This is a genomic window from Bacillus ectoiniformans, from assembly GCF_016908875.1.
Taxonomy (GTDB): Bacteria; Bacillota; Bacilli; order Bacillales; family Domibacillaceae; genus Bacillus_BX; species Bacillus_BX ectoiniformans.
Genome location: NZ_JAFBES010000013.1, coordinates 1 through 57671 on the forward strand (window position 1 = coordinate 1; position 57671 = coordinate 57671).

The 57671-nt window shown below is 41.9% G+C and carries 64 protein-coding genes (1 of these 64 running past the window's edge); 56 read left to right on the forward strand and 8 right to left on the reverse strand.

Translation table 11 applies throughout. The features are described 5' to 3' along the window. Window positions 1-85: 85 nt before the first annotated feature. On the reverse strand, window positions 86-805 hold the full coding sequence (sigK, locus tag JOC78_RS14300) for an RNA polymerase sporulation sigma factor SigK (RefSeq protein WP_204557067.1): 720 nt from the start codon (window positions 803-805) through the stop codon (window positions 86-88). A gap of 180 nt (window positions 806-985) precedes the next feature. On the opposite strand from sigK, the gene JOC78_RS14305 reads away from it, so the two are divergent. Continuing rightward, window positions 986-1234 (forward strand): hypothetical protein, encoded by a 249-nt coding sequence (locus JOC78_RS14305; protein WP_204557069.1) that lies wholly within the window; start codon window positions 986-988, stop codon window positions 1232-1234. Next, window positions 1231-1602 (forward strand): retropepsin-like aspartic protease, encoded by a 372-nt coding sequence (locus JOC78_RS14310; RefSeq protein ID WP_204557070.1) that lies wholly within the window; start codon window positions 1231-1233, stop codon window positions 1600-1602. Before JOC78_RS14305 ends, JOC78_RS14310 begins: the two co-directional genes overlap by 4 nt. A gap of 327 nt (window positions 1603-1929) precedes the next feature. Here the strand turns inward: JOC78_RS14310 and pssA are convergent, their stop codons facing one another. Continuing rightward, entirely contained in the window at window positions 1930-2469 is a 540-nt protein-coding gene (gene pssA, locus JOC78_RS14315) for a CDP-diacylglycerol--serine O-phosphatidyltransferase (protein ID WP_204557071.1), read from the reverse strand. A 122-nt stretch (window positions 2470-2591) separates the two neighbouring features. On the opposite strand from pssA, the gene JOC78_RS14320 reads away from it, so the two are divergent. Then, entirely contained in the window at window positions 2592-3383 is a 792-nt protein-coding gene (locus JOC78_RS14320; protein WP_204557072.1) for a phosphatidylserine decarboxylase, read from the forward strand. Window positions 3384-3425: 42 nt separating this feature from the next. Here the strand turns inward: JOC78_RS14320 and sda are convergent, their stop codons facing one another. After that, complete coding sequence (sda, locus tag JOC78_RS14325) at window positions 3426-3566, reverse strand: sporulation histidine kinase inhibitor Sda (protein WP_204557073.1); 141 nt, start codon at window positions 3564-3566, stop codon at window positions 3426-3428. Between the two features lie 365 nt (window positions 3567-3931). On the opposite strand from sda, the gene JOC78_RS14330 reads away from it, so the two are divergent. From JOC78_RS14330 to JOC78_RS14365, 8 genes are read left to right on the forward strand one after another with little or no spacing between them, the layout of a single operon-like run. Beyond that, entirely contained in the window at window positions 3932-4456 is a 525-nt protein-coding gene (locus tag JOC78_RS14330; protein WP_204557074.1) for a YqeG family HAD IIIA-type phosphatase, read from the forward strand. Continuing rightward, complete coding sequence (yqeH, locus tag JOC78_RS14335) at window positions 4453-5559, forward strand: ribosome biogenesis GTPase YqeH (RefSeq protein ID WP_204557075.1); 1107 nt, start codon at window positions 4453-4455, stop codon at window positions 5557-5559. The genes JOC78_RS14330 and yqeH overlap by 4 nt, the downstream gene beginning before the upstream one ends. Before the next feature lie 12 nt (window positions 5560-5571). Then, window positions 5572-6420, forward strand: a complete 849-nt coding sequence (gene aroE, locus JOC78_RS14340; RefSeq protein ID WP_204557077.1) for a shikimate dehydrogenase — start codon at window positions 5572-5574, stop codon at window positions 6418-6420. Then, window positions 6407-6700, forward strand: a complete 294-nt coding sequence (gene yhbY, locus JOC78_RS14345; protein ID WP_204557080.1) for a ribosome assembly RNA-binding protein YhbY — start codon at window positions 6407-6409, stop codon at window positions 6698-6700. The genes aroE and yhbY overlap by 14 nt, the downstream gene beginning before the upstream one ends. Then, window positions 6697-7305 carry a nicotinate-nucleotide adenylyltransferase gene (locus tag JOC78_RS14350; protein WP_204557081.1) on the forward strand — a complete coding sequence of 203 codons (609 nt, stop codon included), beginning with the start codon at window positions 6697-6699 and terminating at the stop codon, window positions 7303-7305. The genes yhbY and JOC78_RS14350 overlap by 4 nt, the downstream gene beginning before the upstream one ends. Continuing rightward, window positions 7259-7834, forward strand: a complete 576-nt coding sequence (gene yqeK / locus JOC78_RS14355; protein ID WP_204557082.1) for a bis(5'-nucleosyl)-tetraphosphatase (symmetrical) YqeK — start codon at window positions 7259-7261, stop codon at window positions 7832-7834. The genes JOC78_RS14350 and yqeK overlap by 47 nt, the downstream gene beginning before the upstream one ends. After that, a complete protein-coding gene (rsfS, locus tag JOC78_RS14360; RefSeq protein WP_204557089.1) occupies window positions 7834-8190 on the forward strand; it encodes a ribosome silencing factor in 357 nt (118 codons plus the stop codon). The genes yqeK and rsfS overlap by 1 nt, the downstream gene beginning before the upstream one ends. Continuing rightward, entirely contained in the window at window positions 8187-8924 is a 738-nt protein-coding gene (locus tag JOC78_RS14365) for a class I SAM-dependent DNA methyltransferase (protein WP_204557091.1), read from the forward strand. Before rsfS ends, JOC78_RS14365 begins: the two co-directional genes overlap by 4 nt. Before the next feature lie 114 nt (window positions 8925-9038). On the opposite strand, the gene comER is transcribed toward JOC78_RS14365, so the two are convergent. Next, window positions 9039-9863, reverse strand: a complete 825-nt coding sequence (gene comER / locus JOC78_RS14370) for a late competence protein ComER (protein WP_204557093.1) — start codon at window positions 9861-9863, stop codon at window positions 9039-9041. Window positions 9864-9938: 75 nt separating this feature from the next. Between comER and JOC78_RS14375 the strand changes: the two genes are divergently transcribed. The 3 genes from JOC78_RS14375 to JOC78_RS14385 all read left to right on the forward strand — a co-directional run bounded on the left by JOC78_RS14375 (window position 9939) and on the right by JOC78_RS14385 (window position 13429). Next, complete coding sequence (locus JOC78_RS14375) at window positions 9939-10622, forward strand: helix-hairpin-helix domain-containing protein (protein WP_204557095.1); 684 nt, start codon at window positions 9939-9941, stop codon at window positions 10620-10622. A gap of 92 nt (window positions 10623-10714) precedes the next feature. Beyond that, window positions 10715-11125 carry a deoxycytidylate deaminase gene (locus JOC78_RS14380; protein WP_204557097.1) on the forward strand — a complete coding sequence of 137 codons (411 nt, stop codon included), beginning with the start codon at window positions 10715-10717 and terminating at the stop codon, window positions 11123-11125. A 12-nt stretch (window positions 11126-11137) separates the two neighbouring features. Then, complete coding sequence (locus JOC78_RS14385; RefSeq protein WP_204557099.1) at window positions 11138-13429, forward strand: DNA internalization-related competence protein ComEC/Rec2; 2292 nt, start codon at window positions 11138-11140, stop codon at window positions 13427-13429. A 98-nt stretch (window positions 13430-13527) separates the two neighbouring features. Here JOC78_RS14385 and JOC78_RS14390 read toward each other — a convergent pair whose 3' ends face one another. Continuing rightward, entirely contained in the window at window positions 13528-13659 is a 132-nt protein-coding gene (locus tag JOC78_RS14390) for a YqzM family protein (protein WP_204557100.1), read from the reverse strand. 278 nt (window positions 13660-13937) lie between these two features. On the opposite strand from JOC78_RS14390, the gene holA reads away from it, so the two are divergent. Then, window positions 13938-14960 (forward strand): DNA polymerase III subunit delta, encoded by a 1023-nt coding sequence (gene holA, locus JOC78_RS14395; RefSeq protein ID WP_420829946.1) that lies wholly within the window; start codon window positions 13938-13940, stop codon window positions 14958-14960. Between the two features lie 81 nt (window positions 14961-15041). On the opposite strand, the gene rpsT is transcribed toward holA, so the two are convergent. Next, window positions 15042-15296 (reverse strand): 30S ribosomal protein S20, encoded by a 255-nt coding sequence (gene rpsT / locus JOC78_RS14400; protein WP_204557102.1) that lies wholly within the window; start codon window positions 15294-15296, stop codon window positions 15042-15044. A gap of 195 nt (window positions 15297-15491) precedes the next feature. On the opposite strand from rpsT, the gene gpr reads away from it, so the two are divergent. The 40 genes from gpr (at window position 15492) to JOC78_RS14600 (ending at window position 54670) form a co-directional block, all read left to right on the forward strand. Further along, the gene (gpr, locus tag JOC78_RS14405) at window positions 15492-16601 is read left to right on the forward strand and encodes a GPR endopeptidase (protein ID WP_204557103.1); all 1110 of its coding nucleotides are present in this window, start codon (window positions 15492-15494) and stop codon (window positions 16599-16601) included. Window positions 16602-16680: 79 nt separating this feature from the next. Beyond that, window positions 16681-17865 carry a stage II sporulation protein P gene (gene spoIIP / locus JOC78_RS14410; protein ID WP_204557104.1) on the forward strand — a complete coding sequence of 395 codons (1185 nt, stop codon included), beginning with the start codon at window positions 16681-16683 and terminating at the stop codon, window positions 17863-17865. A gap of 12 nt (window positions 17866-17877) precedes the next feature. Then, window positions 17878-18171 (forward strand): DUF3679 domain-containing protein, encoded by a 294-nt coding sequence (locus JOC78_RS14415; RefSeq protein WP_204557106.1) that lies wholly within the window; start codon window positions 17878-17880, stop codon window positions 18169-18171. Window positions 18172-18355: 184 nt separating this feature from the next. Then, complete coding sequence (gene lepA, locus JOC78_RS14420) at window positions 18356-20185, forward strand: translation elongation factor 4 (RefSeq protein ID WP_204557108.1); 1830 nt, start codon at window positions 18356-18358, stop codon at window positions 20183-20185. A gap of 74 nt (window positions 20186-20259) precedes the next feature. Further along, entirely contained in the window at window positions 20260-21405 is a 1146-nt protein-coding gene (hemW, locus tag JOC78_RS14425; protein ID WP_204557110.1) for a radical SAM family heme chaperone HemW, read from the forward strand. A gap of 114 nt (window positions 21406-21519) precedes the next feature. Then, window positions 21520-22548, forward strand: a complete 1029-nt coding sequence (gene hrcA, locus JOC78_RS14430; protein ID WP_204557249.1) for a heat-inducible transcriptional repressor HrcA — start codon at window positions 21520-21522, stop codon at window positions 22546-22548. A gap of 99 nt (window positions 22549-22647) precedes the next feature. Then, window positions 22648-23235, forward strand: a complete 588-nt coding sequence (grpE, locus tag JOC78_RS14435) for a nucleotide exchange factor GrpE (RefSeq protein ID WP_204557112.1) — start codon at window positions 22648-22650, stop codon at window positions 23233-23235. Between the two features lie 30 nt (window positions 23236-23265). After that, entirely contained in the window at window positions 23266-25092 is a 1827-nt protein-coding gene (gene dnaK, locus JOC78_RS14440; RefSeq protein ID WP_204557115.1) for a molecular chaperone DnaK, read from the forward strand. A 205-nt stretch (window positions 25093-25297) separates the two neighbouring features. Then, a complete protein-coding gene (gene dnaJ, locus JOC78_RS14445; protein WP_204557117.1) occupies window positions 25298-26416 on the forward strand; it encodes a molecular chaperone DnaJ in 1119 nt (372 codons plus the stop codon). A 21-nt stretch (window positions 26417-26437) separates the two neighbouring features. Continuing rightward, entirely contained in the window at window positions 26438-27376 is a 939-nt protein-coding gene (gene prmA / locus JOC78_RS14450; RefSeq protein ID WP_204557118.1) for a 50S ribosomal protein L11 methyltransferase, read from the forward strand. Between the two features lie 23 nt (window positions 27377-27399). After that, the gene (locus JOC78_RS14455; protein WP_204557119.1) at window positions 27400-28152 is read left to right on the forward strand and encodes a 16S rRNA (uracil(1498)-N(3))-methyltransferase; all 753 of its coding nucleotides are present in this window, start codon (window positions 27400-27402) and stop codon (window positions 28150-28152) included. A 5-nt stretch (window positions 28153-28157) separates the two neighbouring features. Next, complete coding sequence (gene mtaB / locus JOC78_RS14460; protein WP_204557120.1) at window positions 28158-29504, forward strand: tRNA (N(6)-L-threonylcarbamoyladenosine(37)-C(2))-methylthiotransferase MtaB; 1347 nt, start codon at window positions 28158-28160, stop codon at window positions 29502-29504. 182 nt (window positions 29505-29686) lie between these two features. Continuing rightward, complete coding sequence (deoC, locus tag JOC78_RS14465; protein ID WP_204557121.1) at window positions 29687-30370, forward strand: deoxyribose-phosphate aldolase; 684 nt, start codon at window positions 29687-29689, stop codon at window positions 30368-30370. Window positions 30371-30487: 117 nt separating this feature from the next. Then, window positions 30488-30661, forward strand: a complete 174-nt coding sequence (gene rpsU, locus JOC78_RS14470) for a 30S ribosomal protein S21 (protein WP_003152957.1) — start codon at window positions 30488-30490, stop codon at window positions 30659-30661. Between the two features lie 16 nt (window positions 30662-30677). Then, window positions 30678-31124 carry a GatB/YqeY domain-containing protein gene (locus tag JOC78_RS14475; RefSeq protein ID WP_204557122.1) on the forward strand — a complete coding sequence of 149 codons (447 nt, stop codon included), beginning with the start codon at window positions 30678-30680 and terminating at the stop codon, window positions 31122-31124. A 134-nt stretch (window positions 31125-31258) separates the two neighbouring features. Then, on the forward strand, window positions 31259-32566 hold the full coding sequence (locus JOC78_RS14480) for an NfeD family protein (RefSeq protein WP_420829947.1): 1308 nt from the start codon (window positions 31259-31261) through the stop codon (window positions 32564-32566). Between the two features lie 76 nt (window positions 32567-32642). Next, on the forward strand, window positions 32643-33641 hold the full coding sequence (gene floA, locus JOC78_RS14485; protein ID WP_204557123.1) for a flotillin-like protein FloA: 999 nt from the start codon (window positions 32643-32645) through the stop codon (window positions 33639-33641). Between the two features lie 32 nt (window positions 33642-33673). Beyond that, a complete protein-coding gene (locus JOC78_RS14490) occupies window positions 33674-34057 on the forward strand; it encodes a hypothetical protein (protein WP_204557124.1) in 384 nt (127 codons plus the stop codon). Window positions 34058-34114: 57 nt separating this feature from the next. Then, window positions 34115-34399, forward strand: a complete 285-nt coding sequence (yqfC, locus tag JOC78_RS14495) for a sporulation protein YqfC (RefSeq protein ID WP_204557126.1) — start codon at window positions 34115-34117, stop codon at window positions 34397-34399. Between the two features lie 13 nt (window positions 34400-34412). Further along, window positions 34413-35615: a sporulation protein YqfD gene (gene yqfD / locus JOC78_RS14500; RefSeq protein WP_204557129.1), complete on the forward strand. Its 1203-nt coding sequence runs from the start codon at window positions 34413-34415 to the stop codon at window positions 35613-35615. Continuing rightward, window positions 35605-36567 (forward strand): PhoH family protein, encoded by a 963-nt coding sequence (locus JOC78_RS14505; RefSeq protein ID WP_204557131.1) that lies wholly within the window; start codon window positions 35605-35607, stop codon window positions 36565-36567. The genes yqfD and JOC78_RS14505 overlap by 11 nt, the downstream gene beginning before the upstream one ends. A gap of 157 nt (window positions 36568-36724) precedes the next feature. After that, window positions 36725-38854, forward strand: coding sequence for an HD family phosphohydrolase (locus tag JOC78_RS14510; protein WP_204557133.1), 2130 nt, complete (start codon window positions 36725-36727; stop codon window positions 38852-38854). Window positions 38855-38872: 18 nt separating this feature from the next. Beyond that, on the forward strand, window positions 38873-39343 hold the full coding sequence (gene ybeY, locus JOC78_RS14515) for an rRNA maturation RNase YbeY (protein WP_204557135.1): 471 nt from the start codon (window positions 38873-38875) through the stop codon (window positions 39341-39343). Next, the gene (locus JOC78_RS14520) at window positions 39321-39719 is read left to right on the forward strand and encodes a diacylglycerol kinase family protein (protein ID WP_204557137.1); all 399 of its coding nucleotides are present in this window, start codon (window positions 39321-39323) and stop codon (window positions 39717-39719) included. Before ybeY ends, JOC78_RS14520 begins: the two co-directional genes overlap by 23 nt. Window positions 39720-39796: 77 nt before the next feature. Further along, window positions 39797-40195 carry a cytidine deaminase gene (locus JOC78_RS14525; protein ID WP_204557139.1) on the forward strand — a complete coding sequence of 133 codons (399 nt, stop codon included), beginning with the start codon at window positions 39797-39799 and terminating at the stop codon, window positions 40193-40195. Next, window positions 40188-41105, forward strand: a complete 918-nt coding sequence (era, locus tag JOC78_RS14530; RefSeq protein WP_204557141.1) for a GTPase Era — start codon at window positions 40188-40190, stop codon at window positions 41103-41105. Before JOC78_RS14525 ends, era begins: the two co-directional genes overlap by 8 nt. Window positions 41106-41206: 101 nt before the next feature. After that, window positions 41207-41362, forward strand: a complete 156-nt coding sequence (locus tag JOC78_RS14535; RefSeq protein ID WP_204557142.1) for a YqzL family protein — start codon at window positions 41207-41209, stop codon at window positions 41360-41362. Between the two features lie 24 nt (window positions 41363-41386). Continuing rightward, window positions 41387-42160 carry a DNA repair protein RecO gene (recO, locus tag JOC78_RS14540; protein WP_204557143.1) on the forward strand — a complete coding sequence of 258 codons (774 nt, stop codon included), beginning with the start codon at window positions 41387-41389 and terminating at the stop codon, window positions 42158-42160. Window positions 42161-42509: 349 nt separating this feature from the next. After that, entirely contained in the window at window positions 42510-43400 is an 891-nt protein-coding gene (gene glyQ / locus JOC78_RS14545) for a glycine--tRNA ligase subunit alpha (protein ID WP_204557144.1), read from the forward strand. Beyond that, window positions 43393-45465 (forward strand): glycine--tRNA ligase subunit beta, encoded by a 2073-nt coding sequence (gene glyS, locus JOC78_RS14550; protein WP_204557145.1) that lies wholly within the window; start codon window positions 43393-43395, stop codon window positions 45463-45465. The genes glyQ and glyS overlap by 8 nt, the downstream gene beginning before the upstream one ends. A 191-nt stretch (window positions 45466-45656) precedes the next feature. After that, window positions 45657-46292, forward strand: coding sequence for a transcriptional regulator CcpN (gene ccpN, locus JOC78_RS14555; RefSeq protein ID WP_204557254.1), 636 nt, complete (start codon window positions 45657-45659; stop codon window positions 46290-46292). Between the two features lie 30 nt (window positions 46293-46322). Further along, window positions 46323-47132: a pyruvate, water dikinase regulatory protein gene (locus tag JOC78_RS14560; RefSeq protein WP_204557255.1), complete on the forward strand. Its 810-nt coding sequence runs from the start codon at window positions 46323-46325 to the stop codon at window positions 47130-47132. Window positions 47133-47409: 277 nt separating this feature from the next. Next, the gene (locus JOC78_RS14565; RefSeq protein ID WP_204557146.1) at window positions 47410-47856 is read left to right on the forward strand and encodes a YaiI/YqxD family protein; all 447 of its coding nucleotides are present in this window, start codon (window positions 47410-47412) and stop codon (window positions 47854-47856) included. 37 nt (window positions 47857-47893) lie between these two features. Then, window positions 47894-49699, forward strand: coding sequence for a DNA primase (dnaG, locus tag JOC78_RS14570; RefSeq protein WP_204557147.1), 1806 nt, complete (start codon window positions 47894-47896; stop codon window positions 49697-49699). 38 nt (window positions 49700-49737) lie between these two features. After that, entirely contained in the window at window positions 49738-50859 is a 1122-nt protein-coding gene (gene rpoD, locus JOC78_RS14575) for an RNA polymerase sigma factor RpoD (RefSeq protein ID WP_204557148.1), read from the forward strand. Window positions 50860-50969: 110 nt separating this feature from the next. Beyond that, window positions 50970-51500: a hypothetical protein gene (locus JOC78_RS14580; protein ID WP_204557150.1), complete on the forward strand. Its 531-nt coding sequence runs from the start codon at window positions 50970-50972 to the stop codon at window positions 51498-51500. A gap of 188 nt (window positions 51501-51688) precedes the next feature. Beyond that, window positions 51689-52048 (forward strand): cytochrome c550, encoded by a 360-nt coding sequence (cccA, locus tag JOC78_RS14585; RefSeq protein ID WP_204557152.1) that lies wholly within the window; start codon window positions 51689-51691, stop codon window positions 52046-52048. 107 nt (window positions 52049-52155) lie between these two features. After that, the gene (locus JOC78_RS14590) at window positions 52156-52881 is read left to right on the forward strand and encodes a tRNA (adenine(22)-N(1))-methyltransferase (protein WP_204557153.1); all 726 of its coding nucleotides are present in this window, start codon (window positions 52156-52158) and stop codon (window positions 52879-52881) included. Further along, the gene (locus JOC78_RS14595; RefSeq protein ID WP_204557155.1) at window positions 52862-53986 is read left to right on the forward strand and encodes a Nif3-like dinuclear metal center hexameric protein; all 1125 of its coding nucleotides are present in this window, start codon (window positions 52862-52864) and stop codon (window positions 53984-53986) included. Before JOC78_RS14590 ends, JOC78_RS14595 begins: the two co-directional genes overlap by 20 nt. A gap of 378 nt (window positions 53987-54364) precedes the next feature. Then, window positions 54365-54670, forward strand: coding sequence for a hypothetical protein (locus tag JOC78_RS14600; protein ID WP_204557157.1), 306 nt, complete (start codon window positions 54365-54367; stop codon window positions 54668-54670). 137 nt (window positions 54671-54807) lie between these two features. On the opposite strand, the gene JOC78_RS14605 is transcribed toward JOC78_RS14600, so the two are convergent. Further along, on the reverse strand, window positions 54808-55764 hold the full coding sequence (locus JOC78_RS14605; protein WP_204557159.1) for a 4-hydroxy-3-methylbut-2-enyl diphosphate reductase: 957 nt from the start codon (window positions 55762-55764) through the stop codon (window positions 54808-54810). A 144-nt stretch (window positions 55765-55908) separates the two neighbouring features. Further along, window positions 55909-56478 (reverse strand): VrrA/YqfQ family protein, encoded by a 570-nt coding sequence (vrrA, locus tag JOC78_RS14610; RefSeq protein ID WP_338023216.1) that lies wholly within the window; start codon window positions 56476-56478, stop codon window positions 55909-55911. A gap of 185 nt (window positions 56479-56663) precedes the next feature. On the opposite strand from vrrA, the gene JOC78_RS14615 reads away from it, so the two are divergent. Beyond that, window positions 56664-57671 carry the 5' portion of a DEAD/DEAH box helicase gene (locus tag JOC78_RS14615; RefSeq protein WP_204557161.1) on the forward strand. 318 nt of this gene lie beyond the right edge of the window, so the window shows 1008 of its 1326 coding nt (coding positions 1-1008); its start codon is at window positions 56664-56666; its stop codon lies beyond the right edge, outside the window.

Below are 57671 nucleotides of genomic sequence, written 5' to 3' on the forward strand. Positions count from 1 at the left end.
ATGATTTACGTCATACTTAAATGAACCGCCGTATACCGATCGGTACGTACGGTGGTGTGAGAGGTCGGGGGTTAGTCACCCCCTCCTACTCGATTCCATTTTCTCCGCCTTTTTCTTCACGGTAAAATTCATGAAACATCTTCATCAATGCCCGTTTTTCAATTCGAGACACATAGCTTCTGGAAATACCCAGCTCTTTCGCTATTTCCCTTTGTGTTTTTTCATCATCCTGATTTAATCCGAAACGGGCAATAATCACTTCCTGCTCGCGTTCATCGAGCACCCGCAGAAACTTCAGCACTTTCTTTAATTCCATCGACAAAAGAATATGGTCGAGCACATCATCATCTTCAGATTTTAAAATATCCAATAGGTTAATTTCGTTGCCTTCTTTGTCTTGACCGATCGGATCTTGAAGCGAGACGTTTTTTTTCGTTTTCTTTAACGCCCGGAGATGCATGAGGATCTCGTTCTCGATACAACGAGCCGCATAAGTTGCAAGTTTCGTTCCTTTTCCTCCTGAATAGCTTTCAATCCCTTTAATTAACCCAATCGTGCCGATCGAAATCAAATCTTCAGGATCTTCACCCGTGTTTTCAAATTTTTTGACGATATGAGCAACGAGGCGAAGGTTGTGCTCAATTAACTTGTTTCTAGCTTCTTCATCACCAGCCGACATTCGTTCTAAGTACATTTTCTCGTCACTAGCTGACAAAGGCTGTGGAAACGCATTGTTTTTTACGTAGGAAACGAAGAAAAACAAGTCTTTCGCTACATAAGACAGCGCAGTAAGGATTCCGAACATACAAGGCCCTCCTTTTTAATGTAACAGCCATTTTCACAAGTGTATGTTTGAAGTTCCTCATATTTGCCTGTCCTTGTCAGAAAGCTTGAGTTTCCCGAAATAAACAGAAAGCATCCATTTCTTATCCTAGCTTTAAAGAACAAATGTTTATTATAATAAAGAAAAAAGGAGTGAAACAAAATGAAATGGCAAGAAGCAAGAGAACTGTTCCCAGACCAGTTTCTATTAGTTTCTATTCTCGATTACCATATTGAGGAAGATAAGAAAATTGTCGATGAAGTTGCTCCTATTCGGCCAGTAACGGATGATGAGGCAAACAAAGAGTTTTTTCGCGCTAAAGAAGGAACGTGTGTGTACCATACTTCCAATGAACAATTTATTATTCACTTGAGGAAAGATCCTTTAATAAGAGTGAGACGCATGCAATGAAAATTTCATATGATGGACAACTGCTTACTACAGAACTGACAGTGACCTATCGAGGACAAACGGTTACCATTTCCGATATCATTATTGATACTGGATCCTCTCATACAATTATTTCTCCGGATATATTAGAAGGTATAGGGGTCATATACGAAAATGGTGATCCTATTTATGAGGCCTATGGTATTGGGGGCTCTATGCCGTTTTACACAAAGGTAATGGATGAAGTAAAGATCGACATGTTCACTGTTGAAAATTTCGAGGTCGATGTAGGAGTGCTTCCCAAAGAACATAATGGATTATTGGGTTTAGATCTTCTCAAAGAGCATGGTTTTATCATTGACTTAGCTAAATTGGAATTGTATCGCTAAATGGATAATAACCTTGAAAAAGAAACTCTTCCATTCGAGTCAAAATACTTATAGCAGCTATGATGAGGACGCAACTGGCTATTGATAAAGATTTACTAACATGATGATATGATTCCCTATGCTTGTCCTCCTTCGCAACCCTCACAAAATTCTTCACTTGCTTCTTTCCGAACATATGCGGCCCTCCTTTTGAATGTAACAGCCATTTTCACAAGTGTATGTAAGAACTTCCTAATATTTGCCTGTCCTGTTCAGAAAGCTTCACTTTCCCGAAATAAACAGAAATACACCCGCGAAGCCTGAGCCTCACGGGTGTAATCGATCAAGTTAAAATTTCTTTAAAGTAAACGGGCTGACCATTAATAAAGCCAAAGTCATGGTAATAATCATGAATGAGTGCACTGGTAAGAATGAAAGACCTAAATAGCTCAGCGTTAATAAACATCCAGCGGCTGTTATTGGAAGCCCTTGGAAATACCCGTTGTTTTCAGTAATATTGAAGCGAGCCAGTCTAAATGCTCCGCAGCCAATATAAAATACAGTGAAGAAAGCGCCAGGAAAACCAAATTGATGTAAGACCGTACTGTATAATAAAAGGGCAGGTGCGACGCCGAATGAGATCACATCACACATCGAGTCCAGCTGCTTTCCAAGCTCAGATTCAATGTTCATTTTTCTCGCGACCATTCCATCGAATCGGTCAGCAAGAGCCGCTACGAAAATTAATAACAATCCTAAATTATATTGGGCATTTAAAGTCATTACTATAGAAAATCCGCCTAAAGCTAAATTGCCTAGCGTAAGGACGTTAGCTGTCTGCGCTTTAACTTTCTTTACTGTTGAATCTAATACATGAGAAATAAACAAATTCTCACTCTCCTCGAATTTAGCAGGAAATCTGCTTATGATTTATTATATAATAATATTTTAACAATAATTAATTATACCATAAATTTGATGGGATAATTTACTTTTTTGGGGGTTTGTCTGTGCGCGAGCAATTATATCAATGTTTAATTGAATTAACAAATAAAAAATGGTCGTCAAAATTACTGCAACATTATACGGGTTCTTCCATCAGCAAGCCGATGATTCGGCGGTTTATGAAATTCTATCAGATCAATGAAAAGGAAATGGAGCATTCAGCAGATGATTATCAAACCCTCCATGACTTTTTTATGAGAACTCTGCATAGTGAGGCGCGCACGATTGATAAAGGGGATCTTCATGTGACGAGTCCCGTTGATGCAATGCTTGCTGACTCGGGAGTCATTGAGCCTGATTCAGTTATTACTGTAAAGGGGAAGCCTTATTCAGTGGAAGAAATGCTTGGAGATAAATCAAAGGCGGCATTTTATACGGGCGGTCATTACATGGTTCTGTATTTAAGCCCGGCCCATTACCACCGCATTCATAGTCCGGCAGATGGAACAGTAGTGGATCGATGGACGCTAGGCAAACATTCGTATCCAGTCAACCGTATAGGGCTTGCTTATGGTAAAGCGCCGCTCGCCAAAAATTATCGTGATATAACGGAGCTTCAGCATAGCAAGGCCAAGATGGCGATTGTTAAAGTCGGGGCAATGTTTGTCAATTCAATTGAGCGCACACATGAGAACCCTGTATGGAAGCAAGGAGAAGAAGTGGCCTACTTTAACTTCGGATCGACGGTCGTTATGCTCTTTGAACCTGATACATTTGTACAGGACAACCAGTATTCCGTGCCATGCGAGGTAAAGGTAGGTCAAAAATTGGGCATATTAAAGGAAGGCAACGTGTAAAGAATAGGGAGAAAAAGAAAACACCTGCCGAAGCAGGTGTGATTAAGAAGAAATCTTCACCTGGTTAGTCAAGGCGCGTTTTCTTAATTCGTTTTCTATTAAAAGGATAAATTCTGGGTTCAGGTTAAGTTTTTTTGCTTTTGAGTAAGACTCTAATAATAATTCATCGGAAATATAGTTCATTTTTTATTCACCTCACAAAATTTTGGTTCTAATCCGAAGGTGTTACACATAAGTTAGTAAGTTGTTTACCTGTGTTGTACCCAACTTTACCAAATATAAACAAGAAGAACAAGTGTTCCTTTATCCACAGGGACTGGTGGATAAATTGTGGGTGAACTGTGATTAAATAGGAAAAAACGGGAAAATACACAATGTATAATGTGTATAATTTTATCCACATGAAAAAAATGGCCTAGTATTTGTCGAAAAATAATTTTTTTCTTTAATAAATGAAAGAAATTTGATATCTTATGTTAGGCTTTGTAACAGTGTTCAAAATTAGATATCATAGAAAAGGAATGTTTTTATAAATTGAGGTGTAAGCGGTGCTAAAATTATTTCTGCCTAATCAGCAAGTAAAAAGTATATATGAGGTTCGTCCTGAAGATCTGCTGGCAAGAGGGGTAAAAGCGATTATTACCGATCTTGACAATACGCTGGTAGCTTGGGATCAGCCGGACGCCACTCCGCAGCTGTTAGAGTGGTTCAAAGTGATGAGAAGTCATGGAATCAAGGTGTTAATTGTCTCTAATAACAAAGAAAAAAGGGTTTCAAGCTTTTCAACGCCTGTTGATATCCCCTACATTTTTGAAGCGAGAAAACCGATGGGCAAAGCGTTTCGAAAAGCGATCAAGCTATTAAATGTACGGAAAGAAGAGACGGTTGTGATCGGTGACCAGCTCTTGACGGATGTATTCGGCGGTAACCGCGGCGGGTTCTATACCATTTTAGTCATACCTGTTGCGCAGACGGACGGCTTTTGGACAAGAATTAACCGTCGAATTGAACGAAGATTAATGGATTTCTTTAAACGAAAAGGTTTAATTGAGTGGGAGGAACGTAAACAGTGAGTGAAGACAAAATCGTTTGTACAGGCTGCGGCGTCGATATTCAGACAGAAGATCCTAGCGGGCTAGGCTATGCCCCGCCGTCTGCATTAGAAAAAGAGGTCATTATTTGCCAGCGCTGTTTTCGGCTAAAGAACTATAATGAAGTGCAGGATGTGCCGTTAACAGATGATGACTTTCTAAAAATATTAAATACACTTGGTGAAACGGACAGCTTAATTGTAAAAATTGTAGACATCTTTGATTTTAACGGCAGCTGGCTGCCGGGGCTTCACCGCTTTGTCGGAAAGAATCCAATTTTGTTAATCGGCAATAAAGTGGACTTGCTTCCTAAATCCGTTAAGCCTAATAAATTAATTAATTGGATGAAGCATGAAGCGAAAGAGCTAGGTATGAAACCAGTGGATGTCATGCTTGTGAGCGCGGCTAAAGGACGTTCTATTCAAGAAGCGGCGGAGGCCATTGATTATTATCGTAATGGAAAAAACGTCTATGTAGTAGGCTGTACCAATGTAGGGAAATCTACATTCATTAACCGCATTATTAAAGAAGTGACCGGTGAAGGCGACGTTATTACCACTTCTCACTTCCCGGGGACGACACTTGATATGATCGAGATCCCACTAGATGATGGTCACTACCTTATTGACACGCCTGGAATTATCAATCATCATCAAATGGCTCACTTTGTTGATAAAAGAGACTTGAAATATATTACGCCGAAAAAAGAGATCAAACCAAAAGTGTTTCAGCTGAATGAGGAACAGACATTGTTCTTTGGCGGGCTGGCACGATTTGATTATATTTCAGGGGGGCGCCGTGCATTCGCATGCCACTTGTCAAATGAGCTGAATATTCATCGCACAAAGCTTGAAAAAGCGGAGGAGCTGTATGAGAAGCATGCAGGAGAAATGCTCACTCCGCCACGACCAGAGCAAATGGGGGAGTTTCCTGAACTGGTTCGTCATGAATTTATGATTAAAGAAGGAAAAACGGATGTCGTCTTTTCTGGATTAGGATGGGTAACAGTGAACGAACCGGGAGCAAAGGTAGCAGCGTATGTTCCTAAAGGCGTCAGCGTGTTTTTAAGAAAGTCTTTAATTTAAGCAGGTGAAAATATGAAGAAAATATTCGGTGTCATCGGCGATCCGATTGGCCACTCTATGTCTCCCGCCATGCACAATGATGCTTTCGAGAGGATTGGCATGGATGCAAGTTATCTCCCGTTCCACGTAACGAAAGAAAACTTAGCGGATGCGGTTAAGGGAATGAAAGCCATTGGTGTTCAAGGATTTAATGTGACCATTCCGCATAAAACAGAGATTATCCCTCTTCTTGATGAAGTAGATCCTCTTGCTTCCGTTATCGGGGCTGTGAACACGGTCGTGCGTGAGAAGGGGCGCTTTAAAGGGTATAACACGGATGGTTTAGGATATGTAAGGGCACTTAGAGAGTCTTTTCCCGGCAGCATAGAAGACCAGCGTGTGCTGATCATTGGTGCAGGTGGAGCGGCGAGAGGCATTTACTATACACTTGCTTCTGAAAAAGTGACTCAAATGGATGTGGCGAACCGGACAGTCGATAAAGCAAAACAGCTATCCGATGCTTGCCCTTATCCTGTAGACGGGGTAAGTCTGACACTTGAGGCAGCGGCTGCTCAGTTAGAGACCTACGATATTATTATTCAAACGACATCGATTGGAATGGCGCCTGCTATTGATCAGAAACCGATTTCTCTCGACCGGTTAAAGCAGGGAGCTTTTGTATCAGATATCATTTACAACCCTCTTCAAACCGAGCTTTTAAAAGAAGCAGAGGAGCGAAGAGCAGGCACTCAAAATGGAATTCAAATGTTTGTTCATCAGGGAGCCCTCGCTTTTGAAAAGTGGACGGGAGTATATCCTGATGTGAAGAGAATGGAAGAGCTTGTGCTCAAACAACTAGGAGGAAATTATGCTAACAGGTAAACAAAAAAGATTTTTACGTTCAGAGGCTCACCATTTAAGCCCGATTTTTCAAGTGGGCAAAGGCGGAGTCAACGACAATATGATTACACAAATTGCCGAGGCTTTAGAAGTGCGTGAATTAATTAAAGTCAGCATTCTGCAAAACTGTGAAGAAGATAAACATGACGTAGCTGAAGCGTTGTCAAAAGGGGCAAAAGCAGAGCTGGTTCAACTCATTGGCCATACAGTGGTATTGTATAAAGAATCTAGAGAAAATAAACAAATCACCCTGCCAAGATGAACAGAAAAGTCGGTATTTTAGGAGGAACATTCAATCCTCCTCATACAGGCCATCTCATCATAGCGAATGAAGTGCTATGTGCCCTTGCTTTAGATGAAGTCCGGTTTATGCCCAACCATACTCCCCCGCATAAAGAAATGGCGAAGGGGGTATCCAATGAGGATCGTGTCCGAATGATTGAAGCGGCCATTCAAGGCCATCCTCATTTTTCGGTGGAAACGATTGAGCTGCAAAGGGAAGGCAGCTCATACACCTATGATACAATTCGGCTGTTGAAAGAACAGGAGCCTGAAACAGATTTTTACTTTATAATTGGAGGAGACATGATTGACTATCTGCCGAAGTGGCACAAGATAGAGGAGTTAATCGAGATCGTCACCTTTATTGGAGTAAGGCGGCCTGGTTATTTAGCTGAATCAAGCTATCCGCTCACGATGGTAGATATTCCTGAAATCAATTTATCCTCGACCATCATCAGAAAGCGGGCAGCAACAGGTGAGACTCTTCGCTATTTGCTTCCAGACGGTGTGATTGATTATATAAAGGAGAATCAGTTATATGGATCGAGAGCAAGCTTTAAAGATAGTGAAGGAACAGATCACTGATCATCGGTATGTTCATACGCTTGGTGTCGTGGAAACGGCGGTTTGGCTTGCAGAGAAATACGGAGCGGACGTGAAGAAAGCGGAATTAGCAGCGATCTTTCATGACTATGCCAAGTTTCGGCCAAAACAAGAAATGGCGAAAATCATTAAAGAACAGCAAATGGATCCGCGTCTTTTAAGCTTTCATTCTGAACTATGGCATGCCCCGGTTGGTGCTTATTTAGTGAGAAAAGAAGCAGGAATTGAAGATGAGGAAGTACTGGATGCCATCCGTTTTCACACATCAGGCAGAACAGGCATGACACTTCTTGAACAAGTGGTCTATTTAGCGGATTATATTGAGCCTGGCCGCCATTTTCCTGGAGTAGATGAAGTGAGGCAGATGGCTGAAGAAGATGGTTTGCAAGCAGCTGTCATTCAAGCGGTGAAGAATACAATTCATTTTTTAATGAAAAAGAATCAGCCGATCTTTCCAGATACGTTTGATACGTACAACGATTTAGTTACTAATAAGGAGGAACAACATTAATGTCTCAACCAGAATTTTTACGAAGCATTGTAGAAGCAGCTGATGATAAAAAAGCTGAACAGATTGTCGTTTTGAATATGGAAGGAATTTCCTTAGTGGCTGATTATTTTATGATCTGTCACGGAAACTCTGATAAACAAGTCCAAGCGATTGCCCGTGAAGTGAAAAGCAAAGGGGAAGAGCTTGGCTATACTGTCAGACGTATGGAAGGCTTTGACGAGGCGCGCTGGGTCCTGATTGATTTAGGAGACGTAGTAGCTCACATCTTCCACCGTGACGAGCGTGTGTATTATAACCTTGAACGCCTGTGGGGAGATGCTCCGACGGTTGACGTAGAGGGCGAACTTCTTTCATGACCTACCAGCGCTTTGCTTCTGTCTATGACATATTAATGCAAGATGTTCCGTATGACGAGTGGCTGAACTTTTTCATGCGCCATGCAGAAGGTTTAGAAGGAAAGCGTGTCCTTGACGTCGGTTGTGGCACAGGTGAATTTACAGTTCGCCTGGCAGAAGCCCAATGGGACGTAACGGGAATTGACTTGTCTGATGATATGCTTATGATTGCGCAAATGAAAGCATCTGACAAAGGATTGACTTTGCCTCTTTTTCAGCAGGATATGCGAGAGATGGAAGGGCTCGGGGAATTTGATGCTGTGACGATCTTTTGTGATTCTCTCAACTATTTGGCGAGCGAAGAGGATGTAGTAAAGACATTTCATAAAGTATATGATCATTTAAAACCGGGTGGACTCTTTATGTTTGATGTCCATTCTCAATATAAAATGAACCATATTTTTAAAGATGGCACATTTACCTCAGCCGATGAAGAGGTATCTTATATTTGGAATTGTTTTGAAGGAGAAGAACCGGACAGTGTGGAGCATGAGCTGACGTTCTTTGCTTTTGAAGAAACAGCAGGATTATATGAGCGGTTTGATGAAGTTCATTGTCAGCGCACGTTTTCTGAAGGAGCCTATCAGAGCTTGCTGAAAGCGACTGGTTTTGAACTGCTGCAGGTAAGCGCAGATTTTACAGATCAGCCGAGTGAAGAGACAAGCGAGCGAATTTTCTTTGTTGCTCGAAAATAATAGTAAAAGACTGACTCGCAAAATAGTGACGAGTCAGTCTTTTTTTAGTGCATTAAAAAATTTAGCTGATTAATTTATAAATGAAAAAGGATTTCTGATCTTCATGCCGAATCTTTAATAAATCCCGAATTGAGCAGAGGTTTCCAGTTTGTCTTCCGCAAATTTTTCATGGGTCGCTTTAAATAGGTTTTCAAACATATCTCCGGTTTGTTTCTCCAGTACTTCAATTCCTTTTCCGGTTACGCCGCCTTTGACACATACTTTCTCTTCCAATTCTGCCAGTGAATATTCACCCTTCTTAAACAATTCACCAAGACCGATCAGCATATACTCCGCTAGTTTTTCTGCCGTTTGCTTATCCATGCCGGTTGTTGCGGCGCCTTCAATGAATTGCCGCGTCAAGTAGCTCATAAAAGCAGGTCCGCAGCTGACAATATCAGAAGCGGCTCGCGTGACGTCTTCTGTGATCTCCACCGGGTAACCGCTAAACTTCATCATACAATCCATAATGACCTTTCTCCAATCGGATGAACAGCTATCTCCAAACGTGTACAGAACAGCACCAGACATAGCCTTATTCGTGATGCTTGGAATCATGCGGGCGCAGGAACATGACAAAACAGACTCTAGCTGAGCTGCGCTGACGGGACTTGTGATGGATACAGCACATTTCTCCTTGGTAAATTCCTCTTTCACTGTGTCTAAAAGCGGAAAGATATCGTGAGGTTTTACACAAATGAAAATAAGGTCACAGCTTCGCACCAGTTCCGCTAATTGATCACAAACCGTAATGTCAGGGTGTTTGTTTTGAATACGGAGTGCCTTTTCTTTCGTTCGGTTGATCACGGAAATATCAGAAGCGGCGATCGCACCTGAGTCTATCAGTGCATTGACTAAGATTTCCCCCATGTTGCCCGTTCCAATCATACCAGCCTTCATGAACATTTCTCCTTTCAATTATAACTCTTACAATGTATGAAAAAAATGAGTGATTATGCAAACGAGGTGAGCTTAATGGATGTGAAAGAGTATATAAAAAAATATAAAACATGGGCGGCGACTGGTGCGGCTGCTTGTCTTTTCGGCTTATACCAGCTATCGGAAGAGGACACGGCGACTGATTCTCCGATAGCGATCGAAGCTCCGGCTGTGACGGAGACAACAGAAGAGGAACCGGCAGAGGCTGAACCTTCACAAGAGCCGGCAGAGGCTGAACCTTCACAAGAGCCGGCAGTACTAATGATTGATGTGAAGGGGGCAGTGGCTGTGCCAGGAATATATACGTTAAAAAGCGGAGAAAGAGTCAATGATGCCATTGCGAAGGCAGGAGGTTTTCATCAGGAAGCGGATACAAAAAGCATTAATCTCGCTCAGAAGTTAGCGGATGAAATGGTGATTTATATTCCCAAATTGGGCGAAGAGCCATCTCCAATTGCGTTAGCGCCGCCTGCAATGACACCGGCAGCCGGCTCAGAGGCTGCAAGTCCAGGCGGCAGCGGAGAATCAATGATTAATATTAATACAGCGACGCTCGATCAGCTGCAAGAGCTGCCAGGGATCGGTGAATCGAAAGCGCAGGCCATCATTGATTTTCGGGAAACATCAGGGGCATTTACCAAACCTGAGGACTTAAAGAACGTTTCTGGCATCGGAGACAAAACCTATGAGAAGCTGCAGCCTAAAGTATCAGTTCATTAAAAACTATTTGACGTCCGTCTCATGCTCTCGCTAAACTAAAAGAATAAATAAGGCATAAAGCGCCTCAACAACAAAGAGAGAGAGTGAGACTGATGAGCAGAAAAAGCTGGGACGAATATTTTTTAGATATCGCGGATGTAGTAGCTACACGTTCGACATGCAATAGACTCCATGTCGGATGTGTCATTGTGAAAGAGAAACATATTGTTTCCACTGGTTACAACGGCTCGATTCATGGACATGAGCATTGTCATGAAGAAGGCTGCTTGCTTTCAGATGAGAAGAGATGCATCAGGTGCCTGCACGCAGAATTAAATGCGGTATTGCATGCGGATCGGGAGAAGCTGAAGGAGGCAACCGCTTATGTCACACATGAACCTTGTGAAAATTGTGCGAAAACACTTGCTCAAGCGGGAATCGCAAGAATTGTTTACCGGCATGCTTATCCGAATAAATGGAACAAGCATTTCTTAAAAGATATAGAGGTGGTCAATTTACCTTAAAAAGGAGGCACTATGCGCGGACAATTCATCTACATAGCTATCTTTGCTTTAGGCGCTCTTGTCTGGCAGCTCCCGGTTCCAAATGGCCTTCGTTATTTAATGGCGGCGGCCATGGCTATTTTCATCCTGCGTCTTAAAAGGAATGTGCTGCAAAATGCGGTCGTCTGCTTCATTGTATTTTCAGCCATTGGCTATCTTCAGACCGAGCGGCATCACTCTTCGTTCAGCGGAGAAGAAACAGAATGGGAGGTGACGTTTTCAGAAGAAATAGCGGTAGATGGTGATCTTTTGAAGGCGACCGTTTCTGCAGCTAATGGGGAGAAGCTTCGCTTACTCTACCGTCTTGCTTCACTAGATGAAGCGAAGGTGCTGCAGTCTGTTCTATTGCCAGGACTCACGTGTCAATTAGCTGGAGAATTAACCGAGCCTAAATCAGCGCGTAATAGGAATGGATTCGACTATAAAGACTTTTTATCCGCCAATCAAATCTACTGGCTGCTTGAAGTGAAACAGCTGCGGCTCTCCTCATGTCATCAAAATACTTCCTCCCTAATCACGAAAATACAAGTCTGGCGCATAGCTGCTTTAGCCCACATTCATGAGACCTTTCCTGCGAACTTGGAAGCGGCAGCAGCCGCCCTGTTATTTGGGGATCGGTCACTGCTCGATGAAGAATTAACAGCTGTCTATCAGCGCTTAGGCATCATCCATCTGCTTGCGATATCCGGACTTCATGTTGGTCTGATCACAGCTTTCGTTTATTATTGTCTGATCCGGTTCGGTGTTACGAAAGAGAATGCACAGCATATTTTGCTTTTATCGCTTCCTGTCTATACGGTATTTGCCGGAGCGTCTCCGCCGGTCATCCGAGCTGTGCTAATGTCGGTATTCGTCCTCTTAGCAGCAAAGTATGGGAAGAAGATCAGTCCGCTTGATGCTTTAAGTGTCAGTTTTCTGCTTGTGTCCGCCATAAACCCCTATCTCATTTTTCAAGCTGGTTTTCAGCTGTCCTACACGGTGAGCTTCTCACTTCTCCTTTCTTCCTCCATTCTTCAGTATTACACCGGTTTTCTATCAAAGATGTTTGCTGTAACGGTTATTTCACAGCTGGCGAGCCTGCCGATCATTATGTATCACTTTTTCGAAATCTCCGTGATTTCCCTCGCTGCTAACTTGTTTTTTGTTCCTTTTTATTCGTTTGCTGTACTGCCTTTTATGCTTGTCGTTTTCTGTCTTAGTTATTTTATTCCATTAGTAGGACAGCTGCTTCTTCCGCTTGGGTGGCTGCTTGAAACAGTAAATGGTGCAGCGTTTCAGGCAAGCCAATGGCCGTTTGCTGTATTTGTCACCGGCAGACCGTCCATTCCTCTCCTAACCGTTCTCATCATTTGCTGTATAATCGGCTTTTGGCATTGGGAAAATAAAAAAAATATCCGTTCCATCCTTGCTGGGAGCGCCGCTTGTTTATTAAGTCTGCAGCTGTGGAACACGCACTCGTTTAAAGGAGAGGTGTCTTTTATTGATGTTGGGCAAGGAGAGGCGATTTTCATTCAGCTACCGTACGGGAAAGGCACCTATCTAATCGATACCGGCGGACTTCTCCCTTTTCAAAAAGAAGGATGGCAACAGACTAAACGCACATTTACGATTGGAAAGGATGTTCTTCTGCCTTATTTTAAAAGCAGAGGAATTACAGAAATTGATAAACTCATCTTAACGCACAGTGATTATGATCATATCGGCGCAGCGTCAGAGCTCGTGGAAGGATTGAAGATTAAGCAAATGATTATTAGTCCGGGTTCAGAATCTAAAGCTGTGATGAAGGAAACGATCCTGGCTGCAGCTACTAAGAAAATTCCTGTCGTTTACGGCAAAAAAGGAGAGTATTGGCAAGCAGGAGATGCTAGGTTTCAATTTCTCGCCCCTGATGACGAACAGTACGAAGGCAATAATGATTCACTGGTGTTATATGCAAATATTGGAGGAAAGAAGTGGCTGTTTACAGGAGATATGGAGGCGGAAGGAGAAATTGAATTAGCCTCAAGGTTTAAGCTAGAAACGGATGTATTAAAAGTTGGCCATCATGGCAGTAAATCGTCTACTACAGATGATCTTATTGAAATGACTGAGCCGCAAACCGCCATCATTTCTGCGGGCAGAAAAAATCGTTATGGCCATCCTCATCCAGAAGTGATCAGCCGTTTAACTCGAAACCGCATTCAAATCTACCGCACAGACGAGAATGGGGAAATCACCTACACTTTTCGTAATGAACAAGGCACATTTTCGACGGTCTTTCCGTAAGATAGAGTAAACAGCAGAATGGCTTATAAAGTAAATGTGGAAGAGAAGAACATAAAGAAAGAAGCCCGCACAGTTAGGCGGACTTCTTTCTTCAATTGTTATCCAATTAACTTGATAACAGTAGCGATAATAAACATAGTGGCAAAAAAGCCAAAAGATACTACAAATCCAACGCCAGAGTCTACTGCGTCATTACGTTTTGATTGTACGCTCTTTTCAAATTCGTTCACGACTACCCCTCCTATTTCCCTTTAAGTATAGACAATTCATATAAAAAAATCCATAGGTCAAAATGTAATTTCCTTTCCTGACAGGAGTTGACACCAATAAAATTCACAATTCCGGTAAAAATATGACTACCATGATCACCGCCGGCAAATCTGCTTACCGGGGCAGGGTTGAGGGCGTTTATATAGATCTCAAGGGAAAACTTTTTTCAGTTTTCCCTTGTCAAATGGATCAAGCTTTTCTAACATTAGTACTACTAATGAAAAATGGAGAGAAAGCCTTGATAAATATATGGAAAGAAATAGAAAGAAAACAATTTTCACCTCTTTATTTGCTTAGTGGAACAGAAGCTTTTTTACTGAACGAAACGAAGCAAAAGCTGCTCCAGCATGCATTGACAGAAGAAGAACTGGATTTTAACTTTTCATCGTATGATCTAGAAGAAACGCCCATTGAACTAGCTTTAGAAGAAGCAGAAACCTTCCCGTTTATGGGGGAGAGAAAGCTTGTATTTCTACATAACCCGGTGTTTTTAACATCTGAGCGCACGAAGGAGAAAGTAGAACATAATGTGAAGAAGCTGGAACAGTATATCGAAGATCCTGCTCCATATACCATTCTTGTGTTTGTGGCTCCTTATGAAAAGCTGGATGAGAGAAAGAAATTGACGAAGCTTTTGAAGAAGACCGCGGTCTTAGCAGAAGCAAAAAAATTAGGCGAGAAGGATTTAAAGGTGTGGATCCGGGACCGTGCATCAGCTAATCAGGTGCAGATTGATGAAGATGCGATCGACAGGCTGCTAGCGATGGCGGGCACAGACTTAATGATGCTGACGTCAGAAATTGATAAGCTGTCTTTATATGCACAGGATCAAGAGCGGATTACGATTGAAATGGTGGAGAGGCTGACGGCTCGGTCTCTAGAACAGGATATTTTTTCGCTGGTAGATAAAGTAGTCTCACGAAAGATGGATGAGGCTTTTAGAATTTATTACGATTTGCTGAAAATGAACGAAGAACCGATCAAGATTTTAGCGGTCATAGCCAATCAGTTCCGGCTCATTTATCAGGTGAAGGAATTGTCGCGAAGAGGATACGGCCAGCAGCAAGTGGCCGGGTTTATAAAAGCTCATCCATATCGAGTAAAGCTTGCAGCCGGTCAAGCCAGAAATTTTTCTGATGAACAATTGGCACTCATTATGGGACTGTTAGCAGAGAGTGATCTGCAAATGAAGACAGGAGCCATGTCTAAAACGATGATCATAGAGATGTTTTTGTTTAAATTGCAAAATAAAATAGTTTAGCCAAAATAGCAGCTGCCTTTATAGGTCAGCTGCTGTTTTCACGTAATAAAAAAACCGAACCCAAAGGGCTCGGCTTTTTTATTACGCGTTTAATTTTTTCATTAAACGAGCTTTTGTGCGGCTCGCGTTGTTTTTGTGGATTAAACCTTTAGCTGCAGCTTTGTCAAGGTTGCTGATTGCATCAGAAAGAAGCGCTTTTGCGTTTTCTTCGTTGTTAGCTGCTGCAGTTTCGTATTTTTTAACTGCTGTACGCATAGCAGATTTAACTTGAGTGTTGCGAGCTGTGCGAACTTCTGCAGTTTTTGTACGTTTGATAGCAGATTTAATATTTGGCATTCCGGTCACCTCCTAAAACGATCGAGATTCTATTGTGACTCGATTTTCACTTTTCTTTTCAATAAGAACAAAGGTTATTTTATCAAATGGAAGATCAGAATGCAATACTTACCTTTTGATTTTGTGTCAAGGAATGAACTTTTACACAGTGGGGCAAACTGAAAGGTAAAGATAACTTTAATGGGAGTGTTTGATATGCCTGAAAATGAAGCGATTGACCTTAGCAAGTATCAAGTGAGAACAGATTTGGCGGTTGAAGCAAAAGGGCTGGCAGAAGAAAAACAAACGGATAAAAAAGCGATTCCGGGCGTGCGTACAGAAGAGCGCACTGAAAATGGAATTACCATCACTTCAGTCATTATTGATCAAGAAGCAGAAGAGGTTCTAGGGAAAAAAGCCGGGCGGTATTTAACGATTGAATCGCAAGGGATACGCAATCATGATACAAATCACCAGCATGAAGTGGAAAAGGTACTGGCTAAAGAGCTGGCTGAATTTATCAAGGCTGCTGGCATCCAGAAAGACGCAAGCTGTTTAGTCGTAGGGCTTGGAAACAGGCAAGTGACGCCTGATGCTCTAGGTCCGTTAGTATGTCAGCATGTAATGGTCACAAGGCATTTATTTGAATTGCAGCCGGAGCATGTGGAGGAAGGGTATCGTCCTGTCAGTTCTCTCGTCCCTGGCGTGATGGGCATGACTGGAATTGAGACGGGAGATATCGTCTTTGGCGTAGTGGGAAAGTCGAAGCCGGACTTTCTCATTGTCATTGACGCGTTGGCTTCAAGGTCGATAGAGCGGGTTAATGCTACTGTTCAAATTTCTGATACCGGCATTCATCCAGGTGCAGGTGTAGGTAATAAGCGAAAAGAAATCAGTGAAAAGACACTCGGTATACCTGTCATAGCCATCGGTGTTCCTACGGTTGTCGATGCTGTGTCTATTACGAGCGACACTATTGACTTTATTTTGAAGCATATGGGCAAAGAGATTCGTGAGGGAGGCCGGCCGTCACGGGCGTTATCACCAGCTGGGCTTGTTTTTGGCGAGAGAACGAAACTGACAGAAGAGGATCTTCCAGATGAAGGGAAGCGTCAGACGTTCCTAGGCATGATCGGCGTACTTGAAGAAGAAGAAAAACGGCAGCTGATTCGAGAAGTGCTCGCACCGCTTGGGCATAATTTAATGGTGACGCCAAAAGAAGTAGATTTATTTATGCAAGATACAGCAAATCTATTGGCCAACAGTTTAAATGCGGCTCTTCATACCTCGATCGATCAAGATAACACGGGTTTTTACACAAAGTAGAAAATAATTAAATAATGGTTCTGCTTTTTTGCACGGAGTCATACGTATAGTACAAGACTTCTGCAGAAAGGGTGGAGCAATGAGAGGGCAACAATCACACCAGCTATTTTCAATCAATCTGTCAACGATCGTAAAAGGGATACTAGTCGTAACCATATCTCTCCTTTCACTTTTTTCTATTGCGGGTTTGCTGACTTCGCTGACCTATAATTACAGGATTTCTTCTCATTCGGTTAATCAAGCAGCTGAACAAGTGACTGGAAAAGCTCTTTATCAATTGTATTCAATGGAGAATAAATTGTATTCACAGCAGGCGCCTGAAGAGGCCAAGCTTCCTTCTCTAAGTGAAATGGCCTTTCGTTATGCAACGAATGTTCGCTACGGGGATCCGCGCAGTTTTCTTGGAAGAGAAGTTCCTGGCTTTTCTATTTTCGATGGAAAGATTTTAGTGGCAGGGGAAGGCACAGATTATACGAATATGCCAATTGAGTCTGAACCGCCAGCTGGCGTGTTAGATGGAGGGAAAGAGGCCGCTGTCAAAAACACAGAGTCGCTTCCTATAGAAGACCCAGTCAAACAGCCTCCCGCATTAACGACGGACGGCAAGAAAAGGGTGTTTGTGTACTTTACACATAACCGTGAAGCGTACTTGCCGCACCTGGAGGGAGTGACTTCAGCAGATGCAGCTCATCATTCCTCTATGAATGTATCCAAGGTAGGGGAAATGCTTCAATCCCACCTTCATGACCGGGGAATCGGCACGGAAATCGACCGCACAGACATCGTGGCCAAGCTGAATCAGTCCGGTCAATCTTATAGTCATTCCTATCAAGCTTCACGATCGGTAGTCGCTGCGGCGCAATCCAATAAAAAAGAACTGCAATACTTTATTGATATCCATCGTGATTCTTTGCGAAAAAAGGTGACAACGGCTACGATTGGCGGTAAAAGCTACGCAAAAATTGTTTTTGTCGTTGGTGGGGAGCATGCGAATTACGAAAAAAATGCAAAATTAGCAGCTGATTTGCACAAATTATTTGAAAAAAAATATAAGGGACTTTCACGGGGCGTTATTTTGAAAAAAGGCAAGAATACGAACGGAAAGTTCAATCAAGATCTATCGGATAAGGCAATGCTGGTGGAATTTGGCGGAGTGGACAATACATTTGAAGAACTCAATCGCACATCTGCCGCATTTGCGGACGTATTTTCCGAGTATTATTGGCAAGCAGAAGCGGTACAGGGCGCTCCTGCTGCTAAGTAGCGAGGTAGCATGATGAAAAAATTATTGATAAACACATATGTATTCGTATCCATTTTATTTATTGGCATTCTCATTGGCCATTTTCACGGAGACTCCACAGATGAAAATCATATGATCGTACCAGAAATGGCTGTCGAAGTAGAAGACTTAGCTGCTTTTCAAGCTTCTGGTTCCGATGCGAGAGCAGATTTAGAAAGTAAACAGGAACAAATGTCAGAGCAGGAGTCGTTTAATGTATTCTCATCTGCTGGCCGTTCAATAGCCGATACAGTTACTGTAGTAACAGCATTTTTCTTTCACGAATAATAAGAGGTGCCAAAGCTCTTTCGTCCTATTTAGCTGCTGGACGGAGGAGCTTTTTAGCTATTATTTATCTTCATAGAAACAGGAAGCGGCTTAGGAAAGATGGACTGTCATTGTCAATTATAGGACTGGCTGATATAATCGAATAATAGCATACATGTGTCCATTAACAGGAGTGAAGCAGAGAATGAATCATGAAGAACGTAGACAAAGACAAAGCCGAATAAGAAATTTTTCCATTATCGCTCATATAGATCATGGGAAATCAACATTAGCTGATCGAATTTTAGAGAAAACAAAAGCCTTAACGGCACGAGAAATGAAAAGTCAGCTGCTTGATTCCATGGACCTTGAACGGGAGCGCGGAATTACCATCAAATTGAATGCAGTGCAGTTAAAATATACAGCTAAAGATGGCGAAGAATATATTTTCCATTTAATCGACACACCGGGACATGTCGATTTTACGTATGAGGTATCAAGAAGTCTTGCGGCATGTGAAGGGGCCATTCTTGTCGTCGATGCGGCACAGGGAATTGAAGCTCAAACGCTAGCCAATGTTTATCTTGCCTTAGACAATAACTTGGAAATCATGCCTGTCATTAACAAAATCGACCTGCCTGCAGCAGAACCGGAACGCGTACGTCAAGAAGTAGAAGATGTCATCGGATTAGACGCTTCAGAAGCAGTGCTTGCTTCAGCCAAAGCGGGCATTGGCATTGAAGAAATCTTAGAGCAAGTCGTTGAGAAGGTGCCTGCACCAACTGGCGACCCTGAAGCTCCATTAAAGGCGCTGATTTTTGACTCAGTGTATGATCCTTACCGCGGCGTTGTTGCCTACATCCGTATCGTTGACGGATCGGTAAAGGTTGGCGATAAAATCAGAATGATGGCAACGGGCAAAGAATTTGATGTAACAGAAGTTGGTGTGTTCACACCAAAAGCCACTGCACTTGAGGAATTAACAGTCGGAGACGTTGGCTTTTTAGCAGCGGCTATTAAAAATGTCGGCGATACTCGTGTAGGTGATACGATCACACTTGCTAATAATCAGGCGACGGAAGCACTGCCAGGTTATCGTAAATTAAATCCGATGGTGTATTGCGGACTTTACCCAATCGATTCTTCTAAATTTAATGATTTAAGAGATGCACTTGAGAAACTGGAATTAAACGATTCTGCTCTTCAATATGAGCCAGAGACGTCTCAAGCGCTTGGATTTGGTTTCCGCTGCGGCTTCCTTGGCTTATTGCATATGGAAATTATTCAAGAGCGTATTGAGCGGGAATTTAAAATTGATCTCATCACAACAGCGCCAAGCGTTATTTACAATGTCCATTTAACAGACGGCACTTCGCTAAGTGTAGATAATCCATCTAATATGCCGGATCCGCAGAAGATTGATCACGTGGAAGAGCCTTACGTAAAAGCTACCATCATGGTGCCGAATGAATATGTCGGGGCAGTGATGGAGCTTGCTCAGGCAAAGCGCGGCATTTTCATTGATATGCAGTATATGGATGACATTCGTGTAAACGTCGTCTATGAAATTCCGCTGTCAGAAATCGTGTATGATTTCTTTGATCAGCTGAAGTCAAACACGAAAGGCTATGCTTCATTTGATTATGAATTGATCGGCTACAAGAATTCTAAGCTTGTGAAGATGGATATCTTATTAAATGGAGATAAGGTCGATGCCCTCAGCTTTATCGTTCACCGCGACTTCGCGTACGAACGCGGCAAAGTAATTGTTGAAAAACTGAAGGAATTGATTCCAAGACAGCAATTTGAAGTGCCGGTTCAAGCGGCGATCGGTCAAAAAATTGTTGCACGTTCGACCATTAAGTCAATGGGTAAAAACGTATTGGCGAAATGTTACGGCGGAGATATCTCCCGTAAGCGTAAATTGTTAGAGAAACAAAAAGAAGGTAAAAAGCGGATGAAGCAAGTTGGTTCAGTTGAAGTTCCGCAAGAAGCCTTCATGGCCGTTCTTAAAATGGACGAGCCGAATAAGTAAGAATTTGAGAGGAAGGGAAAGCATACAGGCTGACCCTTTTTCTCGTTATTTCATCATTTAGAGGAGTTTTATACATGACGCGTTCAGCTTATATCCACATTCCTTTTTGCCAGCAAATATGCCATTACTGCGATTTCAATAAAGTATTTTTAAAAAATCAGCCGGTCGATGGCTATTTGAATGCATTAGCTGACGAAATGAAATTAACGCTTGAAAAGTATCCTGCAGAGAAGTTAGATACTATTTTTGTCGGAGGCGGCACACCTACGGCTTTAAATGCCGAACAGCTAGAAAAACTGTGCGGAAGCATTCGTTCCTATTTGCCTTTTGAACAGGGGGAATTCACTTTTGAAGCGAACCCTGGCGATTTGACGAAGGATAAATTAAAGGTGCTTAAAGAATACGGCGTAAATCGTTTAAGTCTTGGTGTTCAAACATTTAATGATGATCTCCTGCGTTCGATTGGCCGTACGCATACCCGTGCGGACGTTTTATCAACAATTAAACTGGCACAAGCGGAGGGCTTTGAAAATATCAGCATCGACTTGATCTATGCGCTCCCTAATCAAACGCTGGAAGATTTCCGAGAGACATTAGACGAGGCGTTAGCTCTTGGTTTGCCTCATTATTCAGGGTATTCTCTCATCATTGAACCAAAGACGGTTTTTTATAACTTGATGAGAAAAGACCGTCTGCCACTCCCAAAAGTGGAGACAGAAGCTCACATGTACGAATTATTAATGGAGAAAATGAGTGATTACGGTTTGAGGCAATACGAGATCAGTAATTTTGCAAAACCAGGTTATGAAAGCCTTCATAATCTTGTGTATTGGGATAATGAATCCTATTACGGGTTTGGCGCAGGGGCTCACTCTTATACTGATGGTGTAAGAAGATCCAATCATGGACCGCTGAAAAAATATATGGAACCGATTGAACAGGGGCGGCTCCCTTATATTACGGAAAGCACGCTGACAAAAGCAGAAATGATGGAAGAAGAAATGTTTCTCGGCTTAAGAAAAATGCGGGGAGTTTCTGCGGCTGGATTTGAAAAGAAATATGACCTGCCTCTATTTGAATTATTTAAAGAACCGATTGCGGGCATGTCTTCTCGCGGATTGCTAAAGGTAGAAGATGGTGAATGGCTGCAGTTAACAGAAGCGGGGAAGTTGTTAGGAAACGAAGTTTTTCAAGCGTTTTTACTTTCTATAGAGAATTAGTGAGAAGTATGATGAATTTTATGAGCGCGTCCGTTGACAATAAGAGTTGATTTTGATAATTTATTTATAGATTTAGCACTCATTCTATGAGAGTGCTAACAGAGGTGATGAATGTTGTTAACAGATCGTCAACTTTTTATATTACAAGTCATTATTGATGATTTCATTCAGTCTGCTCAGCCAGTAGGGTCTCGCAGTTTATCTAAAAAAGAGGAAATCACCTTCAGCTCAGCCACGATCAGAAATGAAATGGCTGATTTAGAAGAGATGGGTTTCATTGAAAAAACTCATACGTCTTCGGGGCGTATTCCTTCTGAAAAAGGGTATCGATACTACGTAGATAACCTGCTGCATCCTAAACAGCTGGATCATACAGAAGTGGAAACAATTCATTCTATCTTTTCTGACCGCATCTATGAAATGGAGAAAGTTGTTCAAAAATCGGCTAAGATCTTATCGGACCTTACCAGTTACACCGCGATTGTCTTAGGTCCAGGCATTAAAGAGAATAAGGTTAGAAAATTGCAGATTGTTCCGCTCGGCAGAGATACGGCCATTGCGATTATTGTAACCGATACAGGTCATGTCGAAAACAGAACGTTTACACTTCCGCCGCAAGTTGATGCTTCAGATATTGAAAAAATGGTAAATATCTTAAATGAGCGCTTAGTGGGTGTTCCGCTTTCAGAACTTCATACCAAATTATATAAAGAAGTGGTAACACTCATGCGTCAGCATATGAATAACTACGATGTGATGCTCAATATGTTTGCCAATGCGCTCGATTTGTCTCCTAATGAAAAGCTATTCTTTGGCGGCAAAACGAATATGCTGAACCAGCCTGAATTTCACGATATTGAGAAAGTCCGTTTAGTGATGGATATGATCGAACAAGAAAAAGGCATCTATCAATTAATTCGAGACATTCCAATGGGAATTCAAGTGAAAATCGGCAAAGAAAATCAAGAACTGGCAATGGAGCATTGCAGCTTAATCACAGCTTCCTATGCAATTGGAGAAGAACAAGTGGGTACGATAGCCATTTTAGGGCCAACGCGAATGGAATATTCACGTGTGATCAGCTTAGTGGACTTTTTAAGTCATGATATGACAAAGGCGCTGACTGATTTATATAGAAGTTAATAGGGCATCAATAATAATGAAAAAGAGGAGGAGTTGGCGCTTTTGGCCAATTTCTGGACTCTTTGTGCCTGTTAGATTCATTTTAAGGAGGTGAAATCAATGGCAGAAAAGAATCAACAAGACATTCAAGAAGATGCAATGATGAATGAAGAACAACCATTGACAGAAGAAGGGACAGAAGCTGCCGATGTAGAATCGGTATCATCCGACGCAGAAGAGAACGCAGCCGATCCAGCTTCTGAAAAAATAAATGAATTAGAACAAAAGCTCGCTGAATCAGAAAATCGCTATTTGCGTCTTCGTGCAGATTTCGATAACTTACGCAGACGTACACAAATCGAAAAAGAAGCAAGCGAGAAGTATCGCGCACAAAGCTTAATCGCTGAACTTCTTCCGTTAGTCGACAATTTTGATCGAGCGTTAAAAATTGAAGCGACAAACGAACAAACTCAGTCGCTGCTGCAAGGAATGGAAATGGTATATAAAGGCATTATCGCTGCGCTTGAGAAAGAAGGCGTCAAAGCAATTGAAGCGGTAGGCAGCGAGTTTGATCCGAATTTCCATCAAGCAGTTATGACGGATAGTGTAGAGGGCTATGAATCCAATGTTGTGGTCGAAGAATTCCAAAAAGGCTTTATGCTGAAAGACCGCGTTATTCGTCCGTCTATGGTGAAAGTTAATCAATAACATTACATATTATTCAGGAGGTTTTTTGCAATGAGCAAAATTATTGGTATCGATTTAGGTACAACTAACTCATGTGTGTCGGTTCTTGAAGGCGGAGAACCAAAAGTTATTCCAAATCCAGAAGGAAACCGCACAACGCCATCAGTTGTTGCATTTAAAAATGATGAGCGTCAAGTAGGGGAAGTAGCGAAGCGTCAAGCGATCACAAACCCGAACACAATCATTTCCATCAAACGTCATATGGGTACGAACCATAAAGAAGTCATCGACGGCAAAGAATATTCTCCACAAGAACTTTCTGCGATGATTCTTCAATACCTTAAATCATATGCAGAAGACTATTTAGGTGAAAAAGTAGAAAAAGCAGTTATTACGGTTCCTGCGTACTTTAATGATGCAGAGCGCCAAGCAACGAAAGACGCTGGTAAAATCGCTGGTCTTGAAGTTGAGCGTATTATCAATGAACCGACAGCGGCAGCTCTTGCTTACGGTTTAGATAAAATGGATGAAGATCAAACGATTCTTGTTTATGACCTTGGCGGCGGCACGTTCGACGTATCTATTCTTGAACTTGGCGACGGTGTTTTTGAAGTTCGCTCTACAGCCGGTGACAACCGTCTAGGCGGAGATGACTTTGACCAAGTGATCATCGACCACTTAGTACAAGAGTTCAAAAAAGAAAACGGCATTGATCTTGCAAAAGATAAAATGGCGATGCAGCGTTTAAAAGATGCGGCTGAAAAAGCGAAGAAAGATTTGTCAGGCGTAACGTCTACACAAATCTCCCTTCCATTTATCACAGCTGGAGACGCAGGTCCTCTTCACTTAGAATTAACACTAAGCCGTGCGAAATTCGAAGAGCTGTCTGCTGACTTAGTTGAGCGTACAATGGGACCAACTCGTCAAGCGCTTCAAGATGCAGGACTTCAAGCTTCTGAACTTGATAAAGTTATCTTAGTTGGCGGTTCTACACGTATTCCAGCAGTTCAAGAAGCAATCAAAAAAGCGACAGGCAAAGACCCGCATAAAGGTGTAAACCCTGATGAAGTAGTAGCAATGGGTGCAGCGATTCAAGGTGGAGTTCTGACTGGAGATGTCAAAGACGTTGTTCTTCTTGACGTCACTCCTCTATCTCTTGGAATTGAAACAATGGGCGGTGTATTCACGAAATTAATCGACCGCAATACAACGATTCCAACATCTAAATCACAAGTGTTCTCAACAGCTGCAGATAACCAGACAGCAGTTGATATCCATGTGCTTCAAGGGGAAAGACCGATGGCTTCTGCCAACAAAACACTTGGCCGTTTCCAATTAGCGGACATTCCTCCAGCACCACGCGGCGTGCCGCAAGTAGAAGTAACATTTGATATCGATAAAAACGGTATCGTAAACGTAAGTGCGAAAGATTTAGGCACTGGCAAAGAGCAAAACATCACAATTAAATCTTCTTCAGGTCTATCTGACGATGAAATCGACCGCATGGTAAAAGAAGCGGAAGAAAATGCAGAAGCAGACCAAAAGCTGAAAGAAGAAATTGAACTGAAAAACGAAGCAGATCAATTAATCTTCACAACAGAAAAAACACTGAAAGACCTTGAAGGCAAAGTGGAAGAAGAAGAGGTGAAAAAAGCTGAAGAAGCGAAGGATGCGCTGAAAGAAGCGGTTGAAAAGAATGATCTTGAAGCGATCCGCACGAAGAAAGATGAACTGCAGGAAATCGTTCAAGCGATGTCTATGAAGCTGTATGAAGAAGCAGCGAAACAAGCTCAGGCTCAAGAAGGCCAAGAGCAAGGACAAAAAGGCGATGACGATGTAGTCGATGCAGAATATGAAGAAGTAAAAGACGACAAATAATTGCAAGCTCAATAAAAAAATAGAAGTCAAAGTCAAGAAGGTCTTGGCTTTGGCTTTTTTCATGAATAGCCGCTAATCAAACGCAGGGAGCTTTCAAAGCGGATAGAGATTCTGCAGTAGAGCCAATCCGTATTAACTATTCACTATTCAATAGAAACTGTGTTAAAATATCCTTTATGCGAATGGAATCGGGGAGTGTTTATAGATGAGCAAACGAGATTTTTATGAAGTTTTAGGGGTGGGAAAAAGCGCCTCAAAAGAAGAAATTAAAAAAGCATACCGAAAGCTATCAAAGAAATATCACCCGGATATTAATAAAGAAGCGGGAGCCGATGAGAAATTCAAAGAAGTAAAAGAAGCTTATGAGGCTCTAAGTGATGATCAAAAACGTGCTCAGTACGATCAGTTTGGACACACGGATCCCAATCAAGGTTTTGGAGGTTCTGATTTCGGCGGCGGCTTTGGCGGCTTTGAAGATATCTTTAGTTCGTTCTTTGGCGGAGGCGGCAGAAGGAGAGATCCTAATGCGCCGCGACAAGGTGCAGATCTTCAATATACAATGACCATTAAGTTTGAAGAAGCAGTGTTCGGCAAGGAAACAGACATCGAAATTCCGAAAGAAGAAGAGTGCGGAACTTGCAGCGGAACAGGAGCTAAGCCAGGCACTAAACCGGAGACATGTTCACATTGTCACGGCGCGGGCCAGTTGAATGTGGAACAAAACACGCCGTTTGGACGCATTGTTAATCGCCGTACATGTCCATACTGCAGCGGCTCCGGCCAAACGATTAAGGAGAAATGTGGAACTTGCAGCGGCGAGGGAACGGTTACGAAGATGCAAAAAATTCATGTGAAAATCCCTGCAGGAATTGATGATGGCCAGCAGCTGCGCGTGTCAGGTCATGGAGAAGCCGGAATTAATGGCGGCCCTTCAGGAGACTTGTATATCGTCTTCCGCGTGCTGCCTCACGAATTGTTTGAACGTGATGGCGATGATATTTATTGTGAAATTCCAGTGACGTTTGTTCAAGCGGCGCTTGGAGATGAAATAGAAGTGCCGACGCTGCACGGAAAAATTAAGCTGAAAGTTCCTGCTGGCACGCAAACAGGCACGAAATTCCGCCTTCGCGGCAAAGGTGTGCCGAATGTCAGAGGGTATGGAACAGGAGACCAGCATATTCGCGTGAAAGTCATTACTCCAGCGAAGCTAAACGAAAAACAAAAGCAGCTTTTAAGAGAATTTGCAGAAGTAAGCGGAGAAATGCTGGATGAACAGCAAGCAGGTTTTTTTGACAAGGTAAAACGCGCACTAAAGCGTGATTAATGAGAACGGAGCTGGTAGGGCATGAAGTGGTCGGAAATTAGCATTCAAACAACAAACGAAGCAGTAGAGCCTATTTCTAATATTTTGCACGAGGCGGGCGCAAGCGGAGTTGTAATTGAAGATCCTTTAGAATTGGAAAAAGAACGAGAAGATCAATTTGGAGAAATCTACCAGCTTGACCCTCTTGATTACCCGGATGAAGGGGTCATTGTCAAAGCTTATTTACCTGTAAACAGCTTTGTGGCAGAAACGACGGATGGAATTATCCAGTCCATTAAAAACCTTGAATCTTATCATATTGATATAGGCAAAAACGTAGTGAAAATAACAGAGGTGCAAGAAGAGGACTGGGCAACCGCTTGGAAACAATATTATAACTCAGTAAAAATTTCAGAAAAATTTACGATTGTTCCTTCATGGGAGGATTACGAGCGGGTAAATACTGATGAATTAATTATTGAGTTAGACCCTGGAATGGCGTTTGGCACAGGTACTCATCCGACAACCGTTATGTGTCTGCAGTCGCTCGAAAGATATGTAAAAGAAGGCGATCACGTAGTGGATGTTGGAACTGGTTCAGGTGTATTGAGCATTGGCGCAGCATTACTGGGAGCTAAGAAAGTAACAGCGCTTGACCTCGATGAAGTGGCTGTAAAAGCAGCTCAGGAAAATATTGAACTCAACCAGGTGCAGGACATCGTGTCCGTATCGAAAAATAATCTTTTAGACGGCATTCACGAACAAGTGGATGTAGTGGTTGCGAATATTTTAGCAGAGGTCATTCTCTCATTTACAGATGAAGTGGCACAAGTGGTGAAGCCAGGCGGTTATTTCATCTCTTCTGGCATTATTGGCCAAAAGAAAGACCTCGTGAAATCAGCTGTCGCGGGTGCAGGATTTGAGATTGAAGAAACATTGCTCATGGAAGACTGGGTGGCCATTATCGGCAAGAAAAAGTAAATGTATATTGGGGTGGTCTTGTCATGCAAAGGTACTTTATAAATGAGCGTCCTGCAGATGAACGGACGGTTACAATAGCCGGGGAAGACTTTCATCATTTATCACGGGTTATGAGAATGCAAGCAGGCGACCGCCTGTTTGTTGTTTTCCCGTCGAAAGAAGCGGCTATTGCAGAGGTGGAAGAGATTTCCAAAGATTATGCGCAGGCATTTATTGTAGAATGGGTGACAGACGACAAAGAACTGCCGGTAAAGGTGGCGATTGCGAGCGGCCTGCCGAAAGGGGATAAACTCGAATACGTGATCCAAAAAGGGACAGAGCTTGGAGCCGGCTGCTTTATCCCTTTTCATGCGGATCGCTCCGTTGTGAAGCTTGATGCGAAAAAGGCAGAGAAAAAGACGGAACGCTGGTCAAAGATTGCGAAAGAAGCCGCAGAACAATCTCATCGCAACCTTATTCCTGAAGTCTATCAGCCGATGAACTTTGATCAATTAATTCAATTGGGAACGGAATATTCTTATAAAATATTTGCTTACGAAGAAGAAGCGAAACAAGGAGAAACGGCTGCCTTTCATAAAGTGCTGAAAAGCATGAAGCCAGATGACGACCTTATCGTGGTTTTTGGACCTGAGGGCGGAATTTCTGATAAAGAAGTAAAAAAGCTTACAGATAACGGATTTATCCCATGCGGACTGGGGCCGAGAATTTTACGGACAGAAACGGCGCCTTTATATGTTTTATCAGCTGTCTCTTATCAATTTGAACTTATGAGGTGATGAATTTGCCTACAGTGGCATTCCAAACACTTGGATGTAAAGTAAACCATTATGAGACCGAAGCAATTTGGCAATTATTCAAAGAGCAAGGTTATGAGCGCGGAGAATTTGAAGCGATGGCAGATGTGTATGTCATTAACACATGCACCGTGACGAATACAGGAGATAAAAAAAGCCGTCAAGTGATTCGACGCGCTGTCCGGAAAAATCCGGATGCCGTTATTTGTGTAACTGGATGTTATGCACAGACTTCACCAGCTGAAATCATGGCGATTCCTGGAGTGGATGTTGTTGTCGGAACGCAGGATCGAGTGAAAATGCTGGAATATATTGAGCAATTTAAACGTGAACGCCAGCCGATCAACGGCGTTGGCAATATTATGAAAAGCCGTGTGTACGAAGAATTAGACGTGCCGGCATTTACTGACAGAACAAGAGCTTCCTTGAAAATTCAAGAAGGCTGCAATAACTTCTGTACGTTCTGTATTATTCCTTGGGCTCGCGGATTAATGCGCTCCCGTAATCCAGAAGAAGTCATTCATCAGGCACAGCAGTTAGTTGATGCTGGTTATAAAGAAATTGTTTTAACAGGCATTCATACAGGAGGCTATGGGTCAGACTTTAAAGATTATAATCTGGCTATGCTATTGACGGATCTTGAAAGCAAGGTCAAAGGGCTAAAGCGTATTCGTATTTCTTCCATTGAAGCTAGTCAGCTGACTGATGAAGTGATTGAAGTCATTGATCGCTCGAATATTGTTGTCCGTCATTTGCATGTTCCTCTGCAATCGGGATCGAACACAGTCCTTAAGCGGATGCGGAGAAAGTATACAATGGAATTTTTTGCGGATCGTTTAAACCGATTGAAAGAGGCGCTTCCTGGGCTTGCGGTCACATCGGACGTTATCGTAGGGTTCCCTGGAGAGACAGAAGAGGAATTCGAAGAAACCTATCAGTTTATTAAAGATAACAAGTTTTCAGAACTGCATGTATTCCCTTATTCCAAACGTACGGGTACGCCTGCTGCCAGAATGGACGATCAAGTGGATGAAGGTGTGAAAAACGAGCGCGTTCACCGTTTAATCGCTCTTTCTGATCAATTGGCTAAAGAATATGCTTCGCAATTTGAAGGCGAAGTTCTTGAAGTGATCCCGGAAGAACTGTTTAAAGAGGGATCAGAAGAAGGCTTATATGTTGGCTATACTGACAACTATCTAAAGGTCGTCTTTAAAGGGACGGAAGACATGGTTGGAAAACTAGTAAAAGTGAAAATAGAAAAAGCGGGCTATCCTTATAACGAAGGACAGTTTGTTCGAGTAATGGATGATGAAATGAGCATCGTCAGTCCGTAAAGCATTAAAAACCTTTCATGCAGAGCCATGAAAGGTTTTTAAATGTTGGAAGATCGGGTAAAGATAAGAAGAACGGCCTTCGTTCTCATGGCCGTAAATAATATTGAGGGTGTCTCGCAATTTTGTGTAATCGGTGATAAAATACAGAGGTACGTACATCGTGGTTTGGAAGGAGATTAAGCATGATAGTAGACAATCTTGGAAATATTGCAAAAACAATTGACCATACGCTGTTAAAAGCAGATGCAACGAAAGCGGAAGTGGAGACACTTTGCCAAGAAGCGAAAGAATATGGGTTTGCTTCTGTATGTGTGAATCCTACTTGGGTGGCTTTTGCCTATGAGCAATTAAAGGGTACAGAGGTGAAAGTCTGTACGGTTATTGGTTTTCCGCTTGGTGCAACAACAGCTGAGGTAAAAGCATTTGAGACAAAAAATGCGATTGAAAACGGCGCGCAGGAAGTCGATATGGTTATAAACATCGGCGCATTAAAAGACGGCGATTATGAAACAGTACAAAAGGATATTCAAGCTGTGACGGCTTCTGCAAAGGGCAAAGCGCTGTCTAAAGTCATCATTGAAACAAGCCTCTTGAATGATGAAGAAAAACGCAAAGCTTGTGAGATTGCAGTAAGCGCTGGTACAGATTATGTGAAAACATCGACTGGGTTCTCAACAGGCGGAGCGACAGAAGCAGATGTCCGTTTAATGAGAAACACAGTTGGACAAGATATTGGTGTGAAGGCGTCTGGAGGCGTTCGCAGCCAGGAGGATGCTTTAACAATGATTAAAGCAGGAGCAACTAGAATTGGTGCGAGTTCAGGTGTAAAGATCGTTCAAGGTTTAAAAAGCGATTCTGACTACTAATCGATTGTAAAGAAATTTTCTTGACCAAATCTAATGCTTGTATTATAATATTTTAGTACATGGAATTTCCATAACGGAACATGTAATCGTAATGTGTTCGGAGGGAGGGAAAGAGAAATGTCAAAAACAGTTGTTCGCAAAAACGAATCGCTTGAAGATGCTCTACGTCGTTTCAAACGCTCTGTTTCCAAAACTGGTACTTTACAGGAAGCTAGAAAGCGTGAATTCTACGAAAAACCAAGCGTTAAGCGTAAAAAGAAGTCTGAAGCGGCTAGAAAACGTAAGTTCTAAGAGAGAGGGTGTAACAATGAGTCTTCTCGAGCGTTTAAATAATGATATGAAGCAAGCGATGAAGAATAAAGAAAAAGACAAATTAACTGTCATTCGTATGTTGAAAGCGGCATTGCAAAATGAAGCGATTAAACAAGGCAACACAGAATTGACAGAAGATCAAGAATTGGCAATCCTTTCTCGCGAAGTGAAACAACGCAAAGACTCCCTCAATGAATTTGAAAAAGCAGGTCGTCACGACTTGGTTGAAAAAATTCAAACTGAACTAACTTACGTGAACATATACATGCCGAAGCAGCTTTCAGAAGAAGAACTTGAAGCAATTGTTCAGGAAACGATTGATGAAGTTAATGCTTCCTCTAAAGCGGATATTGGTAAAGTAATGGGCGCACTAATGCCAAAAGTTAAAGGTAAATCAGACGGCGGGCTTGTAAATAAGCTGGTTCAGAAAAAACTTTCATAAAAATAAGAGATGGCTGCTGCCATCTCTTATTTTTTTTTGCTTACAAATAAACAAATAAAGTTGAAACTTTTAGCTTACAATAAACGTATAGTAGTCAAATGCCATTTTCTGAAAAAGGTGGTGATTAATTACGAATGATGCGTATAAAATGGGTTACAGCTGCAGTTATGCTATTATTCTTATTCTTTCCAATGAAGCCATCCTTTGCAGAGGAACCAGCTGTATATGTGATCCCTGTTCATGAAGAAGTAGAAAAAGGACTGCTTGCATTCATGGAGCGAAGCTTTAAAGAGGCTGAGGAGAATGGTGCTGAACTCGTTATTCTAGACATCCACACACCAGGAGGTTTAGTGAATGCGGCGGGCGAGATTGGCAAGCTTCTAGATGCACAAGAGGTGCGGACCATTGCATTTATTAACGATCGGGCATTGTCAGCGGGGGCATTTATTTCATTGCATGCAGATGCAATCTATATGGTGCCAAATGCACAAATGGGAGCTGCAGCTATTATCGATCAAGCTGGAAATATGGCAGATAAGAAAGCGCAGAGTTATTGGCGCTCAGCCATGAAGAGCGCGGCAGAAACAAAAGGGCTAGACCCTATTTATGCTATGGCGATGGCAGACCCTTCCATTGATTTGCCCGAATATGATGCAGGAAAGGGAGAATTGCTCACGTTAACAGCCAAGCAAGCAAAAGAGACAGGTTATTCTAAACAGACCGTAGAAAGCCTTTCGGAATTACTAGAAGCAGAAGGAGCGGCAGGGGCAAAAGTGAAAGAGTTAGAAGAAACCTGGGCGGATAAGATTGCTCGCTTCGTGACGAATCCGGTGGTGGTTCCGATTCTTTTATCACTTGCCAGTCTCGGATTAGTGCTTGAATTGTACTCTCCAGGCTTTGGACTGCCGGGTGCCGCCGGAGTAACCTCTCTGCTATTATTTTTCTATGGGCATACAGTAGCAGGGCTTGCGGGATACGAATCCATTGGTCTATTTGTTCTCGGAATCATCCTATTAATTGCAGAAATTTTTCTGCCATGGGGCATTGCCGGATTTCTTGGGTTAACTGCTTTGGCAGGGAGTATTTTACTTGCGGGTGACAGTGTAAAGTGGATGGGCATTTCACTTTTGATTGCCATGGCGGTAACAAGCGTCGCCATGATTTTAATGGTAAAGGTGTTTGGTAAAAAAATGAAATTCTTTAAAAAGATCATTTTATCCGATTCCACAAGTACAGAAAAAGGCTATGTGTCAAATGTGAATCGACAAGAATTACTAGGAAAGGTCGGCATCACAAAAACACCGTTTCGCCCGTCTGGCACCGTAATAGTAGATGGTGAACGGATTGATGCTGTGACAGAAGGCGGTTTTATAGCCTCAGGACAGCAAGTGAAAATTGTCAAAGTAGAAGGTTCACGTGTAGTTGTAAGAGATTTGGAGTAAACTGAAACCTATATTTAGGGAACTGTTCTCGTATGGTCAGTGACCACAGGTATTCAGAATAAAAGGAGGAAATGGAATGGAAGCCAGTTTAATTTTTGTAGTAGGGGCGGTTATTGTCGGCATCATATTATTGTCGATCTTGCTGACGTTTGTTCCTGTCATGCTGTGGATTTCAGCATTGGCAGCAGGAGTAAAAGTAAGTATCTTTACACTAGTAGGAATGAGATTGCGTCGGGTTATTCCAAGCCGCGTCATTAATCCGCTGATTAAAGCTCATAAAGCAGGCATTGATGTGACGACGAATCAGCTAGAGAGCCATTACTTAGCGGGGGGTAATGTGGACCGTGTGGTTAATGCATTAATTGCCGCGCACCGAGCGAATATTGAGCTATCATTTGAACGGGCAGCCGCGATTGATTTAGCGGGACGTGACGTATTAGAAGCTGTGCAAATGAGCGTAAATCCGAAAGTGATTGAAACCCCGTTTATTGCGGGTGTGGCGATGGATGGGATTGAAGTGAAGGCGAAAGCGCGTATCACGGTTAGAGCGAATATTGACCGGCTGGTAGGGGGAGCAGGAGAAGAAACGATTGTTGCCCGTGTCGGTGAAGGTATTGTTAGTACGATCGGTTCTAGTGATAACCATAAGAAAGTACTTGAAAACCCAGATTTAATTTCTCAAACGGTTTTAAGCAAGGGTCTTGACGCTGGAACAGCATTTGAAATTCTTTCGATTGATATTGCGGATGTAGATATCGGCAAGAATATTGGAGCTGAGCTGCAGACAGAGCAGGCGGAAGCCGATAAGAACATCGCTCAGGCGAAAGCGGAAGAGCGCCGTGCGATGGCCGTTGCCACTGAACAGGAAATGAAAGCCCGCGTACAGGAAATGAGAGCGAAAGTAGTAGAATCTGAGGCGGACGTACCGCTTGCGATGGCGGAAGCACTTCGCAGCGGCAATATGGGCGTGATGGATTACTTGAATATGAAAAATATTGATGCGGATACAGATATGCGTGATTCCATCGGCAAAATGACAGGGAAAAAGAAAGATCTGAAAGGCGATGACAATTAAGGTACTGCCTTGCACGAAGGGAGGTCTTCTTGGTGGAATCCATTATCATTGCCATAGTTATTGGTATTATCGCTAGTGTGACCAATAGAATGAAGGAGAATAATGAAAAACCGGTGCCTAGAAGAACGAGGCCGGCTCCTTCTGAAGTGCCGAAAAAAACAGTGGTTGAACAAAAAGTGCAGACAGTGAAAGCAACAGTCAAAGAAAAAGCAGAGCAGGCTAAACCGGGCTCCAGACAGCCAGTACGGGAGGCTGGAGGCCGTATGGAACGAACGGCTGCTCACCCTTATAATCGAGAAGCAAAACGTCAAAATAAGGCTTCTGATCAAGCATTGAATATGGATGAGGCGGATCTCGTCAACGGGATCATTTTGTCTGAAATCCTCGCCCCGCCGAAGGCAAGGAGAAAGAAATAACAGGCATGAACCCTCCATTCCTTTCATACACATGAGAGGAAAGGAGGGTTCTTTTTTATGCCGAAAAAATGGAGCCAGCAAATGAGAAATTGGGTAACCAAATCAATGAATTTGCCTGAAGATGTGATGATGGACCTTCCTCGGATCACCTTAATTGGGCAACTCCATATATACGTAGAGAACCATAGAGGTCTGCTTGCCTTCTCGGATAAAGAAATCAGGCTGCTGCTTTCAAAAGGCCAGCTCTTAATTAAAGGCCATTCATTTACGATCAAAACGATATTGCCAGAAGAAATCCTTTTAGAAGGCAAAATCGAACATCTTACTTATTTAGAAAGTTAGAGGAGGAGGTAGCTTGAAGAATCAGTGGCTTGCTTTTGTCTATGGAACGGTTCATGTAAAGATTAAGGGGTTAGGCACTGAACGTTTCTTGAACAGGCTTAGCCGGGCGCAGGTACCTGTTTGGGGAGTGAAGCGTCAAGGAGATCATGCGCTGACCTTTACGATTTCTCTAAATAATCTGCAGGATTTCAGAAGGTGTGCCCGGTCGTTTGAAGGCCGCATATCTCTGACAAAGGGTGAAGGTTTTCCTTTTTTAATGAAAAGGGGCTGGAGAAGCTCTGGATTCTTAGCTGGCGCTTTATTATTTTTTGCCTTGCTGTTTGTTCTCTCGAATATTGTCTGGCGGATTGATATCCATGGTGCTAGTCCTGAAAAAGAGTATGAAATTCGCAAAAACCTGAGCGAGATCGGCATACAAAAAGGCAAGATAAAGTTTTCAATGGAAGATCCTGAAACGGTGCAGAAACAGCTGTTGGATCGAATAGAAGGGATCACTTGGATTGGTGTGAAGCTGAGCGGCAGCACCTACCGCTTTGAAGTAGTCGAAAAGAATATGCCGAAAGTGAAGAAGGCTACCGGCCCTCAGCACCTTGTGGCGTCTAAGGATGCCGTCATTGTGAAAATGTTTGTTGAAAAAGGCCAAGCGGTAGTGAAAAAAGAACAATTTGTTAGAAAAGGGCAGCTTCTGGTTACAGGATATATCGGAAACGAAAAGGAATATCAATTTATCGCTTCTAAAGGAAAAGTATTAGGCGAGACTTGGTATAAAACAGCTGTTGAGCTTCCGGTCAAGACAAGCTTTCATGTATTATCGGGTGACTCAGTAAAGAAACATTATCTAGGCTTCGGCCAATACAAAGTGCCGATTTGGGGGTTTACCGACCCGGCGTTTAAGCAATATTCAATGGATGAACGTATTCATTCCGTGTCTTTCTTAGGTTTTGACATGCCTATTAGTTATGAAGAAGTCAGCGTATATGAAAGCGAAATAGCAACGAGGACGTACTCACGCAAAGAAGCTGAATCAGCGGCGCTTGAGTCAGCGAGAAATGATATAAAAACAAAATTGCCTGAAAAAGCAGTTATTATAGGGGAAAAGGTTTTACAGAGGCATATGGGGAATGATAAAGTTAAGCTAATAGTACATTTCCAGGTGCTTGAGAATATTGCGGTTGGACAACCAATCATTCAAGGAGACGTAAAGGATGTCAGATGAGACAAAAATGACAGAAATTCAGCTAGATGACCCGAATGAAGCTGTATCTTTATTTGGGGTATCAGACAAAAACTTAACAGTAATTGAAGAAGAATTTAATGTATCAATTATTACCAGAGGAGAAGCCATCCGGATTTCAGGTGAGGAAGAGGCTATTCTTCTAGTGAATGAAATCATTCGCAAGCTGCTCTCGATCATTAGAAAAGGCATCAACATCAGTGAACGGGATGTCATCAACGCGGTCCAAATGGCAAAACGCGGAACGATTGAATATTTAGATGAATTATACCAGCAGGAGATTACCAAAAATGCGAAAGGCAAATCGATTCGCATTAAGACGCTTGGCCAGCAGGAATATATTACTGCGATTCGCTCGCGTGATCTTGTGTTTGGCATTGGTCCTGCCGGCACAGGAAAAACATATTTAGCAGTTGTTATGGCCGTTCACGCATTGAAAAATGGACAAGTGAAGCGAATCATTTTAACAAGGCCAGCGGTAGAAGCAGGTGAAAGCCTTGGCTTTTTACCCGGGGATCTAAAAGAAAAGGTCGATCCCTATTTGCGCCCGCTTTATGATGCGCTGCATGATGTATTAGGAACGGAGCATACTCAGCGTTTAATTGAGCGTGGAACGATTGAAATTGCCCCGCTTGCCTATATGAGAGGCCGTACGTTAGACGATGCATTTGTGATCCTCGATGAAGCTCAAAACACGACGAAAGCCCAAATGAAAATGTTTTTAACAAGACTTGGATTTGGGTCGAAAATGGTGATTACCGGGGACCGTACACAAATAGACTTGCCTCGCGGCGCTCAGTCTGGCTTAGTATCTGCAGAGCATATTTTAAAAGATGTGGCATCCGTTTCGTTCATCTACCTCGGACAAAGCGATGTAGTAAGGCATCCGCTCGTTGCCAGAATTATTCAAGCCTATGAGGAAAAAGACGAATAAGCACAGCTCGATAACAGGCATCAAGGTTGATTAAAGACCTTGGTGCTTTTTTTATCCACAAAATTGTGAGAAGGAAGTGAACTGGTCAGCCAAGATATGATTTTTTTCCCAATAACTGTTATCATCATACATATAAGTATAGGTGCAGGAGGGAGTCATGAGCGCACAGCTTAAACGTATTAGCCATTATTTTAAATATCGTTTGCTTACGGGTGCTTTGTTCTTTTTGCTGGCCGCCGTTTTATTCGGTCTTCTTTACTCGCATGTGAAGCCCGAAGTGTTTAATGTGGAGCTTTTATCAGTGGCAGACCGCACGATTCGTTCGCCGGTTACCATTGAAGATGAAGTGAGAACTGAGAAAGAAAAAGCACGGGCGGCGGCAGAAATCGAGGATGCCTTTGCTTATCGGGAAGAGGCCGCTAATAATCAAGTGCTTTTGATCGATTCGCTATTTGACTTGCTGCGCGAGTCCAATAAAAAGATTCAAAGCGCGTCCGGTGAGAAACAGCCCTTGGTTCAAAAAGAATTAGATTCGCTAAAGAAGAAATTAAGCGGAAATGATCCTGTCAGATTTACATCCTTCATTAAAGATGAGGATCTGCTAGTTTTGCTATTAGCAACGGAAAAGGAAATAGAGCAAGTGAGAAAAGTGGTGACTGGCAGGGTAGAGCTTAGTCTGCAGAAAAGAATTCGTGAAGAGGAAGTCCCTGGGGTTCAGCAAGAAATCGAGAGATCTATTTTACTCTCAAATCTGTCTGGAAAACTGAATCAAGCCGCTGCTGACATCGGCCGTTACGCAATCGTCCCCAATGAATTATATGATGAGGAATTAACAAGAACGAGGAAACTAGAAGCGATGGAGAAAGTGGAGCCGGTTAAGATCTTGCAAGGACAAGTCATCGTTCAAGAAGGTCACCTCGTCGACCGTGAAACATACCGGCAGCTTGAACTGGCAGGTGTGCTGAATAATGAAGCGTCCAAGAGACCGTTATTTGGATTGGCGATCTTTATTGCGACGATCGTCATCATGCTGTACTATTATTTCCGTCATTCCACTCACCAGGAAGAAAAGAAGAATGATTATTTGCTGATGACGTTAGTGATCTTTATTTTTTCTTTAACCATCATGAAGATTGCTGAAGTTCTTTTAAAAGAAAATAATTCTGAAGTCTTATACATCGTTCCGGCCGCTTTCGCTTCCATGCTTCTGTGCGTTTTAGTGAACGAGCGCTTAGCTATGCTGATAGCGATTGTTTTATCCGCTTGCGGGAGCATTCTATTTAACGAAGGGGCAAGCAGCACATTAAATGTTGAAATGGCGCTGTATATTTTATTTAGCAGTCTTGCGGGCATTCTATTCTTAAAAGGGCAGGGGACGAAACATATTTTGCAGGCGGGGTTATTCGTCTCACTCGTGAATGTATGTATGGTATTGTTTCTAAAGACAGTCTCCAACGGTCAATTCGCCGAAGAGGAATATATGTATATCAGTCTGTTCGCTTGTATTTCTGGTCTTTCATCTGCTGTATTAACGATTGGCGTCCTGCCTTTTTTTGACGCGGGATTTGGCCTGTTGTCATCAGTTAAACTGATTGAACTGTCTAGCCCTAACCACCCGCTGTTAAGAAAAATGCTAGTAGAAACTCCCGGCACGTATCATCATAGTATTATGGTAGCCAATCTTTCAGAAGCAGCTTGTGAAGCGATTGGAGCGAATGGTCTGCTAGCAAGAGTCGGGTGCTATTATCACGATGTCGGGAAAATGAAGCATCCGCAGTTTTTTATTGAAAATCAAATGAATGGTCGAAATCCGCATGACGACCTGCCGCCTGAAGTGAGTAAAGATATTATTATTTCTCATGTAAAGGATGGTGTCGATATTCTGATCAAACACGAGCTTCCTAAAGAGATCATTGATATTGCCAAGCAGCATCACGGAACTACATTAATGAAGTATTTTTACTTTAATGCTAAAAAAACAAGCGATGAAGTGGTAGAATCAGAATACCGCTATTCGGGACCGAAGCCGCAGACAAGAGAAATAGCGGTCATAAATATTGCGGACAGTGTAGAAGCGGCCGTTCGGTCAATGAAGCAGCCAACTAAACAAGCGATTGAGAACTTGATCGAGCAAATCGTTCAAGACAGGCTAAATGATGGACAATTTAATGAGTGTGATATTACATTAAAAGAACTGCAAATAGTTAAACGAACATTAGCCGAATCACTAAATGGTATTTTTCATTCCAGAATTGAATACCCGGAGTTTAATAAAAAGGCGAAGTAAAGAATAGGAGGAACTAGAGTGCCGCTTATGATCGATATGACCGATGAAACCGATGAACTAACACCAGAAGCCTTTCAGCTAGTGGAAGAATTGCTGAATTTAACGGTCAAAAAAGAAGGCAAAGACGAGGACAGTGAAGTGTCTGTCACGTTCGTTACGAATGATCGTATTCAAGAAATTAATCACGAATACAGGGATAAAAATCAACCGACAGATGTGATTTCGTTTGCTCTTGAAGAGATGGGGGAAGATGAAATTAAAATCACTGGAGTGGATATGCCTGCCGTTTTAGGTGATATTATTATTTCTGTTCCTAGAGCCAGAGAGCAAGCAGAGGAGTATGGACATAGCTTTGAACGTGAATTAGGGTTTTTAGCTGTCCATGGCATGCTCCATTTGTTTGGCTATGACCACATGACAGAAGAAGAAGAGCAGGTCATGTTCACAAAGCAGAAGGAAATTTTAAATGAGTATGGGCTTGAAAGATAAACATGCGTTTGATGTGAAGCGGCTGAGGCGGTCGATCGGATATGCTTCGGAAGGAATTCGCCTTGCTTTTTCGGAACCGAATTTCCGTTTTCATTGTGTGTTTGCTGCAGCAGTCGTCATGGCGGGCTTTTTTCTTTCCATTGCTCGTTGGGAGTGGATTGTGGTATGTATGCTCATTGCGGGTATGCTGGCACTTGAAATGATCAATACAGCTATTGAAAAGACCATTGATCTAATGACCGGTCACTATCATCCGCTGGCAAAGGCTGCGAAGGATTTGTCCGCGGGTGCGGTTCTCCTTTATGCGTGTCTTTCCGTCATCATCGGTTTTTTAATATTCGGGCCGAAAATAATAGACCTATTTTATAAAAGTTAGATTTTTCAGAATTTTTCCCGTAAAAGGATTACAAATTTCATTTTTTGTATTAAAATATATAGTGAAGGAGCAATAAATTGAATACACAACAATTGATTGAAGAAGCCAAAAAAGCAAGAGAACGCGCTCATGTTCCTTATTCAAAATTCAAAGTGGGCGCTGCCCTTCTGACGAAGGAAGGGGAAGTCTTTCACGGATGCAACATAGAAAACGCCGCTTACAGCATGACCAATTGTGCCGAGCGCACAGCGCTATTTAAAGCTTGGTCTGAAGGTGAAAAGAATTATACAGCCATAGCTGTAGTAGCAGACACAAAACGTCCTGTTCCGCCATGTGGAGCCTGCCGTCAGGTGATATCTGAGCTTTGCCCTCCAGATATGAAAATTATTTTAACGAACCTGCAAGGAGACGTCCAAGAATTAACCGCATCAGAACTATTGCCAGGAGCATTTTCGTCGGAGGATTTAAATGAATAATCAAACAAACCAATCGCACAAGTCAGGATTTATCTCTATTATCGGGAGACCGAATGTAGGGAAATCCACCTTTTTAAATCGAGTCATTGGCCAAAAAATTGCCATTATGAGTGACAAACCGCAAACGACCAGAAACAAAATTCAAGGTGTGTATACGAAGTCTGATTCGCAGATGATCTTCATCGATACACCGGGCATCCATAAACCTAAACATAAGCTCGGAGACTTCATGGTTAAAACGGCTACAAACGCTTTACGGGAAGTTGATTGCATTTTATTCATGGTCAATGCAGAAGAAGGATACGGACGCGGTGATGAATTTATTATTGAGAAACTCAAAGGGATTCAGACACCGATTTTTCTTGTCATCAATAAAATCGACCGTATTCATCCCGATCAGCTTCTTCAAATGATTGAACAGTATAAAGAAATGGTCGATTTTAAAGAAATTGTTCCGATTTCAGCTCTTGAAGGAAATAATGTTGATCGTCTTCTTGAACAAATTGAAAAATACTTGCCTGAAGGGCCTCAGTATTACCCCGCAGATCAAGTAACGGATCACCCTGAGCGATTTATTATTTCAGAAATGATCAGGGAAAAAGTGCTTCATTTAACACGTGAGGAAATCCCTCATTCGATCGCGGTGGTGATCGATAAGATCGAAAGAGACCAAGGTAAAGACATGATCCGTGTGATGGCCACTATTATGGTGGAGCGTGATTCACAAAAAGGAATCGTGATTGGAAAGCGCGGTGCCTTGCTGAAAGAAGTCGGTAAACGTTCGCGGGAAGATATTGAAAACCTGCTTGGATCTAAAGTATTCTTGGAACTTTGGGTGAAGGTTCAAAAGGATTGGCGCAATAAAATGTCTAATCTGCGTGACTTTGGATTCCGTGAAGACGATTATTAAAAATTATACTAGAAATTTTTGCTCCTCATAAACAGTCAGTTTAAGGTGAAGCTATTATGGAAGCCATCTGCCGTTAAAAATATGAAAGGTGGGAATTGAACATGTTGGATTTTACTTGGAAAGTTTTTTCTGAAACAGGCAGTGTTGAAGTGTACCTACTGTATCGGGATATTAAAAATGACAACTCCGTCTCCCCATTCGAACAAGAGCATGAGATGGCTGAACTTGACTTCCCAACAACTGGCATCCCGAATTGAGGAGTATAGAAGGGCGGCCTTCTTGTGCTTCAAAAATGTGAAGGTATTGTAATTCGAACAGCCAACTACGGCGAAACAAATAAAATAGTTACGATGTTTACGAAGGAAAAAGGAAAGATTGCTGTCATGGCAAGAGGCGCAAAAAAACCGAACAGCCGTCTTTCCTCTATTACTCAGCCTTTTACACATGGTTACTTTCTTATTCAGTCGGGAAGCGGCCTCGGAACTCTGCAACAGGGTGAAATGGTCTCTTCTATGCGCCATATCAGAGAAGATTTAATCGTGACCTCCTACGCCGCATATATTGTGGAACTGTTAGATAAAAGTACCGAGGAGAAAGAAGCTTATCCTTCTCTGTTTCACTTTTTACAGCAGACTCTCCATTACTTAAATGAAGGTTATGATGCGGAAATATTAACAAACATTTTTGAGATGAAGATGCTTCATTTAATTGGTCTGCGCCCTGAATTGAGCTGTTGCGTCAATTGCGGCAGCAAAGAGGGGCGTTTTGCTTTTTCCATTCGGGAAAATGGTTTGCTGTGCCATCGCTGTTTTGAGATGGATCCTTATATGCTTCCGTTATCACAATCAGCCATCAAACTGCTTCGCTTATTCTATTTCTTTGATCTGGACAGGCTGGGAAACATTACGGTCAAACCGGAAACAAAAAAGGAATTGCGAGCGGCGATTCATATGTATTATGATGAATATTCGGGATTGTATTTAAAATCGAGGCGCTTTTTGGAGCAAATGGAAAAAATTCAAGGTATTTTTGAAAAACCGAAAGAAGAAGATTGACAAAACAGCTTTTTTCGATTAAGTTTTTTACATACTTAAAAACGAATAGTAAAGACCGCAGTGAAGGAAAGGAAGTAATTGATTTCCTCTTTTTAAGCGAATCCGGGATGGTGAAAGCCGGATAAAGAGCATCAACGAAAGGCAGTCTGGAGCGGCAGCAAGAAAAGAGGCGAATGGCAGATTTCTGCTATTGGCAATTAGGGTGGAACCGCGGGTTAACTCTCGTCCCTATGTACGAACGATCGTGCATAGAGACGGGAGTTTTTTGTTTGTCTCCGCACGAAAAAACAACGCAATTTCACTTTGTTAATTAGGTGCATAGCGCCAATACATGAAAAGGGGCAAAGCAATGAATATTCAAGACATGATTGTTACGCTGCAAAAGCATTGGTCAGATCATGGCTGTATTTTAATGCAGGCATATGATGTAGAAAAAGGGGCAGGAACGATGAGTCCTTATACGTTCTTGCGCGCGATTGGTCCAGAGCCTTGGAATGTGGCGTATGTTGAACCAAGCCGCCGTCCAGCCGATGGGCGTTACGGAGAAAACCCGAACCGTTTGTATCAGCACCATCAGTTCCAGGTCATCATGAAACCTTCTCCTGACAACATTCAGGAAATGTATTTAGATTCTTTAAAAGCTTTAGGTATTGACCCATTAGAGCATGATATCCGGTTTGTTGAAGATAACTGGGAAAATCCTTCTCTTGGCTGTGCGGGTCTTGGCTGGGAAGTTTGGCTAGATGGTATGGAAATCACGCAATTTACGTATTTTCAGCAAGTAGGCGGTTTGGAATGCAAGCCGGTATCTGTTGAAATTACATATGGTATTGAGCGGTTAGCGTCTTATATTCAAGAAAAGGAAAATGTGTTTGATTTAGAGTGGACAAACGGGTTCACAGTGAGAGATATTTTCTATCAGCCTGAATTTGAACATTCGAAATATACATTTGAAACATCGGATGCGGACATGCTGTTTAATTTATTTGCCATTTATGAGAAAGAAGCGAAACGTCAAATGGATGAAGGGCTTGTACACCCTGCCTATGACTATGTTTTAAAATGTTCCCACGTGTTTAACGTGCTCGATGCTAAAGGAGCAATTTCAGTAACGGAAAGAACGGCTTACCTTGGCCGCATGAGAAACCTCGCCAGACAAATAGCGAAAACATTTTATGATGAGCGAGAAAAGTTAGGGTTCCCAATTTTGCAAAGGGAAGGAGAGCAGGGTCATGAATAAGAGAGATTTATTAATTGAAATCGGATTGGAAGAAATGCCGGCACGTTTTGTCACTGAATCCATGAATCAGCTTGGCCGCCGTGTAGAGGAATTTTTAAATGAATTGAAGATTACGTTTGGTCAAGTCGATGTTTACTCGACGCCTCGCCGTTTAGCAGTAATGGTGAAAGCTGTGGCAGAAGCGCAGGAAGACATTGAGGAAGAAGCAAAAGGACCGGCCAAAAAGATCGCGAAAACAGAGGATGGAGAATGGTCAAAAGCCGCAGCTGGGTTTGCTCGCGGACAAGGCATGACAGTGGATGACATATTCTTTAAAGAAATTAAAGGCATTGAATATGCGTTTGTCAATAAATTCATTAAAGGGCAGGCAACTAAAGATCTTTTGCCTAAGCTTGAGCAAGTGATCTCTAGTATGACATTTGGAAAAAATATGCGCTGGGCGAGCAATGAATTCCGATATGTCCGTCCAATAAAATGGATGGTGGCACTATTCGGCAGCGAAGTGATTCCTTTTGAAATTACAAATGTGGCCACAGGCAAAACAACGCTTGGCCATCGTTTCTTAGGAGAACAAGCTGAAATTACTGAACCAGCTGGGTACGTCGAGACACTTTCAGGTCAAAAGGTCATTGCAGATCCCAATGAAAGAAAAGAAATGATCAGAAAACAATTAAAAGATATTGAAGCGAAAGAAAATTGGGTCATTCCAGTTGATGAAGGCTTGCTTGAAGAAGTCAATAATTTAGTGGAATATCCTACGGCTCTATCAGGATCGTTTAACGAAGAGTTTCTTGAGCTTCCGGATGAAGTATTAATCACATCAATGAAAGAACACCAGCGCTATTTCCCGGTGAAGAATCAAGCAGGAGAGCTGCTTCCTTACTTCGTCACTGTTCGAAATGGGGATTCACATTCACTTGACAAAGTGGCAAAAGGAAATGAAAAAGTTCTTCGCGCACGATTAGCTGATGCAGACTTCTTCTATAAAGAAGATCAAAAAACAGCTATCGCAGCTTTTGTGAAGAAGCTTTCGACCATTGTCTATCATGAGAAAATCGGAACCTTATCCGAAAAGATCAGCCGAATTCAAAGAATCTCATCTAAATTAGCTGACATGGTTGGCACAGACGAAAAAACGAAACAGCAAGTGAACCGGGCGGCTGAAATTTGTAAATTTGATCTAGTTACCCACATGGTATATGAATTCCCTGAATTGCAAGGTGTCATGGGCGAGAAGTATGCGATCCAAAAAGGCGAAGACAAAGAAGTGGCAGAAGCGATTAACCAGCATTACCAGCCTCGCCATGCCGATGATGCGGCACCAGAGCATATAACGGGAGCTTTAGTGAGCATAGCAGACAAGCTAGATACGATCATCTCATGTTTCGCCGTGGATATTATTCCAACAGGTTCTCAAGATCCTTATGCCTTGCGAAGACAAACGGCCGGCATTGTGCAAACACTGATCCAGCATGGCTGGGTTCTTGAACTTGAAGACATTTTGGCAGCTGCAGTGAATATAGTAAAAGCGGATGAAATCGGAGAGAAACAGCCAGAAGTTCTGCTTGATGAGCTGCTTTCATTCTTTAAGTTAAGAATTAAATACAGTATGCAGGAAAAAGAGATCAGCCATGATGTGATCGATGCCGTTTTAGAAGGGGCTGTTGGATCATTGCCTTCACTATTTGAAAGAGCTGCTGTTATCATGAATCATAAAAATGATGCAGAGTTTAAAAGTGATATGGAAGCATTGAGCCGCGTTCTGAACATAGCGAAAAAAGCGGATAAAAACACGGAAGTAAACACAGAGCTGTTTGCTAACGAGCAAGAAAACGTTCTATTCAATGAGTATATTCGTATACAAGAAGCGCTAAAGAGTGCGGAAAGTATCGAAGACCGGTACCAATTATTAGTCAGCGTCAAGCCGGCGATTGATGACTACTTTGAACATACGATGATCATGTCTGATGATGAAAACATCAAAACCAACCGCTTAAGCCAAATGAGTAAATTGGCGAATCTGATCCTTGATTTTGCTCACTTTAATTCAATTTTAGTCAAATAATAAGCAAAAACTTTGCATAGATGAACCATCTCTCATACACTTAGAAGAGTCTGCCTGCCTGGGCAGACTTTTCCTCACGCCCAAAAGAGATAGATATGTTTTTCGTTCGTAGGAAACTTTTCTTTTCATTTATGATAAATAGTATATAATATTTATTATATGGTATAACACATTTGAGCGTGAATTAGGTGGTGAGGACAATAGAACTGAACAAGCGTCAAGAGACAATCTTGCAAATCGTAAAAGAAAATGGTCCAATTACAGGGGAGAATATTGCGGAGCGCTTAAGTTTGACCCGAGCGACGCTAAGACCTGACCTTGCAATATTAACTATGGCGGGATTTCTGGATGCCAGACCTCGCGTAGGTTATTTTTATACAGGCAAAACTGGCACACAGCTTTTAACTGAAAATCTAATGAAAATTTATGTGAAAGATTATCAATCGATCCCCGTAGTGGTTCCTTCAAATGTTTCAGTTTATGAAGCGATCGTGACGATGTTTTTAGAAGATGTAGGCACATTATTTGTCGTCGATGAAAAGAATTGCTTAGTCGGTGTGCTCTCACGAAAAGATTTGCTGCGTGCAAGCATTGGAAAGCAGGAATTAAGCACATTGCCGGTGAACATTATAATGACAAGAATGCCGAATATTACGGTCTGTGAAAAGGACGACTTACTGATAGATGTAGCGAAAAATTTAATTGAAAAGCAAATCGACTCTGTGCCGGTTGTGAAGGTTAGCGAGGCAGGGTATGAAGTGACTGGAAGGGTGACGAAAACCACGATTGCCAAAGCTTTCATTTCTCTGGCAGATGATGAAGTTTAGCTTATGAATGATAAAGGAGGGAACTGATTGTTGGTGAAAGATCCGATCATTTATATAGTATCAGATTCCGTTGGCGAGACAGCTGAATTAGTGACGAAAGCCGCAGTCAGCCAATTCAATGGTTCCCATGCCATTATAAAAAGATTTCCTTATGTTGAGGATTTTGCCAATATTGATGAAGTGATTGATTTGGCAAAAATTGAGCAGGGAATTATTGTTTATACACTAGTTAAACCGGATATTAGGAAGTATATGATGAAAAGGGCTGCTGAGGAAGAAATCATTATCTTTGATCTGATCGGGCCGCTTATGGATCAGCTGGAAATGATGTATAACCGAAAGCCGCTATTAGAGCCTGGTTTAGTACGGCGGCTGGATGAAGAGTACTTTAAGAAAGTAGAGGCCATTGAGTTTGCGGTCAAATATGATGATGGGCGTGATCCACGCGGTCTGCTGAAGGCGGATATTATTCTGTTAGGTGTGTCGCGTACGTCTAAAACCCCGTTGTCACAGTATTTAGCACATAAACGTTTAAAGGTAGCGAATGTTCCTCTCGTTCCGGAAGTAGATCCACCTGAAGAACTGTTTACGGTTCCAAAGAGCAAGTGCTTTGGTTTAAAAATCAGCCCAGATAAATTGAATTTTATCCGTAAAGAAAGACTCTTGTCACTCGGATTAAACGACAGTGCCAGCTATGCGGATGTGGAGCGGATTAAAACAGAAATAGCTTATTTTGAAAAGATTACAGACCGAATCGGCTGTGAAGTAATCGATGTAACGAATAAAGCGGTGGAAGAAACAGCTAATATTATTTTAAGCAAGTTTCGCAATGTAAGATAGCACATGATCGGTGGATTATGTGCTTTTCCTTTTCATTAAAAAAATGAAAAAAAACATAGTTATTTTTGAACAAATATACTATAATAAAAAATTGTGATAAAAATGTATTTGAAACAGGTTTAGAGCTTGACATAAAAGAATAAACTAATTACATGTTGTGTTTATCGTGAAAAGAGACAAAGGTATGCGGTGCGCGCTTTTTTTTAGGATATTTCGCTTTTAAGAAGGATTCTAAACAAGCTTGTAGAATAATAAACGATAGGAAAGAAAGAGAAATATGAAAATATTTGTCGATGCAGATTCTTGTCCAGTAAAACAGGAAATACTTACCTTGGCAAAAGAGTATAAAATTGAAGCGGTCTTTGTGGCTTCCATTCGACATATGATGAATCAAACCATGGAAGGCACATGGAAATATGTTGACCCGGATGCAGAAGCGGCCGATCTTTATATTTTTAATCACTTGCAAAAAGGAGATGTATTAGTCACTCAGGACATAGGATTAGCAGGTCTAGCGCTTTCCAAGCAGGTGAATGTCGTTTCTCCAAGAGGACATGTATATCACGAAGATAACATGGCGAATGAATTGCATTTTCGTCACCTGGCTGCTAAAGCAAGAAGAAGCGGTGTGTATTCAAAAGGGCCTAAAGCATTTACGGATGCAGATAACAGCCGATTTATGGTCAATATGAAAAATATATTGTCGCAAGCTGCAGGAAGATAAGAATTCTTATCGAACAATAATATAGCTGGTGGTATAAGTGGCAGGGAAAATACCTGAAGAAACAATTCAACAAATTAAACAGTCGTCAGACATCACAGATGTAATTGGCGATTATGTTCAATTAAAGAAACAAGGAAGAAATTATTTTGGCCTATGCCCTTTTCACGGGGAAAAGTCACCGTCCTTTTCCGTTTCTCCCGACAAACAAATCTTTCATTGTTTCGGGTGCGGGGCAGGAGGAAATGTTTTCTCTTTCCTGATGGATATTGAAAATATTTCGTTTCAAGATGCAGTCGGCAAACTTGCAGAGCGAGCAGATATTCCATTAGAGATTTCTGTTTCTTCAAGCGAGGCTGATCCCCGAGTAGAGAACCGGTACGACAAAATGGTGGAAGCCCATGAATTGTTAGCTAAATTCTACCATCATTTATTGTTAAATACAAAAGAGGGTCAGGATGCATTAGAGTACCTGTATGAGAGAGGATTTTCTAAAGAAGATCTAGAATCTTTTCAAATAGGGTGGTCACTTCCGCACTGGGATTTTACAGTCAAGTTTTTGCAAAAACGAGGATTTGACCTGGAAATGATGCAGCAAGCAGGACTTGTGATTCAAAAAGAAAACGCTGAAGATTACTTTGACCGGTTCAGGGGAAGAATTATGTTCCCGCTGCACAATAACAAAGGAAAAACAGTAGGATTTTCAGGAAGAAGCCTCACAGATGAGCAGCCCAAATACTTAAACAGCCCGGAGACGCCGATTTTTAATAAGAGCAATCTTTTATATAATTATCACCGTGCGAGACCGGCCATCCGGAAACAGCAGAAGATTGTGCTGTTTGAAGGATTTGCTGATGTAATTGCAGCTGCAAGAGCAGGGGTTGAAACAGGGATTGCCACCATGGGAACCTCGCTGACCGATGATCATATTCATCAGATTAAACGGGCAGCCGACCAAATTGTCATTTGCTACGATGGGGATTCCGCGGGCCTTCAAGCCACTAACCGTGCGGCTGAAATGCTCGCAGCAAATGGGCTGGAGGTAAGAGTATCTGTATTGCCTGAGAAACTGGATCCTGATGACTATATTAAAAAATATGGAATGGAAAAGTTCCAGCATAATATAATAGGGAACAGTCTGACATTAATGGCATTTAAAATGGAGTATTATAAGCACGGGAAAAATATGCAGGATGAGGGACAAAGACTTCGCTATATCGAAGAAGTTGTAACTGAAATTGCGAAGCTGAAAAAAGCAGTAGAGCGCGATCATTATTTGCGCCAGATAGCTGATCAGTACTCCCTTTCACTCGATGCTTTGAAGCAGCAGGAAAAACAAGTGTTTTTCAAGCAGCGGAAAGAATCTCCTGAAACCTATAAAGCTGGGCCTCCAATCTTGGTGCAGCAAACGGCAAAGAAGCTCTACCCTGCGTACCAAACCGCAGAGCGAAGGCTTATAGCGCATATGTTAAAAGATGCAGAAGTCGCATTTAAGGTGAAAGATTTAATGGAGACTCATCCATTTAATCTCGATGAACATCAAGCAGTGTTTACTTATTTGCTTGGGTTTTATGAAGAAGGAAATGATCCGGATTCGAGCACGTTTATGAGCCGTCTTCCTGATGCGAATTTACGGCGGCTGATCTCGGAGATTGAGATGATGGCTGTCAATGACTCCGTCAATGAGGAAGAGCTGAATGATTATATAAAAAAAATCATTAAACAGCATAAGCTTGCAGAACTAAATGTGAAGAAACAAGAGCAGGTAGCAGCCGAAAGGCAGAACGATTATGCTACCGCTGCTAAAATCGCGATGGAAATCATGCAATTAAAGAAATTATTGTAATCCAGTATGAGGCAAGGATGTTGGAAGGAGGGGGACTAATGGCTGAAAAGTCAACACGTTCCAAAGAAACTGAAGTAACGCTTGAAAGAGCGAAAGAACAAATCTTAGAAATCGGTAAAAAGCGCGGTGAACTTTCCTACGATTATGTAGCTGATAAATTGGCAGGGTATGAAGTGGACTCTGAACAGATGGATGAATTCTATGAATTCCTCGGCGAACAAGGGGTAGAAATCACGAATGAAGACGGTGAGGAAGAAGATCCGAATATTCATGAACTTGAAAAAGAAAGTGAAGAATTCGATCTTAATGATTTAAGTGTTCCTCCTGGAGTTAAAATTAATGACCCAGTACGTATGTATTTAAAAGAAATTGGACGCGTCGACCTTCTGTCAGCCCAAGAAGAAATCCAGCTGGCTATGCGTATTGAAGAAGGCGACGAAGAAGCGAAGCGCCGTTTGGCGGAAGCTAACCTGCGTCTAGTTGTAAGTATTGCGAAACGTTATGTAGGGCGCGGCATGCTGTTCTTGGATTTGATTCAAGAAGGGAACATGGGATTAATCAAAGCTGTAGAAAAATTTGATTACCGCAAAGGGTACAAATTTAGTACGTACGCGACATGGTGGATCCGTCAAGCCATTACTCGTGCCATTGCTGATCAGGCAAGAACTATCCGGATTCCAGTGCATATGGTAGAAACCATTAATAAGCTGATTCGTGTTCAAAGACAGCTTCTTCAAGATCTTGGCCGGGAACCTTCTCCTGAAGAAATTGCCGAAGAAATGGATTTAACACCTGAAAAGGTGAGAGAAATTCTTAAAATAGCTCAAGAGCCTGTTTCCCTCGAGACACCAATTGGTGAAGAAGATGACTCCCATTTGGGCGACTTCATTGAGGATCAGGAAGCGACTTCACCTTCTGAACATGCAGCCTATGAACTTCTTAAAGAACAGCTGGAAGACGTCTTAGACACGCTGACAGACCGTGAAGAGAATGTCCTTCGCCTTCGTTTCGGTTTAGACGACGGACGCACCCGCACTCTTGAAGAAGTAGGCAAGGTATTCGGTGTAACGCGTGAACGAATTCGCCAAATTGAAGCGAAAGCTCTTCGCAAGCTCCGCCATCCGAGCCGAAGCAAGCGCTTGAAAGATTTTTTAGAATAGATGATTGAAAATAGTTTGCTTCTTTTTACAGAAGCAAACTATTTTTTTGCCAAAAATAGCAGGATTATGACAGAAAAGCACGAATAGTTATTTACAGGATGTGAAAGACAATGGATGATAAAAAAAAGATCATTATGAAAGAAATTATGCTTTGGAAAGAAAATCATATGCTGCCTGAGCATTACTGCGATTATTTATTGGCTTTATACAGTCAAGGAGAAGAGATCTCAGAACAGGCAAAGCCGCCAGCGCGAAACAGGCGAATAAAAGCTGCAGGCTTGTTTCTTTCTTTCCTATTATTAATAATTTCGTTATTTGTCATTTATTTTACTGAATTGTCATTCCCTTTGCAAACAGCGATTTTGACAACTTTTGTCGTATTTCTGTTAGAAGCTGGAATTTATTTTTCTAAAAAAGGAATGCTGATGCCTATTATTTATGTGGCTTCCGCGCTGATATTTTTATTGTTTTCAGTAGAATTAAATGCTTATGCATTTGAAAATAATCCATTTTCCCTTTATGGATTGGTATTCGCTAACTGTCTGCTTTGGTGGTATGCAGGGTCTAAACTCAAGCTTATTTATTTTGTGATCTCGGCTTGGATCGGAATACTAACCTTAATTATCTTTATATTAATATAATTTAAAAATTTATTGAAATATTAGAAAATTAACTGCTTTTTTGGAGCGCTCGATTGGAAAATGTGTCTAATTAGCGACAAAGAGAAAAAAATTCTAGTTAAAGTCTTTTCGTCATTCCTTTTTTAAAGTAAAATAATAGGTGTTTGTACTATCTATTTGTTATTTAGATACATAAGGGAGGTTAAGCAATGAATCGTAATCCGGTTATTCCATTTTTATTAATCATGGTGTTTGGTCTTGGTCTGATTTTCTTCCTTTCTTTAGAAGGTCTTGGAAATTCTGAAGAAATGGCGAAAGAAAAAGAAGGCGGAGAAAAGACGGAAGAAGCAGCTGGAGAGTTTGATCCAGAAGGTCACTACAAAGAATCTTGTATTGGCTGTCACGGTGGCAACTATGAAGGCGGAGCTGGCCCGGCGTTAAAAGGCACGAAACTTTCAAAAGACGAAATTAAAGACGTTTTAGTAAACGGAAAAGGCTCTATGCCTGCAGGTATGGTTCCAGCTGAAAATGCTGATGCCATGGCTGAATGGGTAAGCAAGCTTAAGTAATTAAGTAAAAAGTTCTTTGCCACGGGCAAAGGACTTTTTTTATGCTGAATTTATGTATAGAATAAAACGAGATGAATGAATAGACAAAAAGAAAATGTGGTGACTTAATGAATATTAATCAATTGTCCAAACGCTTAATGTGTGTGGCTTCTTATATACCTTCTGATTCAACCTTTGCAGATATCGGTTCTGACCATGCTTATTTGCCATGCTACGCCGTAAAGAATCACTTAGTCAAAAAGGCGGTTGCAGGAGAAGTAGTAGAGGGTCCTTTCCAAGCAGCAAAACAGCAAGTAGAGGAAGCAGGGCTGGTCGATTCAATTGATGTACGAAAAGGAAATGGTCTTGAGGTCATCTCAAAAGGAGAAGTGGACTGTATTACCATTGCAGGAATGGGCGGCTCATTAATTGCCTCTATTCTTGAAAATGGGAAAGCTAAGCTTGAAGGGGTTCAGCGGTTAGTGCTTCAGCCTAATTTGAACGCACGTGGAATTCGCCAATGGCTGATCGACCATCATTGGGAGCTGATAGCGGAAGAGATTATGGAAGAAGACGGGAAGGTCTATGAGGTCCTTGTAGCTGAAAAAGGACAGCCGTTGAAGCCATATTCTGATAAGCTTGAACAGGAGCTGTTAGTAGGCCCGTTTTTGATGAAGGAAAAGAATCAAGCCTTTTATAGAAAGTGGAAAAGAGAAGCGGGTCAATTAGAAGTGGTCCTCAAGAATTTAAAGAAAGCAGAAAATCAAGCAGCCGCTGAATCGAAAAAGCAGGCTGTTCTTTCGGAGTTAAATTGGATGAAGGAGGTACTGCGGGATGAAAAAGAAGATAGCTAACGGACAAGAAATCATTCAATTGTTTGAACAGTTTTCTCCAAAAAAATATGCGATGGAAGGCGACAAAATTGGGTTGCAGGTAGGCTCATTAAACAAGCCTGTAAATAAAGTTCTTGTAGCTTTGGATGTCTTAGAAGAAGTGGTAGACGAAGCGATTGAAATAGGCGCACAGCTGATTATCGCTCACCATCCCATCATCTTCCGCCCTTTAAAATCAATCGTCACAAGTGATCCTGCCGGAAGACTCTTGGAAAAATTGATTAAGAACGATATTGCGGTCTATGCAGCGCATACTAATCTTGATGTCGCAAAAGGCGGAGTGAACGATTGGCTGGCGGATGCGCTCGAATTGCATGAAAGAGAAGTGCTGGTTCCTACTTATGAAGAAGAGTTAAAAAAGCTTGCGGTGTATGTGCCTAAAAGCCATGAAGCAGAACTTAGGATCGCATTAGGTCAAGCAGGCGCGGGTTATATCGGGGAGTACAGCCATTGTTCATTTTCCACAGAGGGTACCGGACGTTTTGTCCCGACAGGCGGAGCAGAGCCTTACCTTGGTTCGGTCGGACAGCTTGAAGAAGTCCAAGAGGTCAAAATCGAAACGATCTATCCAAAACATGTGGAGAAAAAGATACTGACCGCTATGCTGAAAGCTCATCCTTATGAAGAAGTGGCTTATGATGTGTATGCACTCGAAAACTCAGGAGAAGAGCTGGGTCTTGGGCGGATCGGAAAGCTTCCTAAGCCGATGAAGCTCCGGGAGTTTGCGGAATTTGTGAAGGAAAAGCTTGATGTTAAAGCTGTGCGTGTGGTTGGAGATTTAGAAAGTGAAGTAAAAAAAGCCGCTGTGTTAGGCGGCGACGGCAACAAGTACTTCCAGTCGGCCAAATTTAAAGGAGCGGACGTGTACGTGACAGGTGATTTCTACTATCACACGGCTCATGACGCCTTGGCAGCCGGTCTAAATGTAGTCGATCCTGGTCATAATGTTGAAAAGGTAATGAAAGCAGGTACGGCTCATAAAATGTCTGAAATGGCTAAAGAAAGAGGATTTGAAACGGAATTTATTGCTTCTGAAATTAATACGGATCCATTTACATTTATTTAATAAGCTATGTTAAATATCTGGTTGACAAAGACCTGTTTTTTACTCAGAAACAGATAGACGTATAGCTGCATGTTGACCCCAAAAAAACGGGGCAGTTCGTTTAATTGACGAAGGTGTTAGTAAGGAACAGGTTTACGTATTTGTTGCAAGATGTCCTCAAAAGTAATCACAGCTATCGAAAAGGCTAGGTACATAGGTTTAATGGTGTGGAGACATACTAGCTCGCTCATTATTTTTGCTGGTTGCAATTCCTGAACTTGATCCATCTTTGAAATGACGACCATCTGTCAGCAAATTGATAAAGAAAAGCTGTCTGTCTCCATTAACCGTTAGATGGAAATGAAATATTAGGACAGGGGTTGTAGGGGGAGTAGCATTGTGAGAAAGAAGCTAGCAGCAGGCGTATTGATCGTGGTGGTTGTTATGGGTGTTGTATTTTTAGGACCATTTAATATTATTTCAGAATTCAATGAAAGAGGGGCTTTAAAAGATTTTATTTCTTCAGATAATACGTTTAAAGGATTAGAGATTCTTGATATTGATTATAGAGGTTCTGATACTTTCTTTGTACAAACTCAAGATGGAAATAATGAAAAAAATTTTATTATTATGAGGTATAATTCTTCAGTAATGAATGGTCATTGGAAGGTGTTTGAAGAAACGTCAAAAGAAAAATATTATTAATATTTTTCAATTGAAGAGGGGTTTCCTTTCTCATGAATGCTTCTTTGAAGTACTCTTAAAATCAACAATATTGTTTAACACCGTTATTGAATAAAAAAACAGCCAGGAGCAGCGGATGCCTCTGGCTGTTTTGAACGTTATCTTGTTTTTAATGTCGATCTTTTGACTTTTGGAAGAATTTTTTCTAAAGGCACTTTTCTTTCACGCGTCCAAGTACTTTCGTTTTCATAGTCAAAAGCTTCAAGAAATTGAATGACTTCTTTGACAATCGGAGTAGGTGTGGATGCTCCTGCTGTGATGGCGACTGTTTTCACATCTTTCAGCCACTCAATCTCTATTTCAGTTACATCAGAAACACGGTAAGCCTTCGTTCCTGCAATCTGTTCTGATACCTGGGCTAAGCGATTGGAGTTATTGCTTTTAGGATCGCCGACAACGATCAATAAATCAGCCTCTTTTGCCTGCTCTGCAACAGCTTCTTGACGTACTTGTGTAGCCAGGCAAATTTCCTGGTGCATTTTAGCATGAGGATATTTTTCCTGAATCTTGTCCATGATATCAGCCACATCCCACTGGCTCATCGTTGTCTGATTAGTGACAAGAATTTTCTCGTTGTCAATGTGAAGAGCTTCCACATCTGATACATTCTCTACTAGGCGCACAATATCTGGTGCAACTCCAACAGCACCCTCCGGCTCCGGATGGCCCTTTTTCCCAATGTAAATAATATGGTAGCCTTCTGCTTTTTTTTCACGGATTAAGTCGTGGGTTTTCGTTACATCAGGACAGGTGGCATCGATGGAAATCAGGTTTTTTTGTTCGGCGATCTGTCTGACTTCAGGTGATACGCCATGAGCAGTAAAGATAATCGTTCCCTCGTTTACTTTCTCGATGATTTCTTTACGGTTCGATCCATCGAGTGTGATGATCCCCTCCTGTTCAAAGGCATCAGTGACATGCTGGTTATGAACGATCTGTCCCAATATGTAAATGGGTCTCGGCAGGTTTTTATCTAAAGCGGCATTGCGCGCAATCACCATCGCATCGACAACACCGTAACAATAGCCTCTTGGGGCAATCTTAATAATATTCATAAAAAGTCCTCCTATATATATTCTCGGAGTGAGGTGCCAACCCCATCATCGGGGCTCCATGGATAGAAGCATTCTCTTTATCCTACCTTATTATATAGGAGGTTTGATATCTTTACAAAACAAAGCTTTAGCATGCGTATCCAGTTAAATATAAAGCTTGGGCTTAGAGACCCCCTGTTGCTGTTTGGGCTTGCTTTGAGGCAATGCTTGCTGCTGTTTGGCAGCGGTTTGAGGCTTTTTCTTAACTGCAGGTTCTGATGAATGAGTAGAATCGCTTTTTTTACTCGGTTTGCTCTCTTTATTCTTCTCTTCCGCTGATTCTGATTCAAGGTCAGGCAGGTTTTTTAACCCTCGATACAGCTTCCACATGGCAGGCAAATTTTTGACGATGGGTCCGTATTGCTGAACCATCGGCCCCATTTGCTGCATCGTTTGCAAAAACTGCTGAGTATTGGCCAGCATGTCTTGAAGGGAAGCGGGATTAGCTAATTTTTGCGCTGCGGGTGAAATGAAGGAACCTGCAGCCCTTTGGCGTTCGAATCCAGTCAGCGCTTTTCCGCCCGATCCTCCCTTTTTGCTCAGCAAGTTTCTTAGAAAACCTCCCCGTCCTCTAGGCCGCTTGGGCATATGAGGAGGCATGCTATAGGGAGGGTAAGCTCTAGGGAAGCTGTACGGGGAGCCGGGATGGTTTCTAGGCTGGAATGGAGGCATCATGATCAATCCTTTCAAATAGTTTATTTTTCATATTATTGTATGCGGCAATCTTTAAAACGTTTAAACTGCGCCAAGCGGTAAAATACTGAATAGTACAATATTCGTCAAAACTTTGATTTATTGCGGTTTTTATTATACTATCAAGGTGGAGTAAAAGGCTTATTTAGCACAAAGGAGTGTCACTATTGACAAAAAAAACATTTGAAAGTTATGGTTTTCAGCCATTTCTCAATAAAGGAATTGCCGATTTAGGTTTTAAACAGCCGACAGAAATTCAAGAACGCATGATGCCATTAATCATTAAAGGCGAAAGTGCGATTGGCCAATCCCAAACAGGAACAGGAAAAACTCATTCCTACCTTTTGCCGATTTTAGATAAAATTAATCCAGCTCAGCATGACGTTCAAGCTGTTATTACTGCCCCTACACGAGAACTGGCTAATCAAATCTACCAGGAAATTTTAAAACTGACGAAGTTTTCAGAAGAAGAAATTACAGCCCGCTGCTACATGGGCGGTACAGATAAACAGCGTGATATCGACAGATTAAAAACCCAGCCGCATATTATTGTGGGAACCCCGGGCCGAATTAACGACTTAGTAAAAGAACAAGCATTATTTGTTCATAAAGCTAATTTCCTTGTCATTGATGAAGCAGATCTAATGCTTGATATGGGATTTATCGTTGATGTCGATCAAATTGCCGGAAGAATGCCTGAGAAGCTGCAAATGCTTGTATTCTCAGCGACTATTCCACAGAAATTAAAGCCGTTTCTTAAAAAATACATGGAGAATCCAGAATATGTGCATGTACAGCCAAAGCATCTTTCAGCTGAAAACATTAAGCATGTTCTAGTTCCAAAAAAGAGCCGGGAGAAAATTGATCTTTTGCATGATATGCTGAAGGCTTATAATCCTTACTTGGCTGTTGTATTCACTAATACGAAGCAAAAAGCTGACGAAGTAGCGAATGCTTTATTAGAAAAAGGATTAAAAGTTGGCCGGATTCATGGTGACCTTACTCCGCGTGACCGTAAGCGAGTAATGAAGCAAATTCATGATCTTGAGTTTCAATATATTGTAGCAACAGATTTAGCAGCTAGAGGAATTGACATTGAAGGAATTAGCCATGTCATCAATTACGAACTGCCAAGAGATCTTGATTTCTATGTTCACCGAGCGGGAAGAACAGCT

Bases quoted from the DNA above. Each gene is read 5' to 3' on its own strand.
- sigK (WP_204557067.1), bottom strand. From the start codon at position 805: ATGTTCGGAATCCTTACTGCGCTGTCTTATGTAGCGAAAGACTTGTTT.
- JOC78_RS14305 (WP_204557069.1), top strand. From the start codon at position 986: ATGAAATGGCAAGAAGCAAGAGAACTGTTCCCAGACCAGTTTCTATTA.
- JOC78_RS14310 (WP_204557070.1), top strand. From the start codon at position 1,231: ATGAAAATTTCATATGATGGACAACTGCTTACTACAGAACTGACAGTG.
- sda (WP_204557073.1), bottom strand. From the start codon at position 3,566: ATGAACTATATTTCCGATGAATTATTATTAGAGTCTTACTCAAAAGCA.
- aroE (WP_204557077.1), top strand. From the start codon at position 5,572: ATGAAGAAAATATTCGGTGTCATCGGCGATCCGATTGGCCACTCTATG.
- yhbY (WP_204557080.1), top strand. From the start codon at position 6,407: ATGCTAACAGGTAAACAAAAAAGATTTTTACGTTCAGAGGCTCACCAT.
- JOC78_RS14350 (WP_204557081.1), top strand. From the start codon at position 6,697: ATGAACAGAAAAGTCGGTATTTTAGGAGGAACATTCAATCCTCCTCAT.
- yqeK (WP_204557082.1), top strand. From the start codon at position 7,259: ATGGATCGAGAGCAAGCTTTAAAGATAGTGAAGGAACAGATCACTGAT.
- rsfS (WP_204557089.1), top strand. From the start codon at position 7,834: ATGTCTCAACCAGAATTTTTACGAAGCATTGTAGAAGCAGCTGATGAT.
- JOC78_RS14365 (WP_204557091.1), top strand. From the start codon at position 8,187: ATGACCTACCAGCGCTTTGCTTCTGTCTATGACATATTAATGCAAGAT.
- comER (WP_204557093.1), bottom strand. From the start codon at position 9,863: ATGAAGGCTGGTATGATTGGAACGGGCAACATGGGGGAAATCTTAGTC.
- JOC78_RS14375 (WP_204557095.1), top strand. From the start codon at position 9,939: ATGGATGTGAAAGAGTATATAAAAAAATATAAAACATGGGCGGCGACT.
- JOC78_RS14380 (WP_204557097.1), top strand. From the start codon at position 10,715: ATGAGCAGAAAAAGCTGGGACGAATATTTTTTAGATATCGCGGATGTA.
- JOC78_RS14385 (WP_204557099.1), top strand. From the start codon at position 11,138: ATGCGCGGACAATTCATCTACATAGCTATCTTTGCTTTAGGCGCTCTT.
- rpsT (WP_204557102.1), bottom strand. From the start codon at position 15,296: ATGCCAAATATTAAATCTGCTATCAAACGTACAAAAACTGCAGAAGTT.
- gpr (WP_204557103.1), top strand. From the start codon at position 15,492: ATGCCTGAAAATGAAGCGATTGACCTTAGCAAGTATCAAGTGAGAACA.
- spoIIP (WP_204557104.1), top strand. From the start codon at position 16,681: ATGAGAGGGCAACAATCACACCAGCTATTTTCAATCAATCTGTCAACG.
- JOC78_RS14415 (WP_204557106.1), top strand. From the start codon at position 17,878: ATGAAAAAATTATTGATAAACACATATGTATTCGTATCCATTTTATTT.
- lepA (WP_204557108.1), top strand. From the start codon at position 18,356: ATGAATCATGAAGAACGTAGACAAAGACAAAGCCGAATAAGAAATTTT.
- hemW (WP_204557110.1), top strand. From the start codon at position 20,260: ATGACGCGTTCAGCTTATATCCACATTCCTTTTTGCCAGCAAATATGC.
- grpE (WP_204557112.1), top strand. From the start codon at position 22,648: ATGGCAGAAAAGAATCAACAAGACATTCAAGAAGATGCAATGATGAAT.
- dnaK (WP_204557115.1), top strand. From the start codon at position 23,266: ATGAGCAAAATTATTGGTATCGATTTAGGTACAACTAACTCATGTGTG.
- dnaJ (WP_204557117.1), top strand. From the start codon at position 25,298: ATGAGCAAACGAGATTTTTATGAAGTTTTAGGGGTGGGAAAAAGCGCC.
- prmA (WP_204557118.1), top strand. From the start codon at position 26,438: ATGAAGTGGTCGGAAATTAGCATTCAAACAACAAACGAAGCAGTAGAG.
- JOC78_RS14455 (WP_204557119.1), top strand. From the start codon at position 27,400: ATGCAAAGGTACTTTATAAATGAGCGTCCTGCAGATGAACGGACGGTT.
- deoC (WP_204557121.1), top strand. From the start codon at position 29,687: ATGATAGTAGACAATCTTGGAAATATTGCAAAAACAATTGACCATACG.
- rpsU (WP_003152957.1), top strand. From the start codon at position 30,488: ATGTCAAAAACAGTTGTTCGCAAAAACGAATCGCTTGAAGATGCTCTA.
- JOC78_RS14475 (WP_204557122.1), top strand. From the start codon at position 30,678: ATGAGTCTTCTCGAGCGTTTAAATAATGATATGAAGCAAGCGATGAAG.
- JOC78_RS14480 (WP_420829947.1), top strand. From the start codon at position 31,259: ATGATGCGTATAAAATGGGTTACAGCTGCAGTTATGCTATTATTCTTA.
- floA (WP_204557123.1), top strand. From the start codon at position 32,643: ATGGAAGCCAGTTTAATTTTTGTAGTAGGGGCGGTTATTGTCGGCATC.
- yqfC (WP_204557126.1), top strand. From the start codon at position 34,115: ATGCCGAAAAAATGGAGCCAGCAAATGAGAAATTGGGTAACCAAATCA.
- JOC78_RS14505 (WP_204557131.1), top strand. From the start codon at position 35,605: ATGTCAGATGAGACAAAAATGACAGAAATTCAGCTAGATGACCCGAAT.
- JOC78_RS14510 (WP_204557133.1), top strand. From the start codon at position 36,725: ATGAGCGCACAGCTTAAACGTATTAGCCATTATTTTAAATATCGTTTG.
- JOC78_RS14520 (WP_204557137.1), top strand. From the start codon at position 39,321: ATGAGTATGGGCTTGAAAGATAAACATGCGTTTGATGTGAAGCGGCTG.
- era (WP_204557141.1), top strand. From the start codon at position 40,188: ATGAATAATCAAACAAACCAATCGCACAAGTCAGGATTTATCTCTATT.
- JOC78_RS14535 (WP_204557142.1), top strand. From the start codon at position 41,207: ATGTTGGATTTTACTTGGAAAGTTTTTTCTGAAACAGGCAGTGTTGAA.
- glyQ (WP_204557144.1), top strand. From the start codon at position 42,510: ATGAATATTCAAGACATGATTGTTACGCTGCAAAAGCATTGGTCAGAT.
- glyS (WP_204557145.1), top strand. From the start codon at position 43,393: ATGAATAAGAGAGATTTATTAATTGAAATCGGATTGGAAGAAATGCCG.
- JOC78_RS14565 (WP_204557146.1), top strand. From the start codon at position 47,410: ATGAAAATATTTGTCGATGCAGATTCTTGTCCAGTAAAACAGGAAATA.
- rpoD (WP_204557148.1), top strand. From the start codon at position 49,738: ATGGCTGAAAAGTCAACACGTTCCAAAGAAACTGAAGTAACGCTTGAA.
- JOC78_RS14580 (WP_204557150.1), top strand. From the start codon at position 50,970: ATGGATGATAAAAAAAAGATCATTATGAAAGAAATTATGCTTTGGAAA.
- cccA (WP_204557152.1), top strand. From the start codon at position 51,689: ATGAATCGTAATCCGGTTATTCCATTTTTATTAATCATGGTGTTTGGT.
- JOC78_RS14590 (WP_204557153.1), top strand. From the start codon at position 52,156: ATGAATATTAATCAATTGTCCAAACGCTTAATGTGTGTGGCTTCTTAT.
- JOC78_RS14595 (WP_204557155.1), top strand. From the start codon at position 52,862: ATGAAAAAGAAGATAGCTAACGGACAAGAAATCATTCAATTGTTTGAA.
- JOC78_RS14605 (WP_204557159.1), bottom strand. From the start codon at position 55,764: ATGAATATTATTAAGATTGCCCCAAGAGGCTATTGTTACGGTGTTGTC.
- vrrA (WP_338023216.1), bottom strand. From the start codon at position 56,478: ATGATGCCTCCATTCCAGCCTAGAAACCATCCCGGCTCCCCGTACAGC.